Raw genomic sequence first — 44,415 nt, 5'->3', positions numbered from 1 at the left:
CAATTCCGATAATTTGTTCCATGGGACACCTCTTCATATTTTGCTGATGTATTCAGCATGGCTCACTGGAGCCGATTTGGGGAGGTGTCCATTTCATTAACCACGAAAAGCTTTAATTTCAGCCTCGTAAACAACCGAGGCAGGGTGAGGTTGATGGGTTTGGTAAACAGAATTCATTACATGATCAATTAAAGGTAGCGTAGCAATGACAGTATGTTAACCAAAGTTGACACACCTTATAATCAAGACTATGATGATAACATCAATTAAGGAGGATAAAATGATAACAATTGAAAGGACTCAGGAAATTGAAAAATGGTTAAAATCTCTAAAAGATAGGGTAGCAAAAGCTAAGATTTTAACGGGAATTGAAAGGATGGAGGAAGGTAATTTTGGCGACGTTGAGCCTGTAGGTAAAGGGATTTCAGAATTAAGAATACATCATGGAAAAGGATATAGAGTTTACTTTGCCAATAAAAATAACCAAATAATATTATTACTTTGTGGCGGTGACAAAGGTAATCAGCAAGATGATATAAAAAAAGCAAAACTACTAGCGGAAAAGTGGGGATTTTAAAATGAAAACTGAACCAAAAAAATTTGATGTTGTTGAATTTTTAGATAGCGAAGAAGATATTCAGGCGTATTTAAATTCAGCTATCGAAGAAAACGACACTAAATATTTATTTAAAGCGTTAGGTAACATAGCCAGAGCCAGAAATATCAGCCAACTATCTAAGGATGCTGGAATAAGCCGAGAAGGAATTTATAAAGCATTATCAGGAGAAGGAAATCCATCTTTTAACACAGTCTATAAAATATCAAAAGCATTAGGCTTAAAACTTCATTTCACAGGGGCTTGATTAAGTCCTTTCAGAGCCTATGATTTTAAAAATCAATCAGGGTTGATTGACTTCGAACATAGGCTCTCAACGTTTCAATTGTTGCCCTACCCGTGTGCAAGTAAAGTATAATCTTGATCACAGTAGTCCTTTTACTCGGCATCCTCAATTCATAATATTAAATAGTGATGATTGACGAAGTTACCTTAAATTTTCGTAATAAAATACATAGCATATATGATAAGGCAAAAGCCAATAGCGAATACACCATTATATAAACATATATATTTACGTAATGAAATTCTCTTAACAAAAATTCATGGATAAAATCATTATGTATCTCAACAACAAAAATATTGTGAACGAGATATATTCCCAATATATTTTTGCTTATGCATTTTGTTGTATTTGATATTTTACTTACATTTAAATTAATCAAAAATAAAAATAAGCACACGGAAGAGACTTGAAGAAAAACATTATAAAATTTCCCATAAAAGAAGGCCATCCCTGTCCTGACTGATATAAATGACAAAATTATCAATGAGATAATGGATAACACCAACAGAGTTATGTGGTTAAAGGAGAAGGATTTTATTTTAGGGTTCGTAAGCCCTATATACCCTCCAATCAGAAAACTGAGAAGTCCTTGAACCTGGAATGGGAGTAAAATATTAAAGGGCACAATAGAAAAGTTATATTTATAGTCTGTCAATGCATTCAGTAAAGTAAAATTAGAAATAATAAACATTATGATTATTATCTTTATCAACCCCTTGGCATTCAATAAATTAAATGAACTCCGTATTAATGGAGTTAGTATATAAAGAGCAATCATTGCAAATATAAACCATAAATGAGTGGCATCGGATATAATCCGACTAACGTTAACGTAGTTTAAAAAACTGACGGTAGGAATTGTTGTGAATTTACTAATAAAGAAATTATCATAGAAATAATAAAAGACTAACCAAAACGATAATATAAGTAAAATTTTTTTATTTTATTAACTGCATAAACTGTTTGGTTTTCATGATTGTTATTTAGCAAGAAATAACCACTACACATAAAAAATAACGAAACACCCAACTGACCTGCTTGTCTGTATAAATACAAAATCACATCATTATCATGACGTAACAAAAAGAACAATGTGACGTGGGATACGACAACAAAAAATATAGAAATTATTTTCAATAAATCTATAGTTAGAACTCTCATTCAAAATCCCTCTTAAATTGATAACATGAAGTTTGCAATTTTAGGAGCTATTTTCGCCATACCTATTTTTGATGGATGCAATCCATCGGACTCTGTACCTGAGCTATTGCTAGTCATGATATCTATATTTCCTTCATTAAAACCGGAGTTTTTAAATAAATCCAGATATGGAATAGAATATCTTTCACAAACTTCCCTGCAAATATTACAATAATCAGACAAGTAGTATCCTTTCGAATTTTTTTTGTTCATTCCTCTTTCTATTGAGAGAGGTGTTGTTATGATGAACCCTATCCTTGATAATGGATATTGCTTTGTGACTCCTGCCAGCAATAAATGCATAGCGCCAATAAATGTTAATGGCGTTTTTTCTTTACTGCCACCTATTTCTATCCCCCCGTGAGAGCCAAAATCATAGCCAAAATCGTTAACTCCTCCCCATATGGTAATGATGTCTGGGTTGTTTCCCATTTCTTTATATCTTAAACAAATAGCAGAACTATCATCTTTATCTTTTTGAGCTATACATGTTCCTCCAATGCCGTAATTCACAAATTTTCTTAGTCCTAACATTTCAGTCACGATGGGTTGATACCACCCTCTTTCTGTTATGCTGTCTCCGAGTGAGAACCAAACTTGCCCCGCCAAATGAGATTGAATATAAGTCATTTTTTTTCCTTTGCTTTTTCTGGAATGTTAATTGGGTCGTTCTTGGAGGTATTCTTCTCAGGGAAAATACCCCCCACATCACTGATGCTGACTGTTCTTGTCTGCCAACGGGAGCAGATACAAGATTGAAGCCCAACCATACGAAAACGTACGCCAAGAGTGATTTTCTCTTTCTCATTAGCATTCGTCCGAATTAAAGAAATTAACAGTTAAATCCGTAAAATATTGTGTGCAACCCATCACTCTGAAATGATTTATAAAAATTATTGATGAAATACCTATTAATAATTAATCGAAAGATTGAAACGAGAGACAGATGAATAAGAGATGGCGTACATAATCATGTACTGGCTTAAAAAACGCTTATGTGCGGCTCCAGGCGATTTTATCTTTAAAACTACATTGGCAATCTTGTAGCCTTTTGGAAGACTTGCATAGATGAGGCGTCGCCGCCTCATCCTATTAGAACCGTACGTTCGGAACTTGTAGCTAATTTCTATCCCCTATGGGGACACAGCCCTGTTTTTACATTGAACAGATTGAAATAGCCCATGTGCGGCTTCAAACACAATCAAATAAGTCCGTGTACCAAAATCACTCCGATACATAAGGGTCCAACATATCTCCATATAAGCAGCAAACACTGACGTTTTCTCAATGACATATTATCCGGTATGAGTGTATTGACCTTACGTGACCAACCAAATACGAGGCAAATGATAATTCCGAACAATGGCATTAGAACATTGGAAGTAATAAAGTCCAGCATGTCGAAGATGGTTTTTCCACATAATGTGACATGACTTAGAGGACCAAAAGATAGGGAAACAGGTATCCCCATTAACATAATCGATGCCGTGACTATTAAGCTTGTTTTACGACGCGACCATTTAAAACGCTTCTGAACATAAGCAACAATGTGTTCAAGTAATGAAATTGATGAGGTCAGTGCGGCCATTAACAACAATAAAAAGAAAGTGACTGCTAAGATTGAGCCACCAGGCAGACTGGCGAAATAAATTGGCATCGTCATAAATGTTAATCCGGGCCCTGCATTTGGTTTTAAGCCAGCAGCGGCCAAAGCAGGAAAAATCATCAGACCAGCCAATACACAGACCAAACAGGAGAGGATGACAACCCAGATACTCGATTTACCAATACCTTTGTTATTAGGCAAATAGGAGCTGTACGTAATGTGGATACCCAAACCGATAGACAGTGAAAAGAATGCCAACCCTAGTGCATCTAAAACACCTTTTCCGGTCAAGCTATTGAAGTCTGGGTATAAGAATAATTTTAGTCCTTCTGATGAACCAGGTAAACGGATGCCGATAATAATCAACACTATCATGATCAAGAATAACAGTGGCATCATGACTTTAACTGATTTTTCCAAACCTTTTTGCACACCAGATAGTACCACGAAACAGGTCAGCCCTGAAAATGCCAGATGTGCAAGTATCGGCCACCATGGATCACTGATGAAATTGGTGAAAATAGATGTCAGTTGAGAGATGTCTGTAATATTCAACTCTCCTGTACTCGCCATCACCGTGTAACCTATGGTCCAACCACCGACAACACTGTAAAAGCTATAGATACACCATGAACTGAATATACCTGTAAAACCAACCCACCCCCAGTGTTTACCAAGTAATTTTTTAAATGCATCAACGGCCACTTCACCCGTGCTGCTTCCCATTATGTTTTCAGCTAACAGAACCGCTAATCCAATCACAAAGCTAAATAATAAAAATACAATCAGAAATGCACCGCCACCATTTGTTGCTGAAACATACGAGAATTTCCAGATGGCACCAATACCAACGGCAGATCCGGTTGCTGCTAATATGTGCCCCAAACGGGATGTCCACTGTTGACTCATGCTAACCTCCGAATAGATATCATGTCAGCACATGTACCTGGGCTCATAGCCGTAAGCAAAAAACCAACAGTAGTACTCCAAATATGTTCACCCGCTTGCAGGTCAACCATAGGCGAGAAAATGATATTTCCTGCCACGACGAGTAGGACAAAGGCCATAAAGCCCAATGCCCGAATATCTTTAGATAATAAACGGTATGTCATAATAATTGTTAACTTGTTGTTATAAAATGATTGTATATGTAATAGTAATTACAAAAACTACTTGAATTTCCAATGGCGAAACTGGATTCTGATTTAACAATCAGTGATAAACATCATATTCACTGATACTCACAAGATACAGAATGCAAGATACAGAATAATAGTGGTAATAACAGCTAGAATCGCCAAAACTACCCCCAAGTAAAACTTTGAGTGCTAAAAAGCTGCACCAACGCCTTGTAAGGTATCCAAGATGATTACTCCACTACAGCTCCTTCATTTCTCTTAAGCGAGGCTATTACTGCTTACGACGGAGTTCTTCATTTTCATAAAAATCACACATAACAGATATCGAAACCTATCAATAAAATCGCATTGAATGGGCGAAATTATCAATATTTGTGTAATGATTATTTTTTCTACAAAATAGAATCTCTCCCTATTATTTGAAATTGTCTGACTTCTACCTTTTTAACTTTAACGAAGGAACTTTTCCATCATAAAAGTTATTTTTTATAAAATATAATAAATAAAATTTCATAATAGCGCTATACCTCTTTTTTCATTCTCTTTTTGTGATGTGATGAATACACTCCCCAAAATTCATCAACATCATTGAAAAACTTCCACATAAATTAACAGTAATAGTTCCATGTGACTGTCTCATGGAATGATTACCAGAGTCATTCTATTTTATTTAACCAAAGAGAATAGGAAAGTAAAAACAAGAGGTTAAACTTCAGATGTTGTGCCAGACAATCTTTGGCCTACTTACTTTTATAGGTGCAATAGTTATCTAAGATTAATGTGAAGATTTTGTTCTAAGCTCTTCTCTTTAGCTTCCGTGATTTTTGCCACTTTTTCCTCGTATTCAGGATCAGGCTGTTTCACGGTAGGGATCGTTCTGCGCTAGACAATGCCCATATGGCCGCATAGCAGTATAGTGAACTTTGTGAAAGCAATATGTTTATAATTCATTAATTTTATGAGTTATTAATTCAAGCCTTCAGCGTGAGCGAATATAGCCAAAACCTTATTTAATTTATAGTGTTTTTTTGTTTATTCTTATTACATTATCATCGTGATAAAATTAAGATATATATTACACTTACTATTTCATCTAACATCACAACATGAAAACACTGAATTCATAAACCAGATAAAGAACTCTGTAAATAAGGTTATAATGACCGTTGTAGCACCCCCCCTTAATAACAGAGGAATAGTACCACTTTTATATTCATTTAATTATATTAATATCCCGATATGTAATTTATCCAACTTAATTCCCTGTTTTGGCCGTTAAGCAAAATAAAACATTACCGACAACAGCAATATCTTTCTACAGGTAGGATAGGGAGGCAGTCCTGCTGTAGCCTTATTCACCTGAAAACGGGAGCTTTCCTTTCACAGCAGGTGCCAGTTTGTCAAAACTCAGAATTTGCCCGTATGCTTGAATATTCTACAGGAATCCAGCGATATCCCTGTTTATCTTTACGAATATGCCCGATACCCGGGAAAGGAAAGTGGGCACCACCAATTAACCACCTTTCATATGAGGCTTTTTCAAAAATAGATTTGCGTGCCTCAATAGCTTTGTTGTCATCGACATCAAATTCAATAGAAACTTCCGGATATGTAAGTTGTACTGCATGAAAATGTACGATATCTCCCAAAATCAGCATGTTATCGTTACCTGAATGCACTAAAAATGAAGTATGGCCTGGTGTATGACCAAAAGTCGATATTGCTTTGATACCAGAAAAAATATTTTCTCCACTTTTAAAAGTACGGAATGCTCCTTCAGCAATATATGGCGCAACAGCATCCTGAACCATGGTAATGAATGGGCGTATCGTTTCAGGAGCTAAGGTGGCAATCTGAGGGTTCAGCCAGTAATTTTTTTCTTTCTCAGAGACATACACGGTTGCATTCGGGAATATAGCTTTGCCATCTGGAGAAGTGATGCCACAAGCATGATCTGGATGCATATGTGTCAGCAATATTGCTTTTACTGCTTCCGGTTGATAGCCCGCAGCACGGATGTTATTAACAATATTTCCTCCAGAGGGGCCAAAACATTGGCTACTACCTGCATCAATTAATACTAATCCCTCTCTGATATTCACAAGATAGGCATTTATCGCGGTCTGAATACCCTCTTTGTTTTCAATCTGGAACATATCTGTGATCAAGGCCTGGATATTTTTTGCGTCAAGACCTTTTAGTAAAGAAGGAGAAAGATCCGTATGACCGTCATAAACAGCGGTAACCATGAAATCACCAACCGCATTGTGATAGTAGCCAGGAGACTGATTTATAGGGTGTTCCGCAGCAGTGGATATTGCAGAAGTTGTGATGGAGCCTGTGAATGTCAATGCAATAGCTAGATATGATGCCTTAAATATATTTTTCATTAAATACTCCAGAGAAAATATGATGAATAAAAATAAATTTAATTCTCAATGGTTTCTCACTGAGAACAATTTTATTAACTATACCTTTTTTCTCTAAAAAAGGTAATTGCAAAGATAATGTCCTACGACTTAGTTTATTAAGCTTATTAATTAAATCATAAAATCCCACTCCATTATTTTTAGCAATATGATATATTATTGCCCCTCTCCACTTCCCTCCCAACAGATAAATAGCAGCTTCTACAGGACAACCAGAAGAACAATCAAAATGAGTATGTTTTTTCATATATATTAATATAAAAATTAATTATAACATCGCGGAAATATTATAAATATTAAGTAACCATGTTTGTAATCATTAAGATTACATATTTTCTTTTACTCATATTAATTATTAATAATACACATAATATTAATAATTGATATCTTCAAAACATTAGCACTACATATTGTTTTTACATTATTTTCTGTATTTTGTAGTGTTTCATCTATACGAGCACGAACAAACATATTTGCAGCCATGTTGAACCCCGTGCATTGGTTAATAAACACACTGAATCTCAATTGAGACACATGATCAAATCCGTAATTTTATCAAAAATTACAGAGGCAAAATTAAGATTACCAGAGGAGATAATATGAGACTAAAACTGCCCGATTAACTATTCGGGCAGTTCATATCTTAGGTAAGCAAAGAAAAGTTATTGCGCGGAAACTGATTCCATCCCCACTAATCCCACTTTGAGATAACCCGCCTTGCGTAGAGAATCCATGACGCTCATCAGAGTTTCATAATCCACTGTTTTATCGGCTTGGAAGAAAATTGTCGTATCTTTGTTGGATTGTGTGGTTTGATCCAATATCAAAGACAAGTTATCACGATCAACCGCCTGTTCTCCCACATACAACTGCTTATCTGCTTTCACAGTCAAAAATACCGGTTTTTCTGGTCGTGGTTGCGGCTTCGCAGTTGATGCTGGTAAATCAACTTTAATATCTACCGTTGCCAATGGTGCTGCCACCATGAAAATAATCAGCAGCACTAACATCACGTCAATAAACGGCGTAACGTTAATTTCATGCAGTTCACCGTTATCGTCCAAATCTTCATTAAGACGTATTGCCATAATTTATTACCTTGCTTCTGCTTTTTTTGTTTTGCTTTCAGCCAGATCAAGATCACGCCCCAGCAACAGGATTGCCTTAGCTGCCATGTCACCCACCTGACCACGGTATGATGAAATAACACGGGCAAAGATGTTATAAATCACTACCGCAGGGATCGCTGCCACCAGTCCCAATGCTGTCGCTAACAGAGCTTCCGCAATCCCTGGTGCAACAACGGCCAGGTTGGTTGTTTGTGAATGAGCAATGCCAATAAAACTGTTCATGATCCCCCAAACAGTACCAAACAGTCCCACAAATGGAGAAATGGCACCAATAGTTGCCAGATAACCGTTACCACGCCCCATATGGCGGCTAATTGCTGCAACAGCACGTTCCATGCGGAACGAAGTTCGCTCTTTGGTTCCAACCTTGTCAATACTGTCAGCAGACAGGGCGCGCTCCGATTGTGCTTCGCTCAACAACAGGCGGCTAACGCTACGATTGCCAAAATCTGCTGCAATTTTCACTGCTGCATCCAGATTGGCAGCCTCAACCAAAGCCAATTGTTCCTTACGTAAACGGCGGCGAGCCATTAAGAGTTCTGTACCTTTGGAAAAAAACAACGCCCATGTAATGACAGAAGCGATCACCAGCCCCACCATAACGGTTTTTACTACTGCATCTGCGTTTTGGTACATGCCCCAAATAGACAAATCCGTTGCGAAACCACCGGACAGATTGTCAGAAACTTCTTCAATTGGCGCCACAACTGTTTCTTCAGTCGTCACGGTTTCTGTAGCCGTTACATTTTCTGTTATATTAGCCGCTACGGTTTGCGCATCTGGAGTTGATGGTGCATCAGTTTTCTGCTTGTCAGTTGTTGATTCAACCGCTTGCGGAGCTGTGGAAGATGCTGGTGTTGCCGGAGCGGCTACCTGAGCAGCAGCCTGATTTTCTAGCGTGGCTGGTGTTGTATCAGCCCATGCTGAACTTGTTAATCCGAATGCCAATAGAATAGAAGCTGTCAAATTACGCATCAGTTAGCCTTACTCTCTTTCTTATAGATTCTGTTATTTAGCAGTGAATCACGTTTACTCATCTTGCTAATCCTAATATTTCCTGAGTCATGGCTCACTTTTCAACCTTGTATCTCCGCCCTCTTACAGCTTGATAACTGCACTGCAAGGTGAATTCAGGAAGATGCTGGTCTCATTTGACCCCTGATCCAGGCTTTTTACCTCAAGAGAGGAAAAAGTCCGCTACAAATGATATCAGACATTTGACGATTTGATAGTAATTATCATTACTATTTAACAAAAAAGTACTACTTAATGATGTTCCTTCGTTAATCGATCCTGATTTACTATCGCCATCTCACCTTGAATTTTCGTCAAGTTGCGCGAATCTCTTTGGTAAAACCACCCCAAATCTTTTAACTTTCTAATCATTATTTGAGCGATTCTATTTAGATATAAGCAGGAAATAACTTGGGGAATAATGCCATGACAGAAAAAAAACTAGAAACCTTATTAGTTAGTGCTGGAAGACAAAAAAGATATACGCAAGGTGCCGTTAATCCACTGATTCAACGCACCTCATCTGTCATTTTCGATACCGTTGAAGACTTAAAGCAAGCCTTGGAGAATCGTACCAAGGGTGAATTATTTTATGGGCGCCGTGGCACACTGACCCATTTTGCCTTCCAAGAAGCGATGTCTGAGCTGGAAGGTGGCGCTGGCTGTGCACTATATCCTTCCGGTACGGCAGCTATTACCCATTCAATTCTGGCATTTGTAAAAACCGGTGATCATGTTTTAATGACAGGTACAGCCTATGAACCCACACAGGAATTTTGCCATCACGTTCTGAAAAAAATGGAGATTTCCGCCGATTATTTTGACCCCATGATCGGAGAAAACATTGCTTCGCTGATTCAACCCAATACCAAAGTTATCTTTCTTGAATCACCGGGTTCCCTGACGATGGAAGTGCAAGATATTCCTGCCATCGTGCGGGCTATTCGGCAAGTCAATTCTGAGATTGTCATTATCATCGATAATACATGGGCGGCAGGCGTACTGTTTAAAGCCCTGGAGTTTGGCATCGATATTTCCATCCAATCCGCCACCAAATATATTATTGGCCATTCAGACGGAATGCTGGGTACAGCGGTTGCCAATGCACGATGTTGGGATCAGCTTAGGGAAGGATCTTACCTGCTAGGGCAAATTGCCGATCCCGATACGGTGTATATGGCAAACCGAGGGCTGCGCACGTTAGCGGTTCGTTTAAAACAACACGAAGAAAACAGCATCAAAATTGCCAAATGGCTTGCGCAGCGACCGGAAGTTGCCGAAGTTTATCACCCTGCCCTGCCTTCTTGCCCAGGGCATCAGTTCTTTCAGCGCGATTTCACGGGCTCCTGTGGACTATTTTCTTTCCTCCTGAATACCCAGCTTACACCTCAACAACTTGCTGATTATCTCGATAATCTGAGCCATTTTAAGATGGCTTTTTCGTGGGGAGGCTTTGAATCATTGATTTTAGGCATTCAACCAGAAATGCTTCAACGACTGCGTCAATACCCTTCGCCGCAAAAAACTGGCACCTTATTCCGTCTCCATATTGGGCTAGAAAATCTACAAGACTTGATTGATGATCTGGAAGCAGGTTTTGCGCGTTTGGCAATTCGTTAACTTTCACCTTTAAATTATGGCTATCTCTGATTATTGCGTATTTGCAGATAGCCACGGTTTCCCCTGCGGATGAATCAAATCCCCCCTTATCTCATCATTTTGCGGTACACTGAGGCAGATCGGTTTGTTAATTATTTTACTCGCAAAAGTCACAGGATAAACAATGGAAACGTTAAGCGAGATCGTGCATGCACTCTGGCATCACGACTTTAACCAACTTGCCAATCCAGATGTCATCTGGGTTATTTATGGCGTCCTTTTTGTCACACTAGTGTTGGAAAATGGACTATTGCCAGCCGCCTTTTTACCCGGCGATACTCTGCTGGTGCTTTCCGGTGCTTTAATTGCCAAAGGTGTCATGAGTTTCATTCCCACGGTAATCCTGCTAACCATCGCAGCAAGCCTGGGTTGTTGGCTGGGTTATTTACAGGGACGCTGGCTCGGTCATACCCGTATTGTCAAAAACTGGCTGGCTCAACTTCCCTTGCAATATCGCCAACGTGCCGATACGTTATTCTCTAAACACGGTCTGTCTGCCCTACTTATCGGACGCTTCTTAGCGTTTGTTCGTACTCTCCTGCCAACATTTGCCGGTATTTCTGGCCTAAATAATAAACGCTTTCAATTTTTTAACTGGTTAAGTGGCTTCTTATGGGTCATTATTATCGTGGGTTTTGGCTATATCCTAAACCAGATCCCTTTCGTTAAAGCACATCAAGATATGGTGATGAACATTTTGGTGATTTTGCCTGTTATTCTGTTGATTAGTGGCTTGTCCGCTTCTCTGTTGATGTATTGGCGTCATAAGAAAGGAGCAGTAAAGAAAAACAAATAACGTGCTTATCGTTTTAACACGATCACAAAAACCGCTATTTTTTTATTTACTTGATTTTCTACTTAATTAACTATCATCTGACTGGATTATCAACTCAATAATTGAACAACCAGAGTCCATTCCAACGGGTACTGTTACTACCAACTATTTAAGCTGTGTTCAACTTTTACATGCTGAATAACTTCCCCTGAATGGGATGGACAACCTCATTAACTAAAGGAGGTAATAATGGGTCAGCAGACAATTATTAAACTCGCTGATGAGAATCACATGCCACAATTGGGGCTTGGCGTTTGGAAAGCGAGTAATGAACAGGTTGTTAAGTCTATCCATACCGCATTAGAAGTCGGTTATCGCTCCATCGATACAGCGGCAATTTTTCATAACGAAGAAGGTGTGGGGAAAGCCTTACAAGAAACTGATATCCCACGCGAAGAAATTTTCATCACTACCAAACTTTGGAATGATCGCCACCTGGATGCCCGTGCGGCATTACAAGAAAGCCTGAACAAACTACAGTTAGATTATGTTGATCTCTATCTCATTCAATGGCCAGTTCCCGAACAGGATCATTATGTTGATGCATGGAGGCAACTGATTGAACTAAAAGAAACTGGCCTGACTCGCAGTATTGGAGTGTGTAATTTTCATATCGAGCATTTACAAAAAATAATCCAGGAAACAGGTGACGTTCCTGTAATCAACCAAATTGAATTGCATCCTCTGCTGCAACAGCGACAACTTCACTCATGGAATGCTACCCATCATATTACAACCGAATCCTGGAGCCCGTTATCACGGGGTGGAAAAGGCGTTTTTAATTCCCCACTGGTTGAACGTCTGGCACTTAAATACGGCAAGACGCCAGCGCAAATTGTCATTCGTTGGCATCTTGAATGCGGCATGATTGCCATCCCTAAATCTGTTACACCTGCCCGTATTAAAGAAAATTTTGATGTATTTGATTTCAGGCTGGAAAAAGAAGACTTAACAGCCATGGCTGAACTGGATATTGGGAAACGGATAGGCCCAAACCCCGATAATTATAATCAATTTTAGTTAGGAAAATCATCCCATAGATTCATATACCCATTTCATTCAATCCATTTCAACGAACCTGAACTCTGTTCTTCAGCAGGGTTCAGGTCATGTACCTGAATAAAATCCTTCCATAAAACACTATAATTTATCGAACAAATCAAAAATATTAATAATAACTATGTTTACTATTTATGTATGAACTATGTTATAGACTTACTTCACAACGCTAAACAACAGGTATATTAAATAGATAATTGAAACACGCTACGCATTTATGACAGCGTTAAATCTATCTATTTACATCAACATTCCAAATAAAAACTTAAGGAAATGATAATGGTTTACGTAGTTATTTCTTTATTAATGCTTATCCCTTTTTTCTTCACCTTAAAGTGGTTTCTACTGTCACCCCGAACCCACTACAACGCAGTGGGGATCTTACTTGCAATCGCAGCCATGGCTTTTCATATGTACATCTTTCGTTTTAATAATATTCCGATTGTACATATTAATGTTGCCCATCAACCGATTGTGTTTTATGGCGCAGTAATGATTACGCTTCTACACGGCATACTCTATTCCATTTGTTTCAAGCGGTACTATGGAAAGAACATTGATAATGAGGAAAGTCATCTACACAATAACCAACGGTAATGTTTCTCATTACCGTTGGGAATCATCATTTTGATCTTTATTTTCTGCTTCGTCAGAAGGTTTCGTATTGGCAGTCAGCAGATAAGGGGATTGTTGCCAGCGACTAGGGTACAGTTTCAGCAAGTTATGAGCCAGAATAAACCCTATCGCCAAAGATAGCAGGAGCATTATCCTAAGTAAGTTCGTTGTGTTATCGACCTGTTTGGCCTCGGTTGCCAATCGGTGTGTATCCAGAGTCAGGCGGAGAAAACCTTTTGGATGATTTTTTCCTGGTATAGGCACAACAATTTGTTGGTTGAAATAACTACTGGATTTTTTGCCTTCCAACGATAATCGTTCACGAACAGAAATCTGTTCACCACTTCGTGCTATCTGTGTGCCATTCTCCAAATAGACACTAGCATCTAAAATGCGGCTATTGCTAGTCAAGTAATCTAAGTTAGCTACAATCTTTTTATTATTAAGATCTTTGCTACCATTCTCCATATAATCAGACAGGCTGAATGCGACCTGTTTTGCCAATGTTTTCGCCAGATCTTCAAATTGATCCATATGCGCCTGTTGTTGAGAACGGCTGAAATAGGAAACGCCCTGCATCAACAGCACTAGCAGTGCTATACATATTAATATAATCGCCGTCTTGTGCAGTCTAATTTTTAGCTTTGGTTTTATCATAGTTATCTCATCCCATGCTCAGAAAGCACATGTTGCCAGATGCAGTAATGATAGGATAGTTTGAAAAGCGTTTTTTGCCTGCACCAAATTATATGGAATTACAGGAGTCAATGTTCATGTCTAATAATCTGGCCTATCGCTACTTACCGGATGAGCTCCATAAATGGCCCGGATTACCCTTATCCCTCAGTGGTGATGAAGTCATGCCTCTGGATTACCGCGCAGGAGATAGCGGCTGGTTGCTGTATGGGCGTGGTTTGGATAAACAGCGTATCAGTGAGTTCCAGCACCGATTGGGAGCCGCCATTGTGGTGGTTTCTTCATGGCGGATAGATGATTATCAGGTTGTCCGTATTGCCGGTAGCCTTTCGCCTCGCATTAAACGGCAGGCAGATGAGTGCCGTTTGGATGTCGTTCCCTTAGGGCAGATCCCCCGCCTCCGTTCACCTGGCTTATTGGTGATGGATATGGATTCTACCGCTATCCAGATTGAATGCATTGATGAAATTGCCCGCCTGGCCGGAGTTGGTGATAAAGTGGCGGAAATCACAGAGCGGGCGATGCAAGGCGAATTGGATTTTTCAGAAAGTCTGCGCGAGCGAGTTGCCCAGTTGGCAGGTGCCGATGCATCAATCTTGCAGCAAGTGATGGACACACTTCCACTTATGCCAGGGCTAACCAGCCTGGTTCGCAAGTTACAATCATTGGATTGGCATGTTGCGATTGCTTCCGGTGGTTTCACTTTCTTTGCCGATAATCTGCGCCAGCAATTACGCCTTTTTGACGCAGTCGCCAATCAACTGGAAATAAAAGATGGCAAGCTGACTGGTAAGGTCAAAGGGCCGATTGTCGATGCAAAATACAAGGCAACCACCCTGATAAGATTGGCAAAGGCATTGAATATTCCTCTGAGCCAAACCGTCGCTATTGGGGATGGTGCCAATGATCTGAAAATGATCCGCAAGGCAGGGTTAGGGATCGCCTATCACGCTAAGCCAAAAGTTTACACCCAGGCCAAAGTTGCTATCCGACATGCAGATTTGATGGGCGTCCTGTGTGTGTTGAGCGGTGGTTTGAAACACGAAGAACGCTAATGCCCACAGGCAAAAGTCATTACATTAAGGGAGTACAAAGTGGCAAAAGCAGCAAAACGGGCATTTGTCTGTAACGAATGTGGTGCGGATTATCCCCGTTGGCAAGGGCAATGTACCGCATGTCACGCATGGAATACCATTACGGAAGTGCGTTTAGCCTCAGCTTCATCATCCCGTAATGAACGTCTCAGTGGCTATGCCGGGAATGCTGGGATCAGTAAAGTACAGAAACTCTCTGATATCAGTTTGGAAGAGCTGCCCCGATTTTCAACAGGCTTTAAAGAATTTGACCGTGTTCTTGGCGGTGGTGTGGTTCCTGGTAGTGCCATTTTGATTGGCGGTAACCCAGGCGCAGGGAAAAGTACCCTACTTTTACAAACCATGTGCCAACTCTCAACCCAGATGAAAACCCTATATGTAACAGGGGAAGAGTCATTGCAACAAGTAGCGATGCGAGCACATCGGCTGGGTTTGCCGACAGATCAACTGAATATGCTATCGGAAACCAGCATTGAGCAGATTTGCCTGGTCGCAGAGCAAGAACAACCTAAACTCATGGTGATTGATTCAATTCAGGTTATGCACATAGCAGATATTCAATCATCACCAGGCAGTGTTGCACAAGTCAGGGAAACCGCAGCCTATTTGACACGGTTTGCTAAAACCCGTGGTGTTGCCATTATCATGGTTGGGCATGTAACAAAAGATGGCACTTTGGCTGGTCCCAAGGTACTCGAACACTGTATAGACTGCTCCGTCATGTTGGATGGTGAAACTGATTCCCGTTTCCGTACCCTGCGCAGCCACAAAAACCGTTTCGGTGCTGTTAATGAGCTGGGTGTATTTGCAATGACCGAACAGGGACTACGGGAAGTCAGTAATCCTTCCGCCATTTTCCTGAGTCGTGGTGATGAAATTACCTCAGGTAGTTCAGTCATGATTGTATGGGAAGGTACTCGCCCTTTGCTTGTTGAAATTCAGGCATTGGTAGATCACTCCATGATGTCAAACCCACGCCGCGTAGCTGTGGGGCTTGAACAAAATAGGCTGGCTATTTTACTTGCAGTCCTGCATCGGCATGGCGGTTTACAAATGGCTGATCAAGATGTTTTTGTGAACGTCGTGGGTGGGGTAAAAGTAACAGAAACGAGTGCTGATCTGGCATTATTACTCTCTTTGGTTTCCAGCTTCCGCGATCGACCTCTGCCTCGTGATCTGGTGGTATTTGGAGAAGTAGGATTGGCAGGAGAAATTCGTCCCGTTCCCAGTGGACAAGAACGTATTTCAGAAGCCGCTAAACACGGTTTTAAACGAGCCATTGTTCCCCATGCTAACATGCCAAAAAAATCACTGCCCGGTATGAAAGTATTTGGCGTCAAAAAACTGGCCGATGCGTTATCTGTTCTGGATGAACTTGATTAAGAAATAATCCTTTATTCCTTTTATATCTATACAATCCATAGATTTCAAGTTACCGCTTGAAATCTATTAAACAGCAGCCTAGGTATTTTTCCTAATTTACCAGAGTATTTTCTCGCCTGCCATCACATATCAAACGAGGTGGATAATAGAATTATGGGTAAATATTTTTATTCATCTTACTTAAATAAAAAATCAAATAGTTAAGCACCATATTATTTAAATTTTTTTACTCTCACCATACTCTGTTATTTATTGATTACAAAATCCTGGTGACATTTAAATTACAAACGGTTATATAAATATTTACGTAACGAATAGAGCCAAGAAACTCGTTAAATAAAAATTGAACAAACGCTATTATCATTCATTTTCAATATTTAACTATCAATTTAGCATTGAGTTATTTTATTTAAAATAAATATCCAATTATCCAATTTTAAACGCTAATTATAGTCAAGATAACGGTATTTCATCCCAAATAATCAATAAATAACCAATTTTGTTTTTACCTTTCACAACGAGCATGCTATTTTGTTTAGTATACTAAACAAAAAGGAGGTCTTATGAGGCAATTTGACTATTTGAAAGAGGCGATCAAACAGGCAGGTTACACATTACAACAGGTTGCTGATGCCAGCGGAATGACCAAAGGATATCTAAGCCAACTTATTAATAAAAAAATAAAAAATCCTAGTGCACAGAAACTGGCTTCTCTTCATCAATATTTAGGATTAGCGTATCCCATGGAAAAGAAAACAGTCGGAATTGTGTTTGGTAAATTTTACCCATTACATACTGGACACATTTATTTGATTCAACGAGCATCCAGTCAGGTTGATGAATTACATGTTGTTCTTTGCTATGACGAAGTACGTGATCGTGAGCTATTCATCAACAGTTCAATGTCTCAACAACCTACTGTAAGTGACCGTCTGAGATGGTTGCTGCAAACATTCAAGTATCAGAAAAATATTCATATTCATGCATTTAATGAACAAGGAATGGAGCCTTACCCAAATGGCTGGGAAGCGTGGAGTCAAAGTGTTAAGTCGTTTCTGACAGCAAAAAGCATTAACCCTAATTATATCTATTCCAGCGAAGCACAGGATGCTCCTCGTTATAAAGAATATTTCGGTATTGAAACCGTACTTATCGACCCACAACGATCATTCATGAATATTAGCGGTAGTCAAATCCGTCAGGCTCCTTTCCATTATTGGGAATATATTCCTACAGAAGTAAAACCATTTTTTGTGCGTACAGTGGCTATTCTTGGCGGAGAATCGAGTGGAAAATCGACATTAGTGAATAAACTGGCCAACATGTTTAACACTACTAGTGCATGGGAATATGGACGCGAATACGTATTTTCCCATCTGGGAGGAGATGAAATGGCTTTGCAATACTCAGATTACGATAAAATTGCATTAGGTCATGCTCAATACATTGATTTTGCAGTTAAATATGCTAATAAAGTTACGTTTATCGATACTGATTTTGTGACAACACAAGCATTTTGCAAACGTTACGAAGGAAAAGAACATCCTTTCGTTCAGGCGATGATTGATGAATACCGTTTTGATTTAGTTATTCTTTTAGAAAACAATACACCGTGGATTGCAGATGGTTTAAGAAGTTTAGGCAGCGAACGAGATCGCAAAGAATTTCAACATTTGCTAGAACGTTTGTTGAAAGAAAATAATCTCGATTATGTCTGTGTCAATTCACCGAATTATGATCAGCGTTTTCTACGTTGCGTTGAACTGGTTCAACAGATGTTAATGGAATAACTAACTTTTTTATATAAAATAGATTACACTTATATTATTAACATAACTAATTGATGGTAATTTATTATTTAGTGTAATCTTTATTTTTTTATATTTATCCTATTTTAACAATGAGTTAAATGTTTACTTTGGTTATTTTCACAGATGTAATAAGATAGATTGTGATAATAATATTTTTTGATACTTTAATTTTACTGTTTTGACTTGAATTACAGGGAAATAAGTCATTTAATGAACTGGCCTATTGATTTATATAAAATTTATTAGTTACTAACAAACCCACAAATATTCTAGGTATTTCTATTAATAACGGAGGTAAAGAAAAATAATATTAAAATATTAACAAAGCAAAAAATTCCTTTTTCTCTTATTATAAAAATGGAATAAAAACAAAAGAATTTATGCTATTTTTATCGTTACTTTAAGTATAATTCATTAATATATTTGATTTTTATTCCAAGACTAAGAAACATCTCATTTATTAGGTATTCATTGTAAATAATAATTGACATAAGACGAGTATACCCTTGGTAAAGATGTTTCACATATAGACTATTTTTACTCGTATAATACCATAAGGATATTAGTGTTATTACGAATGAATTTAGACAGCATATGTTTAAGGAAAAAGCTTTAATCTTTTAACCTAATTGTGTTGAGAATATGAACTTGAATCAATTTAAATCGATTGAGGTTATCAATATTTCATATGGTTTAACTGATGCTACAGTTAATCATGAAATGATTTCAGATATCACATTTTCTATTATACCAGGTGAAATTACTTTGATAACAGGGCCGAAGGCATCGACTAACCGCACAGTGTTGTCGATTACATCGGGTATGTTACAACCAGATCAAGGAGATGTATTAATTAATAGTAACAAGTTAAAACTAATGAATGATATAGAATTAGGAAAGTTTCACCACGAAAATAGTGGGTTTATTTTCCAAGACTTCAACTTATTTAGTGAACTCACTCTATTAGATAACTTGTTATTATCGACATCTTATGGATTATCACTTGCTCGCGAGCAAGCAGAAAAAATCGCACAAAAATCGCTGGATATTGTCAAGTTAGGCGATAAAAGCCGTTATTATCCAGAGGAGCTGTCTGAAAACGAAAAACAATTGGCTGCAATGGCAAAAGCCATAGTCAGAAGACCTGAATATTTATTTGCAGATGACCCAACACGCAATTTAGATCATCAGGCATTTCAAACGTTCATTAATATCTTTAAATTTATTGCCCATGAACAGAAAGGTACTGTTGTCATTGCCTCACAAGATAGACGCCTGATTCAACATGCAGATAGCGTTATCACTTTAGCAAGTGGAAAGGCAACTAAGACTTATGAATCCATGCTGCATCAACGAGTTTTAGCGTCTTAATATATTAGTAATAACAAATAGTTAGTTACCATCAACAAAAAAACGGCCTGATATCAGGCCGTTTTTTCTATCAAGTTTTTTTCTGACTGGCTTATTTGGTGATCTTTTTATACTTAATGCGGTGAGGTTCCAATGCTTCCGCCCCCATAGTCCGCTTCTTGTAGTCTTCGTATTCGCTAAAGTTCCCTTCAAAGAAGGAAACTTTACCTTCATCCTGATAATCAATGATGTGTGTTGCGATACGGTCAAGGAACCAACGGTCATGGGAAATAACCATCGCACAACCTGGGAATTCCAGTAGGGCGTTTTCCAATGCACGCAAGGTTTCGACATCTAAATCATTGGTCGGTTCGTCAAGCAATAACATGTTACCGCCAACTTGCAGCAATTTAGCCAAATGCAGACGACCACGCTCACCACCAGACAATTCACCAACACGCTTGCCTTGATCTACGCCTTTGAAGTTAAAGCGCCCAACATAGGCACGGCTTGGAATTTCAAAGTTACCGATGCGCATGATATCTTGGCCACCAGAAACTTCTTCCCAAACAGTTTTACTGTCGTTCATGTTATCGCGGAACTGATCAACAGAAGCCAATTTAACCGTCTCACCCAGTATAATTGAGCCAGAATCTGGCTGCTCTTGACCGGACAACATACGGAACAGGGTTGATTTACCCGCACCGTTCGGGCCGATAATCCCAACAATCGCCCCTTTCGGCAGGGAGAAGCTCAAATTGTCGATTAGAACACGATCACTGTAAGATTTGGTTAGATTGGTGACTTCCAGCACCTTGTCACCCAAACGTGGGCCAGGTGGAATGAACAATTCACTAGTTTCATTACGCTTCTGGTAGTCGACACTATTCAGTTCTTCAAAGCGAGCTAAACGTGCCTTGCCTTTTGCCTGACGTCCTTTCGGATTTTGGCGGATCCACTCAAGCTCTTTCTCAATGGATTTACGGCGTGCCGCTTCTGACGCAGCTTCCTGTGACAGACGGGCATCTTTCTGTTCCAACCATGAAGAGTAGTTGCCTTCCCACGGAATACCTTCACCACGGTCAAGCTCCAAGATCCAACCAGCAACGTTATCAAGGAAGTAACGGTCGTGAGTTATTGCAACCACTGTGCCTTCATAATCGTGCAGAAAGCGTTCCAGCCATGCAACAGACTCAGCATCAAGGTGGTTAGTTGGTTCGTCAAGCAGCAGCATGTCTGGTTTTTCCAATAACAGACGGCAAATTGCCACACGACGACGTTCCCCACCAGACAAGTGTTCAATCTTGGCATCCCATGCAGGCAGACGTAAGGTATCAGCCGCGCGCTCAAGCTGATTATCCAGGTTGTGCCCATCGTGGGATTGGATAACCGCTTCCAGCTCACCTTGCTCTTTTGCCAGCTTATCGAAATCCGCATCTGGATCAGCATAAGCAGCATAAACTTCATCAAGACGAGTCAGGGCATTTTTAACTTCGCTAACAGCTTCTTCCACCGCTTCACGAACAGTATGTTCAGGATTGAGTTTAGGTTCTTGCGGCAGATAACCAATTTTAATGCCCGGTTGTGGACGAGCTTCTCCCTCAATATCTTTATCAATACCCGCCATGATGCGCAGTAAAGTAGATTTACCGGCACCATTGAGGCCGAGAACACCAATTTTTGCTCCAGGGAAAAAACTCAGAGAAATATTTTTCAGAATATGCCTTTTAGGAGGAACAACTTTTCCTACCCGATGCATACTATAAACATATTGAGCCAATGTAGTTTACCTTTTGATTAAAAAATCGTTTACGTTTATCGAGTTTGGATGGCTTATTTTACCTATCCTATTATCAAATAGCACTTTTTCAGCGTTTTCTATTTGGTATGACAATTGTAATAATTAACATCAATAATATGATTATAATTACATAGCATCTTAACAATTCACTTGGACAACGCACCTGAACAGAGCATGTAGATACAGGGCACTTGGACACTGATAGTAGTCTTCCGAAGGGGTATGTGGCAATGAGTAAGTGGCAGCATTTTGTAATGGCTGTGAGTATGGTTTCTGTTGTTGCTGGAGCGGCACATGCTGATTCTCTGGATGCCCAACGTCAGCGATATCAAGAAATAAAGCAGGCATGGGATACCAAAAATATGGCGGAAGTGACGCGTCTGATGCCAACGCTGAAAAATTATCCCTTGTATCCATATCTGGAATATCGTCAATTATCTCAGGATCTAGCAACTACCACTCCTCAACAAGTTCAACACTTTATTAATACTCATCCTACCCTGCCACCAGCACATTCTCTGGCATCTCGATTTATCAGTTTACTGGCAAACAATGGTGATTGGAGCGGAATCCTGGCATTCAGTCCCAATCCTCCAAATACAGTGGCAGAGCGCTGTGATTATTACTTTGCGCAATGGGCTACGGGACACCAACAAGTCGCCTGGCAAGGCGCCCAAAAAATTTGGCTCAACGGCAGTTCATTACCTGATCGTTGCAATAAGCTACTCACTGCCTGGGAGCAAGCTGGATACCTGTCTGCAAATTTAATTTTGCAACGTATCGAATTGGCAATGAAAGCCAATAACGCCACACTTGTCACCTACCTTACCAAACGCTTACCATTGCATTATCAAAGCCTGAGTGCGAATTTACTGAAGCTGCAACATGATCCAACATTAATTGAACAATTTGCCACAACTGCCACACCTACCGAATTCACCCGCTCAGTTATCATAACGAACTTTTCTCGATTTGCCCGCACAAATGCTGAACTTGCCAGAGTAAGCATATCGACACTTGTCCGCTCACAAAAGATGAATGACGTCGAAAGGCAGCAATTAAAAGATATCGTTGCATGGCAATTGATGGGAGATATCACCCCAGAGCAAGTAAAATGGCGGGATGATACCATTCGCAATTCACACTCTATCAAATTGATCGAGAGACGTGCTCGCTTGGCATTGAGGGATGGTGATCATTCTGGACTTGAAGAATGGATTTCGTTGCTACCGCAAAAAACGTTGCAACAAGATGAGTGGCAATACTGGAGTGCTATTATTCTGCTCAATCAAGGGAAAAGTGCAAAAGGCAATGCTATATTGCATAAGCTGACCGAACATCGTGGTTTTTATCCCATGGTAGCAGCCCAGAAATTACATATTTCTTATCCTCTGATCATCAATAAATCAGAGAAGCCCGATCTTTCCATTGCTAATATGCCAGCGATTAAGCGTATTCGAGAGTTGTTGTATTGGAATATGGATCATTTGGCCCGCTCAGAATGGCTCCTTCTGGTTTCTTCGCAAGATCGCGTGATACAAGAACAGTTGGCCCGTTATGCATTTGAGCAGCACTGGCCCGCATTCAGTGTACAAGCTACCATTACGGGAAAAATGTGGGATCACCTTGAAGAGCGTTTCCCGATGGCATGGCAAAACGAATTTGCAAACTTCACGTCAGATAAAAATATTTCACAAAGTTATGCAATGGCAATTGCTCGTCAGGAAAGTGCCTGGGATCCACAGGCTCGTTCTTCCAAAGGGGCTAGTGGGTTAATGCAGATCATGCCCAAAACCGCTGAGCATACTGTGAAGAGTAAGAAAATTCAGGGTTATGCCAACAGCAATCAATTAATGGATCCGATTACGAATATTAAAATTGGCACCGCTTATCTGGATTCTGTCTACCAGCGTTTTGACAATAACCGGATTCTTGCTAGTGCCGCCTATAATGCTGGCCCTGCAAATGTTGATCGTTGGTTGACTAACACTGCTGGAAATATCGATCCAATCGCCTTTATTGAGAGCATTCCTTTTGCGGAAACGCGCTCTTATGTCAAAAATGTTCTTGCCTACGACATGTTTTACCATAATTTTATGGGAAAAATGTCATCAAATGTACTGACAAATACTGAATGGCAAAGACGTTATTAATTTAAGATAAATATGGTATGCTGCCGTACTAGTTAAATAGTATGGCAGTTAATTATGACACAAAATCATTTGATTGATCCGGCACTTTCCCCGGAAGATAGCGATGACTGGCTCACTTTTGTTGAGTTGTTAAAAATAGCATTTGAACAAGATTTGCAACATTCTATTTTGCAGTTATTATTAACTCCCGATGAACGTACCGCGCTATCAACGCGAGTTCGGATTGTTCAGGAATTAATGCGTGGGCAAATGAGCCAGCGCGAACTGAAAAATGAGCTAGGTGTTGGTATTGCAACAATTACCCGTGGTTCCAACGGCTTAAAAAACGCACCAGCCCATGTTAAGAAGTGGCTGGAAGATCAGTTACTAACCGATTGACAATAGCCACGATAAAATAACAAATTAAATAATGCAGTGGGGGTCATCTGATCCTACCCCCATACAACTACGTACGTTAAAATTAATTATTTAACTCTTTGTAAATTTCATGATGGATAGGCACAAGAGCCAATATCAGAGCCTGATGATAAACGCTGGTACGCGTCAGAATACCGTTGGTAAAAAAGCCAATCGCACCACCTTTCTGCTTGATATTATCGACGCCAGCTACATCCGCCATTTCATGGCCAAGTTCGCGTCCTTTACGAATGCCTTCCAAAACTTTTTCTGGCAACATCAGACTGGCCGAACGCGATTCTCCCCGAATTTGTTTATGTTCAACAACCATCCAGGCAAACGTCATGTCATCTTCAATTCCTGCTTCAACTCCAACCCAAAAATCAGCTTCTGGCCGGACTTGGCGAGCAGCCATAACTCGATGACGAGCACCTGTACGAGTTTCAGTATTACCAATGGGTTGCTGAGGTACGCTACTGTCTACATTAACATCTTCTATGCGGTAAGTGCCTGGGCCAAAAACATCATCGAATGCAAGGCTAATCGCTTTTATCTTAGCAGGGTTAGTTGTTGCTGCAATAACGTGGTACATATAAATAAATTATCCTTTGAACTATTTCATGATGCAGTATAACGGAAAATAACTATGTTACAGGTCTATCTTGTTCGTCATGGCGAAACCGAATGGAATGTGGCTCGTCGTATTCAGGGGCAATCGGACAGTCCTTTGACTGAAACGGGTCAGCACCAAGCTCACTTGGTCGCACAAAGAATTAAATCAGAAAACATTACCCATGTTATCACTAGTGACCTTGGTCGGACACGCCAAACAGCAGAAATCATCGCGAAAGCCTGTGGCTGCGAAGTCATATTAGAACCACGCCTGCGAGAGTTACATATGGGCGTTCTGGAAAATCGCGAACTAACTTCCCTCACACCAGAAGAAGAATCTTGGCGTAAAAGTCTTGTTGATGGTACACCAAATGGGCGGGTCCCAGAAGGTGAATCGATGCATGAAGTATCTACCCGTATGCGTGCTGCACTAGAAAATTGCCTTAACCTGCCTGCGGGTAGCCGTCCGCTGTTGGTCAGTCATGGAATAGCACTCGTCAGTTTGATCTGCTCTATCCTAGGTCTTCCCGCTAACTCAGAACGCCGGCTACGGTTGAGAAACTGTTCCATCTCACGGGTGGATTATCAAAATAGCCCATGGCTGGCTCCAGGTTGGATAGTTGAAACAACGGGCGATATCACTCATCTGGATATGCCCGCTTTGGACGAATTACAAGGTTAGCGCTCAATTGGGATGAGATACTCAAATTCCACAATATGATTTTGTGTCTCATCCCCAAAATTTTTCCATTCAAGATTAGTGAGGTAATATCGCTCGACATCGTATCCCTTTCTGCGAGTTATGTTTAATGTTGGCAGACAGACACCATAAACGGTAAAGAGAAACTCTTGTAATTGATCTTTATCACCAAAATAACTGAATGAAATATAATCCCCGCTCGGCAAGACAACTGGACGGCTATCTTTGGTATCAAAGGTAGCATATTCTGGTTCTATAGCTGTGGTATAGAACACTGTCTGTTCATCTTCTCTCTCCATACAGAGGGTCGTATGGTGTAATCCATAAAGTCTTGGTGGTAATACCTCAGCATCCTGTAGATAGTTAATCCAAAACTCATGACGCATATTCTTGCAATCTTCTGACCACTGCTCAAGCGTATAACTACAAGTATGCTCAGTGCCGATAAGTAGCTTCTCTTCCAATGTAACAAATTTGTGCTCTGGCAGAGGTTTGTTATCCAGCAAAATGGGAGGACATATTCCTTTTGCGCACCACTCTTCGCTTCGACGATAGGCTGCTGGCGTTCGGTCAAATTGCTTTTTGAAAGCTCTTGTAAAAGTTTGCTGAGAATCAAAGCGATATTGCAAAGCAATGTCCAAGATGGGACGGCTGGTTAAACGTAATGCAACGGCGGCTTTGGATAATCTTCTCGCACGGATATAAGAACCTATTGCCTGGCCTGTTACCTCCTTGAACATGCGCTGCAAGTGCCATTTGGAGTAACCTGCTTTTGCTGCAACGTTATCAAGAGACAATGGACGATCCAGATTATTATCCACCCAATGCAGCAAGTCTCGAATGATGTTGGTTTGATCCATACATCTCCCTCAGTCATTAAGACAAAAAGAAAATCATATAAATGTAAAACGACTTATGCCAAGATTATTCCATTTAGGCATATTGATTGTTACATTGATGTTATCAACAAACCATCAATGAATTAAACAAGCTTTTTCTTGGAATAAATTATTATTAGAATTGGTAATATGTCAAGCATTGTCTTGGAAAATAAATTAATACTTTGAACTATAATAAAAAATACATTTACTATTGCCGTACTGAATGCCAACCTAATTCCAATGGCGTAACTTTCTAAAGACCATTACTTACTCGTTTTGTGGGCATATTCAGCTATAATGCCGCAATTTTTCACTACAGATACATTCACGGTGGAAATGATTTAATTAAATTTATTGCATTACATTATATGTGAATGATAGATATTTTCACTGTATTTATTTAATTCAAGTGGACTTAAATATGGCAACAATGAAGAAAATAGTGATAGCAGCTACCTTACTCTTTTCTCCTGTGCTCCTGCATGCTGAAGAAATCGGTTCTGTTGACACAGTATTCAAACTTTTTGGCCCTGATAACAAGATAGTGATAGAAGCTTTTGATGACCCTGACGTTAAAAATGTCACCTGTTATCTGAGCAGAGCCAAAACTGGAGGGCTCAAAGGAGGATTGGGATTGGCAGAAGATACATCTGATGCAGCCATATCCTGCCAACAAGTTGGCCCGATCGAATTAGCAGATAAGATAAAAAAATCCGCCAAGAAAGGACAAGTCGTCTTCCAAAAACGCACTTCTTTGGTATTTAAAAAATTGCAGGTTGTACGCTTCTATGACCCAAATCGTAATTCACTAATTTATTTAACTTATTCTGACAAAGTGATCGATGGTTCCCCTAAAAATGCAATCAGTGCTGTACCGATTATGCCGTGGAAAGAGTAACTAACTCATCACTGAGGCAAGCACCGACTGAAAAGCCCTAATGCCATAAGACATACAGGGCTTTTTGACAGATACGCTATGTAGAATATATACCTATAAAAAGGTATCAATCATTCTTCTAAATCACCACAGAAACGGTAACCTTCACCGTGGATAGTCGCAATGATTTCTGAAGTATCTGGTATCGATTCGAAATGTTTACGAATACGGCGAATAGTTACATCAACAGTACGATCGTGAGGTTTCAGTTCGCGGCCCGTCATTTTTTTCAACAATTCTGCACGGGTTTGGATTTTTCCTGGATTCTCACAGAAATGGAGCATCGCACGGAATTCGCTACGCGGCAGTTTGTAATGATCTCCCATCGGGCTAACCAAAGAACGGCTATTGATATCCAGCTCCCATCCATTGAATTTATAACTTTCAACTTGGCGGCGCTCTTCACCTGGATGACTCAGGTTCATTGTCCGCGAAAGCAAATTACGTGCACGGATGGTTAATTCGCGTGGGTTAAATGGCTTAGTTATATAATCATCAGCACCGATTTCGAGACCAAGAATTTTGTCCACTTCATTATCACGGCCTGTTAAGAACATCAACGCAACATTTGCCTGCTCACGTAATTCACGAGCAAGCAGTAACCCATTTTTACCTGGCAGATTGATATCCATAATGACTAAATTGATATCGTTATCTGACAGAATATTGTGCATTTCTGAACCATCATTGGCTTCATAAACAACATACCCTTCCGCTTCAAAAATACTCTTAAGGGTATTACGTGTGACAATTTCGTCTTCAACAATCAAAATGTGCGGGGTTTGCATGGTTGCTACCTAAAATCGCTAAAAAACAGAATCTGTATGACACAAGCTGTTATTATTAAAAGAAAATATGCTGATCTTGTTCTGAGTAACAGAAAACCAGCTTATGCCCGAAATAAATGTTTTGATATGTTTTACGCTAAAAGCTAGCGTCGCTTTCCTAGAGGGTACATACCCGAAAAAACCCGATTTAAACGAGGCTTCTATATTAGTCTATTAACAGCAATATAACAGCTAGTAATGCATTTGCCTTCTAAAAAAACTAACTTTTGTTGATACATATCAAAATCAATTGTAGCACGTTAACATTAATTGTAATTGTTAATTTTAATCTAGGCCATTTGTTATTAAATTGAATAAATTATGTTAATAGGTATTGGAGTATCGTGAACACTTGCAGAAATTCATTCGACACTAAAATATCCAGATGATACGTTTTTATCATAAAGATAAAATAATTACAAAATATGTTTTTTGCAAAATTAAATGCTAATAAATAGCCTGACTAACCAAATAATGATTTGTCATTTGGGCTATATTTTGAATAATTTCGATACGGAAAATGACGTTTTTTTCTTCTTTCTCCATAAAAAATATTTGACATTGACCACAATTTAATTTAACCAATAGGGGGTCAAGCGAATTAAAAAGACAGACAGGAAACTATGCACCACATCAGCCCGAAAAAAATGGTTCTTGCAAACACCACTATAACCATTACTACAACCACGATTACCACCGGAACCATGAGTTGCGGTGCGGGCTGACGCATACACATAAAACGACAATGAGCCCGTATCCCACAAGATACGGGCTTTTTTTTGGACAGAAATCAGGAGAAGAACGTTAATGCGAGTATTGAAATTTGGCGGAACTTCCGTTGCGAATCACCAGCGTGTACTGAGCGTTGCAGATATCGCCGAGAATGAGTTATCCCTTGGGCAAGTTGCCTTAGTGCTCTCTGCACCAGCAAAAATCACAAACCATCTGGTAGCAATGATTGAAAAAACGGTTGCTGGGCAAGATATTGTTTCCAATATGAGCGATGCTACCCAAATCTTTGCTGAACTACTATCAGGATTGAAAGCACAACAACCAGGGTTTGATTATGAACGCCTGAAAGGGCTAGTAGAGCGTGAACTTGCCAACCTTAAACAGACTCTGCACGGCATTTCTTTGTTAAAACAATGCCCAGATAGCATTAATGCATCTCTGATCTGTCGTGGTGAAAAACTGTCGGTTTCCATCATGGAATCCGTGCTACAGGCTCGTGGTCATAAAGTGACTGTCATTGATCCGGTCGAAAACCTTTTGGCGCATGGGCATTGTCTCGAATCCACCGTCGATATCCATGAATCTTCCAAACGCATTGCAGCACTCAACATTCCTGCTGACCACATCATCCTGATGGCTGGTTTCACTGCGGGAAATGAAAATGGCGAATTAGTCGTGTTGGGACGCAACGGCTCTGACTATTCAGCCGCAGTATTGGCAGCATGCCTGCGTGCAGATTGTTGCGAAATCTGGACTGATGTAGACGGTGTCTATACTTGTGACCCAAGGGCGGTGAAAGATGCACGTTTGCTAAAAAGTCTGTCATACCAAGAAGCGATGGAATTGTCTTATTTCGGTGCAAAAGTCCTTCATCCCCGTACTATCGCCCCGATTGCCCAGTTTCAAATCCCTTGCCTGATAAAAAATACGGCCAATCCCGATGTGCCTGGTACTTTTATTGGTGATGCACTCATTGATGGTGGACAAAAAGATCAAGACATGCCGATTAAGGGCATTACCAATCTGAATCATATGGCGATGTTCAACGTTTCCGGTCCTGGAATGAAAGGTATGGTCGGGATGGCGGCACGGATCTTTTCCGTCATGTCACGCAAAGGTATTTCCGTTGTATTAATCACGCAGTCCTCATCAGAATACAGCATCAGCTTCTGTGTACCACAAAAAGAATTGGCAAAAACCCAGAAGGCACTGACAGAAGAATTTTATCTGGAGCTGAAAGATGGTGTGCTTGATCCCATCGACGCTATCGACAATCTTGCCATTATTTCTGTCGTTGGCGATGGTATGCGTACTCAGCCAGGGACTTCTGCCCGCTTTTTTTCCGCATTAACACGCGCCAATATCAACATCATTGCTATTGCGCAAGGCTCTTCCGAACGTTCCATTTCCGCCGTCATTGAAAATGATGCCGCGACTACGGCTGTTCGTCTCTGCCATCAAATGCTGTTTAATACCGCTCAAGTTGTTGAGGTCTTTGTTGTCGGTGTGGGTGGTGTAGGAAGTGCGTTGATCGAGCAAATACGTCGTCAGCAAACCTGGCTCAAACAGAAACATATCGATTTGCGCGTCTGTGGTATTGCCAATTCCCGCGCTTTATTGACTGATGTGCAAGGCATCTGTTTAGATAACTGGCAGCAGGCACTTTCAGAAGCAACTGAGCCTTTTAGCTTGAGTCGTCTGATCCGCCTTGAAAAAGAGTACCATCTCCTGAATCCAGTCATTGTGGACTGTACTTCCAATCAGTCGATTGCGGAACAGTATGCGAGCTTCCTCAGCGATGGCTTTAACGTTGTCACACCAAATAAAAAAGCCAATACTTTATCAATGGCTTATTATCGCCAAATCCGTCAGGCCGCAGAAAAATCGAAACGTAAGTTCCTGTATGACACTAACGTAGGGGCTGGATTGCCGGTTATCGAAAACTTACAAAATCTGCTTAATGCCGGTGATGAATTAGTGCAGTTCAGTGGCATCCTGTCGGGTTCTCTATCCTATATTTTCGGTATGCTGGATGAAGGTATGACGCTGTCACAAGCGACCATGCTAGCCAAAGAGAAAGGCTTTACTGAACCCGATCCACGCGATGATCTCTCTGGCATGGATGTTGCTCGAAAGCTGCTGATTTTAGCGCGCGAGGCGGGTTATGAACTGGAACTAGAAGATATTCATGTCGAACCTGTTTTACCCATATCGTTCGACGCCAGTGGCGAAGTTGACAGTTTCCTGCAACGTTTACCGCAACTGGATCAGGAATTTAGCCAACGTGCGGAACAAGCCACAGAACAAGGGAAAGTCTTGCGTTATGTTGGCTTAATTGAGCAAGGCCGTTGTACAGTGAAAATTGTCTCTGTTGATGGCAATGATCCACTTTATAAAGTCAAGAATGGCGAAAACGCTCTGGCTTTCTACACCCGTTATTATCAACCCATTCCGCTGGTATTGCGTGGTTATGGCGCAGGAAATGATGTAACGGCAGCCGGCGTTTTTGCTGATATATTACGCACTCTGTCATGGAAATTGGGGGTTTAATGGTTATCAGGGTTTATGCGCCTGCCTCTATCGGGAACGTTGGCGTCGGATTTGATGTGCTTGGCGCAGCAGTTTCTCCCATTGATGGCTCGTTACTTGGAGATTGTGTTTCCGTAAGTGAAGCTGAAAGTTTCAGCCTGAATAATAAAGGGCGATTTGTTGGCAAATTACCTGCCGATCCCAAACAAAACATTGTCTACCAATGCTGGCAGCTTTTTTGTCAACGGTTGGGAAAAGAACTGCCCGTTGCCATGACATTAGAGAAAAATATGCCGATCGGTTCAGGATTAGGCTCCAGTGCCTGCTCTGTCGTCGCCGGTTTAGTGGCATTGAATGAATATGCAGACCGACCATTTAACCAACACCAGTTGCTGGACATGATGGGAGAATTAGAAGGGCGTATTTCCGGAGGTGTTCATTATGATAATGTCGCTCCCTGCTATTTGGGTGGATTGCAACTAATATTATCTCAGGAAGAGACCACCTGTCTGCCTGTTCCCACATTTGATGATTGGCTGTGGGTAATGGCTTATCCTGGCATCAAAGTATCGACGGCAGAAGCCCGTGCAATCCTGCCCAATCACTATGCCCGTAAGGACATCATTGAGCATGGACGTCACTTTGCTGGTTTTATCCATGCCTGTCACACTCAGCAATCAGAACTGGCTACCAAATTAATGCAAGATGTTGTGGCAGAACCTTATCGCACACAACTCTTACCAGGATTTGCCAATGCACGTGATGCAGTCAAAACATTAGGAGCGCTGGCGTGCGGCATTTCCGGCTCCGGCCCAACACTTTTTGCAATTTGTAATGAAAAGGCTGTAGCTGAAGAGGTTGCACACTGGCTGCAACAACATTACGTACAGAATGATGAAGGCTTTGTATACATTTGCCGTCTGGATCTCGCAGGCGCACGACAGGTAAAGTAACCATGAAATTATATAACTTAAAAGACAACAGCGAGCAGGTCAGTTTTTCACAGGCGGTAAAACAAGGGTTAGGTAAACAGCAAGGCCTCTTTTTTCCACAGGATTTGCCAGAATTCAGCCGTAATGAAATTAATGAGTTATTGAAATTGGATTTTGTCAGCCGCAGTCAACGCATTCTCTCTGCTTTTATCGGCGATGAAATTCCCGCAGAACAATTGGCAGCCCGCGTGAAAAATGCGTTTGTCTTCCCTGCCCCTGTAGCGATTGTTGAAGATGACATCGCTTCACTGGAGCTTTATCATGGCCCAACACTGGCTTTCAAAGACTTTGGCGGCCGTTTCATGGCACAAATTCTTACCCAGATTGCAGGAGAACAGCCTGTCACTATTTTGACTGCAACATCCGGTGATACCGGTGCCGCAGTTGCCCATGCTTTCTATGGCTTGAATAACGTACAGGTTGTGATCCTTTATCCCGAAGGCAAGATCAGTCCATTGCAGGAAAAACTCTTCTGTACTTTGGGTGGCAATATCCATACGGTTGCTATCAAGGGGGATTTCGATGCTTGTCAGGCATTGGTCAAACAGGCTTTTGATGACGAAGAACTGAAACAGGCTTTACATCTCAACTCAGCTAATTCAATTAATATCAGCCGCCTACTGGCACAAATCTGTTATTACTTTGAAGCCGTGGCGCAGATCCCAGCAGAAAAACGTGAACAATTAGTTATTTCCGTCCCAAGCGGAAATTTTGGTAATTTAACCGCGGGGCTACTGGCAAAATCGCTGGGATTGCCGGTAAAACGTTTTATCGCGGCAACCAATGTTAATGACACCGTTCCTCGTTATTTAGCGGAAGGTAAGTGGCTGCCACATCAGACCATTCCGACACTGTCCAATGCTATGGATGTCAGCCAGCCCAATAACTGGCCGCGCATTGAAGAACTGTTTAAACGCAAAGGCTGGGCACTGAGTGAACTGGCAAACGGCGTTGTGGATGATGCAACCACTCAAAGCACCATGCGCGAACTAGCGGCAAAAGGCTATATTACTGAACCACATGCTGCCGTCGCTTATCGTGTTTTGCGTGATCAATTACAAGAAGGGGAATATGGCTTGTTCCTGGGTACTGCTCATCCAGCCAAATTTAAGGAAAGCGTCGAAGCAACACTCGGCCAACCATTGTCCTTACCACAAGCGTTAGCTGAACGTGCAGATCTGGACGTGTTTTCCCACGTTATGCCCGCGGATTTCTCAACATTGCGTGAATTTTTGATGGAAAAGGCATCGAAATAACGCGTCACTTATCACTCCACCCATTTATAGGTGGAGTGATTCCATACAAGGCCTTATATACTAAAAATTGGTTACAATAAGAAACTAATTCTGTTCAGAACGCTTAAACACCAATTCATCTCCCTTAGAGAGAGATTCATCAAAAGCATACCCTTCCAAATTGAACTCCACCAGTTGTGCTGGATCGGTCAATTGGTTCTGAATAATAAAACGGCTCATCAGGCCACGGGCTTTTTTAGCATAGAAACTAATGACCTTGTATTTGCCATTTTTTTCATCCAGAAAAACAGGTTTGATAATCCTGGCTGCCAGCTTTTTGGTGTTCACCGATTTGAAATATTCATCTGATGCCAGATTGACCAGAACATTATCACCTTGCTGTTCCAATGCTGTATTTAAGTTTTCAGTAATACAATCACCCCAAAACTGATACAGAGCTTTACCGCGTGGATTTTCTAGCTTAATTCCCATTTCCAAACGATAAGGCTGCATCAAGTCGAGAGGACGCAAAACCCCATACAGGCCAGATAGAATTCTTAAATGTGTTTGGGCAAAATCAAAATCGTCAGCAGAAAAAGTTTCAGCTTGCATACCGGTATAAACATCACCTTTAAATGCCAAAATCGCCTGACGGGCATTTTCTGGCGTGAAATTGGGCTGCCATTCTGCAAAACGAGCAGCATTTAGTCCCGCCAACTTATCACTAATGTTCATCAAACTGCCGATTTGCGCGGGTGTTAACGTACGGCAAACCTCGATCAGTTGTTGGGATTCCTCCAGTAATAGCGGCTGACTAAACTTTTCTGTTGCGAGTGGACTTGCATAATCGAGTGTTTTTGCAGGTGAAATAGTAATAAGCATTATTTTTTCCTAATAATCCAGACTTCCCTCACTTTAGCAAAAAAGAATAAAAAGAGGAGAATCTCGGCGATAGAATTTTCCTACCTTACAGCCGCGCTTGACCATGTTATTATCACAAGATGGCGAGGCAACGTTGCCAAAGATTTTACGTATAACGATGAGATATTAAACATGACCGATAAACTGACTTCCCTGCGTAAACTGACAACAGTAGTAGCAGATACCGGGGATATCGAGGCGATGAAACTGTATCAGCCGCAAGATGCGACCACTAACCCTTCCCTGATTTTGAATGCAGCTCAAATTCCAGAATATCGCCAACTGATCGATGAAGCTGTTGAATGGGCGCGTGGTCAAAGCGATTCCCGTGAACAACAAGTTATTGATGCCGGCGATAAATTGGCCGTCAACATTGGTCTGGAAATTCTGAAACTGATCCCTGGCCGTATCTCCACTGAAGTTGATGCACGCCTGTCTTATGACACCGAAGCAAGCGTAGCGAAAGCAAAACGTCTGATCAAACTGTACAACGAAACGGGCATCAGCAACGATCGCATCCTGATCAAACTGGCTTCCACCTGGCAAGGTATCCGTGCTGCGGAACAACTGGAAAAAGAAGGCATCAACTGTAACCTGACTCTGCTGTTCTCCTTTGCCCAAGCACGTGCTTGTGCAGAAGCCGGTGTCTACCTGATTTCTCCATTTGTTGGCCGTATCCTTGACTGGTACAAAGCAAACAGTGGCAAGCAAGAATTCGCACCGCATGAAGATCCAGGTGTGATTTCTGTTTCTGAAATTTATCAGTACTACAAAGAGCACGGTTACAACACGGTTGTTATGGGTGCAAGTTTCCGTAACTCAGGTGAAATTCTGGAACTGGCAGGCTGTGACCGCCTGACAATCTCTCCAGCACTGCTGAAAGAACTGTCTGAGACAGAAGGTGAAGTTGAGCGCAAACTGGGTTACGAAGGCAAAACCAAAGAACGTCCAGCGCCAATGACTGAAGCTGAGTTCTACTGGAACCACCACCAAGATGCAATGGCAACTGAAAAACTGGCAGAAGGTATCCGTAAGTTTGCAGTAGACCAAGGCAAACTTGAGAGCATGATTGCTGATCTGCTGTAATCTCAAGCGATACGCTATTTTTTCTTGTACAAAGGCGACTCATGGGGCGCCTTGAAGCACTGACAAACTCCATTCAAAATTAATGGGGTTTGTTTTTTTGCCTTGCCATCAAACCGATTTGATCTTACCCCTATTTGACATTTTGCCCCTCTGCTCGTTCCACACTCCCTAAAGATAAGTTGTTCAAAGAACATCATTAGTGCATAATGATAATAGTTATTATTATCAACAAATGTAGTAATCTTATGAATAACCCACACTTTTTTATAACTCTTTTTGCAGTCAGCCCGCTTTACTCTTTCGCTGCGAATGAATCAACTACTGAGCATTCAAGCGATACTATATATGTTTATTCTTCATTAGACTTAAAGAAGAATAATGAAGTATTACTAGATAGTCAGGAATTAAATAAACAAATAATCATTAATCCTGCTGATATATTTAAAAGTACATCGGGAGTTCTATCTGGTGAGTCTAGATCATCAGGAGCAATAGATGTCAATATTCGAGGTTTACAAGGTCAAGGAAGAATTTCTACTAGTGTGGATGATACTATAAATCAAACAGCCTTATATCGAGGCTATCAAGGTGTATCTAACCGTACTTATATTGATCCAGACTTCATCGGTGAAGTAGATATAAAAAAAGGATTTTATGGCGGTTCTGGTATTACAGGGATAGGTGGTACTGTAAATATGAAAACAATATCTCCTGCTGATATATTAATTCCAGGTAATAACTTTGGTATACGCCTAAAAGGTAGTATTTTAAGTAACCACTCAAACTATAATAATTACACATGGAATGATGAACCGTCTCCAAAAAAAGAAAACATATTTAATGGAAAAAATAACACTGGAAGTGTGGTGGTTGCTTATGCAGATGAAAATTTCGAGCTTTTAGCTGGGGTATCAAAACGTATCAGAGGGAATTATCATTCAGGGAAAAAAGGATTTGGTACCAATAATTATACACGACCAGGGTATTTATGTCCGGATGAGTATTATGATGATAACGACGATATAGCTCCTTGCCCCGTAACAGCCGAAACTGTCCAAGATGCTGGTTATACCATTTATCCTAAAGGTGCAGCAGTACCTAATACATCAGAGAATACACGTTCTTATTTATTAAAAACCAGTGCATGGATTAATGATGAGCACAGAGTTAGTGCTGTTTACAGCCTATATGATAGTACTTTTGGTGAAACATATGTTGCAGATACAACAACTATAGATAAAGGAACTACAGTCTCAGTATCACAAGGACCAAATGCTTACGTTCGTTTAGCAAGATATAAACTTGGTTATGATTGGAAATCAAATAACCCGTTAATTGATATTAACTTTTCTCTATGGCATTTAGATTTAAAAGACAGACCTAAAACATCCCAAAATACATTAGGTGATGAAAAGAAATCTGATACATGGGGGGTTAATCTTTCCAATAACTTAGAATTTGACATGTATAATAAACCAACAAATGTACTTCTGGGAGGGAGTTATCTTACCGAAAAAACGGGACCAGCCAAAGGTTTTTGGTCTCAGCATCCTCACCAGCGGGAAGGAACAAGACAAGAATACCGTATTTTTGTTAATGGGAAGTATGAATTAACCAGTAAAATCAATTTATTATCTTCTCTTGAGCATAAAAGTTATTCATTAAAAGATAAAGGTGATATCCCATCAATACCTAAAGATGGAACGGCTTATGGATATAGTTTTGGAGTTGAATATAGGCCAATAAAACAAATAATGCTCTATAGTCGTTATTCTCAAAGTCCAAGATTTCCTTCATTAGTTGAAGGGACAAATGGCTTTTTTATGAAAGCAGATAATAACCTACAGCATGAAACTATGAAAAATATTGAAATAGGATCTGCGTTTGGCTTTGAAAATTTAATAGCAAATGATGAGTTAAAATTGAGCATCGGTTATTTTAACTCTAATATTGATAATTATATTAGTCGTAGCTGGCAATGGGATAAATTTTCAATGCATATTGATAATATCAATAAAGCAAAATTTGAAGGGGTTGAACTGGAGACAAGCTATAAGATTAAGGATTTTACAGTAAAAGCATCAGCAAATTACTATATAGATATTGAGTTTTGTAAGAAAGAAAAAGGATGTGTTAATGAGAACCTTCCATCTGATTATGCAACAAACCACATTCCACCTAAAAAAAGCTATTCATTAGATATAAATCAAGGGTTCCTTAACAACAAATTGTCTATTGGTGGACGAATATCGTACTTTGATAAAAGAGCAATACCAACCGCTAGGATTGGACGAGGTTCTGCTCCATTGTTAGCACCTGTCGATTATAAACCGGCAACAATTGTTGATTTTAGAAGTTCATTAATGATAAATAAAAACATAATAGCAGATTTTACTGTGGATAATGTTTTTGACAGATATTATATACAACCAATTAATGTGGGTTACATTCCTTCTCCTGGTCGTACATTCAGGTTAGGTGTAACAGCGACTTTTTGATCAAAAAAAGTTGCTTAAATAACCCGAACTCTGCTTAAGAAAGGAAACTCAGTGCCTGAGGAACGATCAAAGTTTTTGTTAAAGAAAACAGAATAGTAGAATTCCTCAGGCTATGATTAAAGCAGTGCAGTGTGATTTTATAGCTTTAAGCTTCATCTGCTTTCCCACACCTTTATCTGTACCAGAAGATGGATGTGGACGATGAAATTTTCCACAATACCAAGGTGAATAGTAGAAATATTATTACGCTGCAACGAAGTTGGGGGCATGTTACCATCTATTTAGCTATAACTTATATTCAATAAATTTCAAGTTGCAGCCAACAAATTTTATTATTTTGCCTATTTTTTATAATTAATTGAGGTTTGTATGAATGTATTGCGCATTGGCCTCGTGTCTGTTTCTGATCGTGCGTCAAATGGCGTTTATCAGGATAAAGGGCTACCCGCACTGGAAGCATGGCTGAAAAAAGCGATTACCACACCTTTTAGCGTAGAAACCCACCTGATCCCTGATGAGAAAATCCTGATTGAACAAACATTGTGTGAATTGGTCGATGAATTGGGATGCCACCTGGTACTAACCACTGGAGGGACAGGCCCCGCACGTCGCGATGTAACGCCGGATGCAACGCTGGCAATTGCTGATCGTGAAATGCCAGGATTTGGGGAACAAATGCGCCAAATCAGCCTTCAGTTTGTACCAACAGCCATTCTGTCCCGACAAGTCGGCGTGATCCGCAATCAAGCGCTAATTCTAAACCTTCCTGGACAACCGAAAGCCATCGCAGAAACACTAGAAGGATTAAAAAACGAAGATGGCAAGGTGTTGGTAGCGGGAATTTTCGCCAGTGTTCCCTACTGCATCCAATTGCTGGATGGCCCTTATGTAGAAACAGATGAAAGCGTTGTAGCCGCATTCAGGCCAAAAAGTGCACGTCGTTAAAAATCCATATGTTGCTTGTTGCTATGAATAATTGAAGGCCATAAAGGTTCTGAACAGACTCAGAACCTTATGAATCAAAAATAGAATCATTCACTCAAACTACTGCCATTGGTTGCAATCACTTGTCTATAAACCAAGGGGATCTATCTGCCAACCCCATTCTGAACTGGGTAAATAACAATAAAACAGCGAGTCACTGGCTGCATACCAGATACGATAAGTACCGCTATCAAGCGTTAGCCAATGAAATGCAATGGCAACTGCAAGCAAGCCTTTTAAAATCCCTGAAGCTGCCATTACTCCTAAAAATGGGGTAAAGATACCCGAAATAATATCGATAAAATGGTTAAATAAATTATCTCGCTTGCCTGTTGGATTTGTCATTAAGGATGTTTCATCAGGAGGTGCCAACACTTGCTGAATAACCTGATATACCTCTTTGACTTGATTACCAATCACAACCTGAAATTACCCTCCACTTTCGACAACCGTAATGATATCAGGATGGGCTTTTAGTTTATTGATATCTCTCTATACCGTGGAGAAAGCCGATGCCAGATTTTTCCTATCTAAGCAGTAACAATCAATTTCTGATTTTATTTACTTTTAATGCTGGCTCAATTTTTAATCAAAAGAAATGTGATTGTGATCGCTAGATATTTAATTTGTATTATTTTTATCGACGGAATATATATTTTTATTTTCATATATTTTTTTCTTATTATTGATTTGTTTCTTCACTGTTATTTTTGACAAATTGCATTTGACATAAAAACAATAAATTGTTTAATTGAATAATATTTTATGTCTTAGTCAACAACTCTGGAGTTCACTATGTCTATCTCAAATGTCACTCAATCAAGTGTCCCTATAGCAGTCTATCTCCTTGGCTTAAGTTTGTTTGCAATGGGAAGCTCTGAATTTTTAATTTCGGGCGTGTTACCTAAGATTGCCGAAGACTTACAGGTTTCTTTACCATCCGCAGGTATGTTGATTTCAGCCTTTGCCATTGGTGTTTTGTTGGGAGCACCACCGTTGGCTGTGGCAACTCTGCGCTGGCCGAAACGTGCAACTTTGTTGATAAGTCAAGCATTATTTGTTGCAGCTACTGCCATTGGGATGCTTGTAACGGACTATTGGTCATTATTGGTTGCACGTATTGTGAGCGGTGTAGCTTACGCTGGATTTTGGGCGGTTGCTGCAACGACAGCCGTTAATTTAGTGACTCAGGATCGTACTGCTAGGGCATTATCCATTGTGGTGAGTGGACTAAGCTTGGCAATGGTTGTCGGAGGGCCATTGGGAACTATGATCAGTGATATCGCTGGTTGGCGTGCAGGTTTTTGGGCCGTTGCAGTAGCAACTTCAATTACAGCATTTGCTTTGTGGTTTATGCTGCCTAACATGCAAAGCAAGGGACAGAAACTTACATTACATACTGAACTAAGAGTCATGGCTAAACCCAAATTGTGGATTGCTTATGGCACTACCATATTGACAACGGCAGCTTACATGGCGACATTTAGCTACTTAGGTGCATTGCTTATTGATACGAGTCAATTAACTGTTGCTTGGTTGCCCGCAGTGCTCTCTCTTTTTGGTATCGGGGCTTTTATTGGATTAACTATTGGTGGGAGAACAGCCGATAAATATCCATTCAAAACTCTGGTTATTGGAACACTTGGCGTAATTGCTATCTCTCTTGCATTGGCTTTTTGGGCAGAAAATTTGATGGCGACAATTTATTTGGTATTTCTACTTGGTATATTTGGCTTTGTTGTTAACCCTGCGGTGATGAATAGGGTTTACACAATCGCAGCAGATGCCCCAACACTAGCCGGAGCAACCAATGTATCTGCTTTCCAACTTGGGATTACATTAGCTCCCTTATTTGGTGGATTAGCTATAAAGGCAGGCTATGGATTACCTTCTGTGGGTTGGGTTGGAGCACTACTAGCAATAATCGCTCTTATTCCAATCCTGATGGATACATATTTTCATAATAAGAAATATTAGGTTTAATTTAACTCATACCCTGATTATCACTTTTACAGCCGATATCTCTTGATTGTTAGCCAAGTATGCTGTTGTGAGTTTGTTACCGTAACCTGAACTTAAATTTTATCCAATTGAGTTCGTACCTAAGAGTAAACTACAACAGCATATTCTTTATCACTTTAGGTAGTTTTCACGCTCAATAAATGTACCTATTACTTTGTCGTGCATCTCTTCCGATTTAGAATAACCTATTGTTTTTCTATTCAGTCTTTTATCCGATTTGTTTTAGTATTGGCTTACGTTTTCTTTTCTGCGGTAAAATCAGACGCTTCCCACTTGCTCGCAATGCCTTCATTTTAAGATGACTTCATTGCAATTCTGACAGTGACTGCTCCCCGCCCTATCGGGCGAGGCTTCCCACTTCACAGGCCGCTGCTTGTGCGTGACAAGTCTGACGCTGGCCTCCATGGGCAGAGACGACGAGACCCGCCGCCTGTAATTCAAATAAACCTTGCTGCTTAATATTTAACGCCGCATTGATATCCCTGTCATGCGCCGTCTGGCAGGCTGGACATATCCAGTCCCGCTGGCTTAACGGCATGTCGGCTTCTTTGTGACCACAACGGTGACAGGTTTTCGAACTTGCATACCACTGGTCCAGCCTGACCAGATGTTTTCCCGCTTCTTTGGCTTTATATTCGAGCTTCGTGACAAAGCTGTGCCAGCCCGCATCCGCTATATGGCGCGCGAGCCTGCGGTTTTTGAGCATATTGCTCGTTTTCAGTGTCTCGACTATCACTGCTTGGTTTTCGTCAATGAGTTGTCGGGACAATTTGTGCTGGAAATCCCCGCGGCCATTCGCCACTTTTTCATGGCTTTTGGCTACCTGTAAACGCGCTTTATTCCGATTTTTACTGCCTTTTCGTTTTCGTGAAAGCGCTTTCTGCTTGCGCCGTAAGTTCTTACTGGCTCGGATTGAATAGCGCGGATTGGCCTGTTTCCTGCCATCAGAACGGATAAGGAAATGGGTTAACCCAAGGTCACATCCGGTGCTTTTATCTGCATCAATCACATCAGGAGGAACGGGGGTTTCTTTGCCATCATCACAAAGCATTGAAGCAAAATATTTTCCCGTTGGCGTTCGCGACAGAGTAATGCTTTTCACTTCACCCTGGATTTCTCGGTGGATACGGGCTTCTATCGGCGCCAGCTTGGGAATTTTTATGGCATTATTCAATACTTTCACGCCCACACAGTGATAACTGGATTGTTTGCCATGCTTGCGTTTAAATGCCGGAAATCTGGCGCGGCGTTTTGGATTAAAAAAGTTATCAAAGGCCGTATTTAAATTGATGACAGCCTGCTGTAACGCAATGGAATCATACGCTTTGAGCCACGCGTATTTTCGTGATTTCTTCGCGGTTGCCAGCAATGGCTTAAGGTCTTTACGGGGGTTTAAACTCACCCCATGATACTTATAAATGTGTTTTTTTATGTGCAGAGCCTTGTTATACGCAAAACGCACCGCACCGAACTGGGCATTAAGATATTCAGCCTGTTCGGGAGTGGGATAAATGCGGACTTTTGTGGCCCTTAACATCATCAGCGCTCATTGATATATTTCAACTATCGTAACACGTGACAGGAATCTTTCAATTGAGTATACACAATGAATCGTTCGCAGGTTTTCGCCGAAAACTCTTCGATAGACGCATGATTGAACAACTACGAGAGACTTTTACTTCAGCAGCAACAAAACTCGAATGCGACATGATTGTGTTGCGGCCATAGCCATTAATCCTGCCAAACCTACAGTTGGACCGAGTTCCATGGCAGTATTCATGACCCCACCAGCCAGACCCGCCTGATGCTGTGGAACATTCATTGTGGAAAGTACCGCAGAGCCTGAAAAAGCCAGTGAAATGCCTATTGCGACGAGAACCAGACTGGGCAGTAATCCCACTATGTAAGTTGTGTTTTTGTCAAGACCAATCAACAATCCAAGCCCAATAGCAGCGATAAATAATCCCAGGCTTGTCACCCGTGTTGCACCTATGCGACCAATTAAAGGTGTTGTCATTTGTCCTGTCACGATGAGAGCAACTGCGAACGGCAGGAATGCGCCGGCTGTCATGAGCGGTGTCCATCCCAGCTCTTGTTGTAAGTAGAGGGATAAAACAAAGTTGACAACCCCTGAGCCTACGGCAGCCAGAAACATGCCAAATAGTCCCGTGATCCGATACCGCTCGAAAATAAACCCAGGGGGAAGGAGTGGATCACGGACGAAACGTTCGAGTACATTAAAGGCAACTAATGAGCCAAGACCGATCAGTAGTGGGAGCAATACCACTGACGATGTCCACGGATGATCGCCAGTTAATATCAAACCATAACTACTTAAGGAAATACCAAGCGTAGCAAATATTGCACCAATCAGATCTAATTTAGACCGACGCTGATGAGACTCATCAATTCCGGCTGGAAGTAGACTGTGAGTGCTGAGCAAGCCTATGACTGAAACAAGGACAGGAACAGCAAACATCCATCGCCAGGAAACCCACGTTGTTACTACACCAGAGATGATAAATCCTAAGACGGCACCCAAAACGGAAACACCTCCCCATGTGGTCATTGCTCTGGCAAAGGCATTGGATTCCGGGAATAAGGCACGCAGCACAGCCATTGCAGCCGGTGCTGTTAAGGCTCCACCTATCCCTTGAGTAAATCGCATGGCAACAAGCATTTCGAAAGTGGGAGAAAAGCCAGCAATCACAGAAGATATACCGAAGATGAATAAACCAATGGCAAACATTCGTCGCCCCTGAAACCTATCGGCCAACCGTCCTCCAAACAAGAGTAAGCCACTGAATGGGAGGCCGTAAGCAGCAAGAACAAGAAGCAGATCAGCAGATGTGAGGTTGAATTCTAACGCGATTTTTGGAAGTGGAACGGTAACAATTGCAATCGTGAAAATGAGAATACATTGTACGATTGCTAGAACCATAAATGCCAGACGCTGATTTGAATGAGATTTTATCTGTGATTTATCGTTACTTATAGAGGATATGTTGTTAGACGACATTATAAAAACTCCTGTTCTATAAAAGCGGCATGAGGCACATGCTTTTTATTAAAGCATTCAATATAATTATTTATTCATAACTGAATACCACCTCCTGCGGAGGTGGTCATCGACAGATTGGCTCTGCCAGTAAGGCTACTCATGGGAAAATCCGAACTGTTATCCCCA

General features: G+C 40.7%; 36 protein-coding genes, 2 pseudogenes and 1 other annotated feature. Of the genes and pseudogenes, 20 read left to right on the top strand and 18 right to left on the bottom strand.

Going from position 1 to position 44,415, the window contains the following annotated elements:
* Window positions 1-280: 280 nt before the first annotated feature.
* Both Xentx_RS15335 and Xentx_RS15330 read left to right on the top strand, forming a co-directional pair.
* Window positions 281-577 (top strand): type II toxin-antitoxin system RelE/ParE family toxin, encoded by a 297-nt coding sequence (locus Xentx_RS15335; RefSeq protein ID WP_074021243.1) that lies wholly within the window; start codon window positions 281-283, stop codon window positions 575-577.
* Window position 578: 1 nt separating this feature from the next.
* Complete coding sequence (locus tag Xentx_RS15330; RefSeq protein ID WP_074021242.1) at window positions 579-863, top strand: addiction module antidote protein; 285 nt, start codon at window positions 579-581, stop codon at window positions 861-863.
* A gap of 157 nt (window positions 864-1,020) precedes the next feature.
* On the opposite strand, the pseudogene Xentx_RS15325 reads toward Xentx_RS15330, so the two are convergent.
* The 8 genes and pseudogenes from Xentx_RS15325 to exbB all read right to left on the bottom strand — a co-directional run bounded on the left by Xentx_RS15325 (window position 1,021) and on the right by exbB (window position 9,381).
* Window positions 1,021-2,063 (bottom strand): annotated as a pseudogene (locus tag Xentx_RS15325) (acyltransferase).
* 12 nt (window positions 2,064-2,075) lie between these two features.
* On the bottom strand, window positions 2,076-2,732 hold the full coding sequence (locus tag Xentx_RS15320) for an SGNH/GDSL hydrolase family protein (protein WP_074021240.1): 657 nt from the start codon (window positions 2,730-2,732) through the stop codon (window positions 2,076-2,078).
* Window positions 2,733-3,303: 571 nt separating this feature from the next.
* Complete coding sequence (locus Xentx_RS15315) at window positions 3,304-4,617, bottom strand: sodium-dependent transporter (protein WP_074021238.1); 1,314 nt, start codon at window positions 4,615-4,617, stop codon at window positions 3,304-3,306.
* Complete coding sequence (locus Xentx_RS18595) at window positions 4,614-4,820, bottom strand: branched-chain amino acid transport system II carrier protein (protein ID WP_083601019.1); 207 nt, start codon at window positions 4,818-4,820, stop codon at window positions 4,614-4,616. The genes Xentx_RS15315 and Xentx_RS18595 overlap by 4 nt, the downstream gene beginning before the upstream one ends.
* Window positions 4,821-6,247: 1,427 nt before the next feature.
* On the bottom strand, window positions 6,248-7,237 hold the full coding sequence (locus Xentx_RS15305; RefSeq protein ID WP_074021237.1) for an MBL fold metallo-hydrolase: 990 nt from the start codon (window positions 7,235-7,237) through the stop codon (window positions 6,248-6,250).
* The gene (locus tag Xentx_RS15300) at window positions 7,221-7,523 is read right to left on the bottom strand and encodes a winged helix-turn-helix transcriptional regulator (protein WP_074021235.1); all 303 of its coding nucleotides are present in this window, start codon (window positions 7,521-7,523) and stop codon (window positions 7,221-7,223) included. The genes Xentx_RS15305 and Xentx_RS15300 overlap by 17 nt, the downstream gene beginning before the upstream one ends.
* A gap of 415 nt (window positions 7,524-7,938) precedes the next feature.
* Window positions 7,939-8,364: a TonB system transport protein ExbD gene (gene exbD, locus Xentx_RS15295; protein WP_074021233.1), complete on the bottom strand. Its 426-nt coding sequence runs from the start codon at window positions 8,362-8,364 to the stop codon at window positions 7,939-7,941.
* Between the two features lie 6 nt (window positions 8,365-8,370).
* Entirely contained in the window at window positions 8,371-9,381 is a 1,011-nt protein-coding gene (gene exbB / locus Xentx_RS15290; RefSeq protein WP_074021231.1) for a tonB-system energizer ExbB, read from the bottom strand.
* Window positions 9,382-9,846: 465 nt separating this feature from the next.
* Between exbB and metC the strand changes: the two genes are divergently transcribed.
* From metC to dkgA, 3 genes are all read left to right on the top strand, one after another.
* Entirely contained in the window at window positions 9,847-11,040 is a 1,194-nt protein-coding gene (metC, locus tag Xentx_RS15285) for a cystathionine beta-lyase (protein ID WP_074021230.1), read from the top strand.
* 163 nt (window positions 11,041-11,203) lie between these two features.
* Window positions 11,204-11,875 (top strand): DedA family protein, encoded by a 672-nt coding sequence (locus Xentx_RS15280; RefSeq protein ID WP_074021228.1) that lies wholly within the window; start codon window positions 11,204-11,206, stop codon window positions 11,873-11,875.
* Between the two features lie 228 nt (window positions 11,876-12,103).
* Entirely contained in the window at window positions 12,104-12,934 is an 831-nt protein-coding gene (gene dkgA, locus Xentx_RS15275; protein ID WP_074021226.1) for a 2,5-didehydrogluconate reductase DkgA, read from the top strand.
* 645 nt (window positions 12,935-13,579) lie between these two features.
* Here the strand turns inward: dkgA and Xentx_RS15265 are convergent.
* Window positions 13,580-14,245, bottom strand: coding sequence for a YtjB family periplasmic protein (locus tag Xentx_RS15265; protein WP_074021222.1), 666 nt, complete (start codon window positions 14,243-14,245; stop codon window positions 13,580-13,582).
* A gap of 116 nt (window positions 14,246-14,361) precedes the next feature.
* Here Xentx_RS15265 and serB point away from each other — a divergent pair, with 116 nt between their 5' ends.
* The 4 genes from serB to Xentx_RS15245 all read left to right on the top strand — a co-directional run bounded on the left by serB (window position 14,362) and on the right by Xentx_RS15245 (window position 19,943).
* Window positions 14,362-15,339 (top strand): phosphoserine phosphatase, encoded by a 978-nt coding sequence (gene serB, locus Xentx_RS15260; protein WP_074021220.1) that lies wholly within the window; start codon window positions 14,362-14,364, stop codon window positions 15,337-15,339.
* 39 nt (window positions 15,340-15,378) lie between these two features.
* A complete protein-coding gene (gene radA / locus Xentx_RS15255; protein WP_074021218.1) occupies window positions 15,379-16,761 on the top strand; it encodes a DNA repair protein RadA in 1,383 nt (460 codons plus the stop codon).
* Between the two features lie 563 nt (window positions 16,762-17,324).
* The gene (gene nadR, locus Xentx_RS15250; protein ID WP_074021216.1) at window positions 17,325-18,551 is read left to right on the top strand and encodes a multifunctional transcriptional regulator/nicotinamide-nucleotide adenylyltransferase/ribosylnicotinamide kinase NadR; all 1,227 of its coding nucleotides are present in this window, start codon (window positions 17,325-17,327) and stop codon (window positions 18,549-18,551) included.
* Window positions 18,552-19,214: 663 nt separating this feature from the next.
* The gene (locus Xentx_RS15245) at window positions 19,215-19,943 is read left to right on the top strand and encodes an ATP-binding cassette domain-containing protein (protein WP_074021214.1); all 729 of its coding nucleotides are present in this window, start codon (window positions 19,215-19,217) and stop codon (window positions 19,941-19,943) included.
* 91 nt (window positions 19,944-20,034) lie between these two features.
* On the opposite strand, the gene ettA is transcribed toward Xentx_RS15245, so the two are convergent.
* The gene (gene ettA / locus Xentx_RS15240) at window positions 20,035-21,702 is read right to left on the bottom strand and encodes an energy-dependent translational throttle protein EttA (RefSeq protein WP_074021212.1); all 1,668 of its coding nucleotides are present in this window, start codon (window positions 21,700-21,702) and stop codon (window positions 20,035-20,037) included.
* Between the two features lie 251 nt (window positions 21,703-21,953).
* On the opposite strand from ettA, the gene sltY reads away from it, so the two are divergent.
* Both sltY and trpR read left to right on the top strand, forming a co-directional pair.
* On the top strand, window positions 21,954-23,876 hold the full coding sequence (sltY, locus tag Xentx_RS15235; protein ID WP_074021211.1) for a murein transglycosylase: 1,923 nt from the start codon (window positions 21,954-21,956) through the stop codon (window positions 23,874-23,876).
* A 54-nt stretch (window positions 23,877-23,930) separates the two neighbouring features.
* Window positions 23,931-24,254 carry a trp operon repressor gene (gene trpR / locus Xentx_RS15230; protein ID WP_074021208.1) on the top strand — a complete coding sequence of 108 codons (324 nt, stop codon included), beginning with the start codon at window positions 23,931-23,933 and terminating at the stop codon, window positions 24,252-24,254.
* Window positions 24,255-24,336: 82 nt separating this feature from the next.
* On the opposite strand, the gene yjjX is transcribed toward trpR, so the two are convergent.
* The gene (gene yjjX / locus Xentx_RS15225) at window positions 24,337-24,864 is read right to left on the bottom strand and encodes an inosine/xanthosine triphosphatase (RefSeq protein ID WP_074021206.1); all 528 of its coding nucleotides are present in this window, start codon (window positions 24,862-24,864) and stop codon (window positions 24,337-24,339) included.
* Window positions 24,865-24,918: 54 nt separating this feature from the next.
* On the opposite strand from yjjX, the gene gpmB reads away from it, so the two are divergent.
* Window positions 24,919-25,566: a 2,3-diphosphoglycerate-dependent phosphoglycerate mutase GpmB gene (gpmB, locus tag Xentx_RS15220; protein WP_074021204.1), complete on the top strand. Its 648-nt coding sequence runs from the start codon at window positions 24,919-24,921 to the stop codon at window positions 25,564-25,566.
* Here gpmB and robA read toward each other — a convergent pair.
* The gene (gene robA, locus Xentx_RS15215) at window positions 25,563-26,444 is read right to left on the bottom strand and encodes an MDR efflux pump AcrAB transcriptional activator RobA (RefSeq protein ID WP_074021202.1); all 882 of its coding nucleotides are present in this window, start codon (window positions 26,442-26,444) and stop codon (window positions 25,563-25,565) included. The genes gpmB and robA overlap by 4 nt on opposite strands.
* 442 nt (window positions 26,445-26,886) lie before the next feature.
* Between robA and creA the strand changes: the two genes are divergently transcribed.
* Window positions 26,887-27,363, top strand: coding sequence for a protein CreA (gene creA, locus Xentx_RS15210; protein WP_074021200.1), 477 nt, complete (start codon window positions 26,887-26,889; stop codon window positions 27,361-27,363).
* 110 nt (window positions 27,364-27,473) lie between these two features.
* Here the strand turns inward: creA and arcA are convergent, their stop codons facing one another.
* Entirely contained in the window at window positions 27,474-28,190 is a 717-nt protein-coding gene (gene arcA / locus Xentx_RS15205) for a two-component system response regulator ArcA (protein ID WP_074021198.1), read from the bottom strand.
* Window positions 28,191-28,895: 705 nt separating this feature from the next.
* Window positions 28,896-29,011 (top strand) — a sequence feature (Thr leader region).
* A 25-nt stretch (window positions 29,012-29,036) separates the two neighbouring features.
* On the opposite strand from arcA, the gene thrA reads away from it, so the two are divergent.
* Genes thrA through thrC form a run of 3 tightly spaced genes read left to right on the top strand, consistent with a single transcriptional unit; the run spans window position 29,037 to window position 33,738 of the window.
* Window positions 29,037-31,511 (top strand): bifunctional aspartate kinase/homoserine dehydrogenase I, encoded by a 2,475-nt coding sequence (gene thrA, locus Xentx_RS15200; RefSeq protein WP_074021195.1) that lies wholly within the window; start codon window positions 29,037-29,039, stop codon window positions 31,509-31,511.
* The gene (gene thrB / locus Xentx_RS15195) at window positions 31,493-32,443 is read left to right on the top strand and encodes a homoserine kinase (RefSeq protein ID WP_074021193.1); all 951 of its coding nucleotides are present in this window, start codon (window positions 31,493-31,495) and stop codon (window positions 32,441-32,443) included. The genes thrA and thrB overlap by 19 nt, the downstream gene beginning before the upstream one ends.
* Before the next feature lie 2 nt (window positions 32,444-32,445).
* Window positions 32,446-33,738 (top strand): threonine synthase, encoded by a 1,293-nt coding sequence (gene thrC / locus Xentx_RS15190; protein WP_074021191.1) that lies wholly within the window; start codon window positions 32,446-32,448, stop codon window positions 33,736-33,738.
* An 84-nt stretch (window positions 33,739-33,822) separates the two neighbouring features.
* Here thrC and yaaA read toward each other — a convergent pair whose 3' ends face one another.
* The gene (yaaA, locus tag Xentx_RS15185) at window positions 33,823-34,599 is read right to left on the bottom strand and encodes a peroxide stress protein YaaA (RefSeq protein WP_074021190.1); all 777 of its coding nucleotides are present in this window, start codon (window positions 34,597-34,599) and stop codon (window positions 33,823-33,825) included.
* A gap of 171 nt (window positions 34,600-34,770) precedes the next feature.
* On the opposite strand from yaaA, the gene tal reads away from it, so the two are divergent.
* The 3 genes from tal (at window position 34,771) to mog (ending at window position 39,167) form a co-directional block, all read left to right on the top strand.
* Complete coding sequence (gene tal / locus Xentx_RS15180) at window positions 34,771-35,724, top strand: transaldolase (RefSeq protein ID WP_074021188.1); 954 nt, start codon at window positions 34,771-34,773, stop codon at window positions 35,722-35,724.
* A 245-nt stretch (window positions 35,725-35,969) separates the two neighbouring features.
* Window positions 35,970-38,222, top strand: coding sequence for a TonB-dependent receptor domain-containing protein (locus Xentx_RS15175; protein WP_074021187.1), 2,253 nt, complete (start codon window positions 35,970-35,972; stop codon window positions 38,220-38,222).
* Between the two features lie 369 nt (window positions 38,223-38,591).
* Window positions 38,592-39,167 carry a molybdopterin adenylyltransferase gene (gene mog / locus Xentx_RS15170; protein ID WP_074021185.1) on the top strand — a complete coding sequence of 192 codons (576 nt, stop codon included), beginning with the start codon at window positions 38,592-38,594 and terminating at the stop codon, window positions 39,165-39,167.
* Between the two features lie 126 nt (window positions 39,168-39,293).
* On the opposite strand, the gene Xentx_RS15165 is transcribed toward mog, so the two are convergent.
* Window positions 39,294-39,626, bottom strand: a complete 333-nt coding sequence (locus Xentx_RS15165) for a hypothetical protein (protein ID WP_074021182.1) — start codon at window positions 39,624-39,626, stop codon at window positions 39,294-39,296.
* 375 nt (window positions 39,627-40,001) lie between these two features.
* Between Xentx_RS15165 and Xentx_RS15160 the strand changes: the two genes are divergently transcribed.
* On the top strand, window positions 40,002-41,183 hold the full coding sequence (locus Xentx_RS15160) for a Cmx/CmrA family chloramphenicol efflux MFS transporter (RefSeq protein ID WP_074021180.1): 1,182 nt from the start codon (window positions 40,002-40,004) through the stop codon (window positions 41,181-41,183).
* 156 nt (window positions 41,184-41,339) lie between these two features.
* Here the strand turns inward: Xentx_RS15160 and Xentx_RS15155 are convergent.
* The 3 genes and pseudogenes from Xentx_RS15155 to Xentx_RS15145 all read right to left on the bottom strand — a co-directional run.
* Window positions 41,340-41,438: pseudogene (locus tag Xentx_RS15155) on the bottom strand (IS1 family transposase); the annotation flags it as partial.
* A gap of 127 nt (window positions 41,439-41,565) precedes the next feature.
* Window positions 41,566-42,765, bottom strand: coding sequence for an RNA-guided endonuclease TnpB family protein (locus tag Xentx_RS15150; protein WP_074021245.1), 1,200 nt, complete (start codon window positions 42,763-42,765; stop codon window positions 41,566-41,568).
* Window positions 42,766-42,903: 138 nt separating this feature from the next.
* Window positions 42,904-44,247 (bottom strand): MFS transporter, encoded by a 1,344-nt coding sequence (locus Xentx_RS15145; protein WP_083601015.1) that lies wholly within the window; start codon window positions 44,245-44,247, stop codon window positions 42,904-42,906.
* Window positions 44,248-44,415 lie beyond the last annotated feature (168 nt).

Origin of the sequence: Xenorhabdus thuongxuanensis (assembly GCF_001908095.1) — a bacterium.
GTDB classification, from domain to species: Bacteria; Pseudomonadota; Gammaproteobacteria; order Enterobacterales; family Enterobacteriaceae; genus Xenorhabdus; species Xenorhabdus thuongxuanensis.
The sequence above is the reverse complement of the archived record's forward strand: the minus strand, read 5'-3'. Positions and strand labels throughout refer to the sequence as shown.

Coding starts and splice junctions, on each gene's coding strand:
- thrC (WP_074021191.1), top strand. CDS start 32,446: ATGAAATTATATAACTTAAAAGACAACAGCGAGCAGGTCAGTTTTTCA.
- trpR (WP_074021208.1), top strand. CDS start 23,931: ATGACACAAAATCATTTGATTGATCCGGCACTTTCCCCGGAAGATAGC.
- Xentx_RS18595 (WP_083601019.1), bottom strand. CDS start 4,820: ATGACATACCGTTTATTATCTAAAGATATTCGGGCATTGGGCTTTATG.
- yaaA (WP_074021190.1), bottom strand. CDS start 34,599: ATGCTTATTACTATTTCACCTGCAAAAACACTCGATTATGCAAGTCCA.
- Xentx_RS15320 (WP_074021240.1), bottom strand. CDS start 2,732: ATGACTTATATTCAATCTCATTTGGCGGGGCAAGTTTGGTTCTCACTC.
- Xentx_RS15335 (WP_074021243.1), top strand. CDS start 281: ATGATAACAATTGAAAGGACTCAGGAAATTGAAAAATGGTTAAAATCT.
- Xentx_RS15330 (WP_074021242.1), top strand. CDS start 579: ATGAAAACTGAACCAAAAAAATTTGATGTTGTTGAATTTTTAGATAGC.
- sltY (WP_074021211.1), top strand. CDS start 21,954: ATGAGTAAGTGGCAGCATTTTGTAATGGCTGTGAGTATGGTTTCTGTT.
- gpmB (WP_074021204.1), top strand. CDS start 24,919: ATGTTACAGGTCTATCTTGTTCGTCATGGCGAAACCGAATGGAATGTG.
- arcA (WP_074021198.1), bottom strand. CDS start 28,190: ATGCAAACCCCGCACATTTTGATTGTTGAAGACGAAATTGTCACACGT.
- exbB (WP_074021231.1), bottom strand. CDS start 9,381: ATGCGTAATTTGACAGCTTCTATTCTATTGGCATTCGGATTAACAAGT.
- serB (WP_074021220.1), top strand. CDS start 14,362: ATGTCTAATAATCTGGCCTATCGCTACTTACCGGATGAGCTCCATAAA.
- yjjX (WP_074021206.1), bottom strand. CDS start 24,864: ATGTACCACGTTATTGCAGCAACAACTAACCCTGCTAAGATAAAAGCG.
- Xentx_RS15315 (WP_074021238.1), bottom strand. CDS start 4,617: ATGAGTCAACAGTGGACATCCCGTTTGGGGCACATATTAGCAGCAACC.
- Xentx_RS15300 (WP_074021235.1), bottom strand. CDS start 7,523: ATGAAAAAACATACTCATTTTGATTGTTCTTCTGGTTGTCCTGTAGAA.
- creA (WP_074021200.1), top strand. CDS start 26,887: ATGGCAACAATGAAGAAAATAGTGATAGCAGCTACCTTACTCTTTTCT.
- Xentx_RS15145 (WP_083601015.1), bottom strand. CDS start 44,247: ATGTCGTCTAACAACATATCCTCTATAAGTAACGATAAATCACAGATA.
- Xentx_RS15265 (WP_074021222.1), bottom strand. CDS start 14,245: ATGATAAAACCAAAGCTAAAAATTAGACTGCACAAGACGGCGATTATA.
- Xentx_RS15150 (WP_074021245.1), bottom strand. CDS start 42,765: ATGTTAAGGGCCACAAAAGTCCGCATTTATCCCACTCCCGAACAGGCT.
- thrA (WP_074021195.1), top strand. CDS start 29,037: ATGCGAGTATTGAAATTTGGCGGAACTTCCGTTGCGAATCACCAGCGT.
- nadR (WP_074021216.1), top strand. CDS start 17,325: ATGAGGCAATTTGACTATTTGAAAGAGGCGATCAAACAGGCAGGTTAC.
- mog (WP_074021185.1), top strand. CDS start 38,592: ATGAATGTATTGCGCATTGGCCTCGTGTCTGTTTCTGATCGTGCGTCA.
- thrB (WP_074021193.1), top strand. CDS start 31,493: ATGGAAATTGGGGGTTTAATGGTTATCAGGGTTTATGCGCCTGCCTCT.
- Xentx_RS15175 (WP_074021187.1), top strand. CDS start 35,970: ATGAATAACCCACACTTTTTTATAACTCTTTTTGCAGTCAGCCCGCTT.
- tal (WP_074021188.1), top strand. CDS start 34,771: ATGACCGATAAACTGACTTCCCTGCGTAAACTGACAACAGTAGTAGCA.
- robA (WP_074021202.1), bottom strand. CDS start 26,444: ATGGATCAAACCAACATCATTCGAGACTTGCTGCATTGGGTGGATAAT.
- metC (WP_074021230.1), top strand. CDS start 9,847: ATGACAGAAAAAAAACTAGAAACCTTATTAGTTAGTGCTGGAAGACAA.
- Xentx_RS15245 (WP_074021214.1), top strand. CDS start 19,215: ATGAACTTGAATCAATTTAAATCGATTGAGGTTATCAATATTTCATAT.
- Xentx_RS15305 (WP_074021237.1), bottom strand. CDS start 7,237: ATGAAAAATATATTTAAGGCATCATATCTAGCTATTGCATTGACATTC.
- Xentx_RS15160 (WP_074021180.1), top strand. CDS start 40,002: ATGTCTATCTCAAATGTCACTCAATCAAGTGTCCCTATAGCAGTCTAT.
- exbD (WP_074021233.1), bottom strand. CDS start 8,364: ATGGCAATACGTCTTAATGAAGATTTGGACGATAACGGTGAACTGCAT.
- dkgA (WP_074021226.1), top strand. CDS start 12,104: ATGGGTCAGCAGACAATTATTAAACTCGCTGATGAGAATCACATGCCA.
- Xentx_RS15280 (WP_074021228.1), top strand. CDS start 11,204: ATGGAAACGTTAAGCGAGATCGTGCATGCACTCTGGCATCACGACTTT.